At 57.3% G+C, this 57,224-nt stretch carries 58 protein-coding genes, 1 tRNA gene and 1 riboswitch (2 of these 60 cut by a window edge); of the genes, 41 read left to right on the top strand and 18 right to left on the bottom strand.

The genetic code is table 11. The annotated features are described in order from the left end of the window. From dxs to glyA, 33 genes are all read left to right on the top strand, one after another. On the top strand, positions 1-1,452 hold the 3' portion of the coding sequence (dxs, locus tag LDN04_RS14370; RefSeq protein WP_223912028.1) for a 1-deoxy-D-xylulose-5-phosphate synthase. Its footprint begins 426 nt before the window's first position; 1,452 of the gene's 1,878 nt are visible here — the last part of the coding sequence; its start codon lies off the left edge, out of view; its stop codon occupies positions 1,450-1,452. 67 nt (positions 1,453-1,519) lie between these two features. Beyond that, the gene (locus LDN04_RS14365; RefSeq protein ID WP_223912026.1) at positions 1,520-1,810 is read left to right on the top strand and encodes a DnaJ family molecular chaperone; all 291 of its coding nucleotides are present in this window, start codon (positions 1,520-1,522) and stop codon (positions 1,808-1,810) included. A 4-nt stretch (positions 1,811-1,814) separates the two neighbouring features. Beyond that, positions 1,815-3,104 carry a peptidase MA family metallohydrolase gene (locus tag LDN04_RS14360; RefSeq protein WP_223912023.1) on the top strand — a complete coding sequence of 430 codons (1,290 nt, stop codon included), beginning with the start codon at positions 1,815-1,817 and terminating at the stop codon, positions 3,102-3,104. A gap of 119 nt (positions 3,105-3,223) precedes the next feature. Next, positions 3,224-3,865, top strand: coding sequence for a LexA family transcriptional regulator (locus tag LDN04_RS14355; RefSeq protein WP_223912020.1), 642 nt, complete (start codon positions 3,224-3,226; stop codon positions 3,863-3,865). 110 nt (positions 3,866-3,975) lie between these two features. Next, positions 3,976-4,386: an Rrf2 family transcriptional regulator gene (locus tag LDN04_RS14350; protein ID WP_223912018.1), complete on the top strand. Its 411-nt coding sequence runs from the start codon at positions 3,976-3,978 to the stop codon at positions 4,384-4,386. Positions 4,387-4,647: 261 nt separating this feature from the next. Next, positions 4,648-5,997 (top strand): cytochrome ubiquinol oxidase subunit I, encoded by a 1,350-nt coding sequence (locus LDN04_RS14345; RefSeq protein WP_223912015.1) that lies wholly within the window; start codon positions 4,648-4,650, stop codon positions 5,995-5,997. Between the two features lies 1 nt (position 5,998). Further along, a complete protein-coding gene (cydB, locus tag LDN04_RS14340; RefSeq protein WP_223912012.1) occupies positions 5,999-7,027 on the top strand; it encodes a cytochrome d ubiquinol oxidase subunit II in 1,029 nt (342 codons plus the stop codon). A 216-nt stretch (positions 7,028-7,243) separates the two neighbouring features. Beyond that, positions 7,244-8,257, top strand: coding sequence for a cytochrome-c peroxidase (locus LDN04_RS14335; protein ID WP_374045172.1), 1,014 nt, complete (start codon positions 7,244-7,246; stop codon positions 8,255-8,257). Positions 8,258-8,485: 228 nt separating this feature from the next. Next, on the top strand, positions 8,486-8,965 hold the full coding sequence (rimP, locus tag LDN04_RS14330; protein WP_223912006.1) for a ribosome maturation factor RimP: 480 nt from the start codon (positions 8,486-8,488) through the stop codon (positions 8,963-8,965). A gap of 38 nt (positions 8,966-9,003) precedes the next feature. After that, entirely contained in the window at positions 9,004-10,167 is a 1,164-nt protein-coding gene (gene nusA, locus LDN04_RS14325; RefSeq protein ID WP_223912003.1) for a transcription termination factor NusA, read from the top strand. A 3-nt stretch (positions 10,168-10,170) separates the two neighbouring features. Continuing rightward, complete coding sequence (locus LDN04_RS14320) at positions 10,171-10,767, top strand: DUF448 domain-containing protein (RefSeq protein ID WP_223912000.1); 597 nt, start codon at positions 10,171-10,173, stop codon at positions 10,765-10,767. Beyond that, positions 10,764-13,436 carry a translation initiation factor IF-2 gene (gene infB / locus LDN04_RS14315; RefSeq protein WP_223911997.1) on the top strand — a complete coding sequence of 891 codons (2,673 nt, stop codon included), beginning with the start codon at positions 10,764-10,766 and terminating at the stop codon, positions 13,434-13,436. Before LDN04_RS14320 ends, infB begins: the two co-directional genes overlap by 4 nt. A gap of 82 nt (positions 13,437-13,518) precedes the next feature. Beyond that, positions 13,519-13,875, top strand: a complete 357-nt coding sequence (locus LDN04_RS14310; RefSeq protein ID WP_223911994.1) for a ribosome-binding factor A — start codon at positions 13,519-13,521, stop codon at positions 13,873-13,875. After that, positions 13,868-14,818 carry a bifunctional oligoribonuclease/PAP phosphatase NrnA gene (locus LDN04_RS14305; protein ID WP_223911991.1) on the top strand — a complete coding sequence of 317 codons (951 nt, stop codon included), beginning with the start codon at positions 13,868-13,870 and terminating at the stop codon, positions 14,816-14,818. The genes LDN04_RS14310 and LDN04_RS14305 overlap by 8 nt, the downstream gene beginning before the upstream one ends. Before the next feature lie 2 nt (positions 14,819-14,820). After that, complete coding sequence (gene truB, locus LDN04_RS14300) at positions 14,821-15,732, top strand: tRNA pseudouridine(55) synthase TruB (RefSeq protein ID WP_223911988.1); 912 nt, start codon at positions 14,821-14,823, stop codon at positions 15,730-15,732. A gap of 122 nt (positions 15,733-15,854) precedes the next feature. Continuing rightward, positions 15,855-16,121 (top strand): 30S ribosomal protein S15, encoded by a 267-nt coding sequence (gene rpsO / locus LDN04_RS14295; RefSeq protein WP_214175946.1) that lies wholly within the window; start codon positions 15,855-15,857, stop codon positions 16,119-16,121. 182 nt (positions 16,122-16,303) lie between these two features. Further along, positions 16,304-18,397 (top strand): polyribonucleotide nucleotidyltransferase, encoded by a 2,094-nt coding sequence (gene pnp / locus LDN04_RS14290; protein ID WP_223911986.1) that lies wholly within the window; start codon positions 16,304-16,306, stop codon positions 18,395-18,397. 132 nt (positions 18,398-18,529) lie between these two features. Then, complete coding sequence (locus LDN04_RS14285; protein WP_223911983.1) at positions 18,530-19,786, top strand: pitrilysin family protein; 1,257 nt, start codon at positions 18,530-18,532, stop codon at positions 19,784-19,786. A 9-nt stretch (positions 19,787-19,795) separates the two neighbouring features. Next, positions 19,796-20,254: a dUTP diphosphatase gene (gene dut, locus LDN04_RS14280; protein WP_223911980.1), complete on the top strand. Its 459-nt coding sequence runs from the start codon at positions 19,796-19,798 to the stop codon at positions 20,252-20,254. Between the two features lie 49 nt (positions 20,255-20,303). After that, a complete protein-coding gene (locus LDN04_RS14275) occupies positions 20,304-21,407 on the top strand; it encodes an aminopeptidase (protein WP_223913401.1) in 1,104 nt (367 codons plus the stop codon). 1 nt (position 21,408) lies between these two features. After that, positions 21,409-22,017, top strand: coding sequence for an L-threonylcarbamoyladenylate synthase (locus LDN04_RS14270; protein ID WP_223913400.1), 609 nt, complete (start codon positions 21,409-21,411; stop codon positions 22,015-22,017). 16 nt (positions 22,018-22,033) lie between these two features. Beyond that, the gene (locus tag LDN04_RS14265; RefSeq protein ID WP_223911977.1) at positions 22,034-22,384 is read left to right on the top strand and encodes a hypothetical protein; all 351 of its coding nucleotides are present in this window, start codon (positions 22,034-22,036) and stop codon (positions 22,382-22,384) included. A 312-nt stretch (positions 22,385-22,696) separates the two neighbouring features. Further along, on the top strand, positions 22,697-23,236 hold the full coding sequence (locus LDN04_RS14260) for a DUF177 domain-containing protein (protein ID WP_223911974.1): 540 nt from the start codon (positions 22,697-22,699) through the stop codon (positions 23,234-23,236). 12 nt (positions 23,237-23,248) lie between these two features. Then, the gene (gene rpmF, locus LDN04_RS14255) at positions 23,249-23,431 is read left to right on the top strand and encodes a 50S ribosomal protein L32 (protein WP_214175938.1); all 183 of its coding nucleotides are present in this window, start codon (positions 23,249-23,251) and stop codon (positions 23,429-23,431) included. A gap of 48 nt (positions 23,432-23,479) precedes the next feature. Then, positions 23,480-24,520, top strand: coding sequence for a phosphate acyltransferase PlsX (gene plsX, locus LDN04_RS14250; RefSeq protein ID WP_223911971.1), 1,041 nt, complete (start codon positions 23,480-23,482; stop codon positions 24,518-24,520). A gap of 14 nt (positions 24,521-24,534) precedes the next feature. Continuing rightward, on the top strand, positions 24,535-25,521 hold the full coding sequence (locus LDN04_RS14245; protein WP_223911968.1) for a beta-ketoacyl-ACP synthase III: 987 nt from the start codon (positions 24,535-24,537) through the stop codon (positions 25,519-25,521). 17 nt (positions 25,522-25,538) lie between these two features. Continuing rightward, positions 25,539-26,459 carry an ACP S-malonyltransferase gene (gene fabD / locus LDN04_RS14240; RefSeq protein ID WP_223911965.1) on the top strand — a complete coding sequence of 307 codons (921 nt, stop codon included), beginning with the start codon at positions 25,539-25,541 and terminating at the stop codon, positions 26,457-26,459. Positions 26,460-26,481: 22 nt separating this feature from the next. Further along, positions 26,482-26,931, top strand: coding sequence for a 3-hydroxyacyl-ACP dehydratase FabZ (gene fabZ / locus LDN04_RS14235; protein ID WP_374045154.1), 450 nt, complete (start codon positions 26,482-26,484; stop codon positions 26,929-26,931). Between the two features lie 42 nt (positions 26,932-26,973). Beyond that, complete coding sequence (fabG, locus tag LDN04_RS14230) at positions 26,974-27,711, top strand: 3-oxoacyl-[acyl-carrier-protein] reductase (protein WP_223911959.1); 738 nt, start codon at positions 26,974-26,976, stop codon at positions 27,709-27,711. 99 nt (positions 27,712-27,810) lie between these two features. After that, a complete protein-coding gene (acpP, locus tag LDN04_RS14225; RefSeq protein ID WP_223911956.1) occupies positions 27,811-28,044 on the top strand; it encodes an acyl carrier protein in 234 nt (77 codons plus the stop codon). 93 nt (positions 28,045-28,137) lie between these two features. Further along, on the top strand, positions 28,138-29,370 hold the full coding sequence (gene fabF / locus LDN04_RS14220) for a beta-ketoacyl-ACP synthase II (protein ID WP_223911953.1): 1,233 nt from the start codon (positions 28,138-28,140) through the stop codon (positions 29,368-29,370). A gap of 9 nt (positions 29,371-29,379) precedes the next feature. Beyond that, entirely contained in the window at positions 29,380-29,826 is a 447-nt protein-coding gene (gene rpiB, locus LDN04_RS14215) for a ribose 5-phosphate isomerase B (protein ID WP_223911950.1), read from the top strand. Positions 29,827-29,905: 79 nt separating this feature from the next. After that, positions 29,906-31,153, top strand: a complete 1,248-nt coding sequence (glyA, locus tag LDN04_RS14210; protein ID WP_223911947.1) for a serine hydroxymethyltransferase — start codon at positions 29,906-29,908, stop codon at positions 31,151-31,153. Between the two features lie 79 nt (positions 31,154-31,232). Here the strand turns inward: glyA and LDN04_RS14205 are convergent, their stop codons facing one another. The 15 genes from LDN04_RS14205 to LDN04_RS14135 form a co-directional block, all read right to left on the bottom strand. Continuing rightward, positions 31,233-31,607 carry a PilZ domain-containing protein gene (locus LDN04_RS14205; RefSeq protein WP_223911944.1) on the bottom strand — a complete coding sequence of 125 codons (375 nt, stop codon included), beginning with the start codon at positions 31,605-31,607 and terminating at the stop codon, positions 31,233-31,235. Positions 31,608-31,692: 85 nt separating this feature from the next. Next, the gene (locus LDN04_RS14200; protein ID WP_223911941.1) at positions 31,693-32,640 is read right to left on the bottom strand and encodes a DUF523 and DUF1722 domain-containing protein; all 948 of its coding nucleotides are present in this window, start codon (positions 32,638-32,640) and stop codon (positions 31,693-31,695) included. 39 nt (positions 32,641-32,679) lie between these two features. After that, complete coding sequence (locus LDN04_RS14195; RefSeq protein ID WP_223911939.1) at positions 32,680-34,029, bottom strand: deoxyribodipyrimidine photo-lyase; 1,350 nt, start codon at positions 34,027-34,029, stop codon at positions 32,680-32,682. Between the two features lie 65 nt (positions 34,030-34,094). Next, entirely contained in the window at positions 34,095-34,559 is a 465-nt protein-coding gene (locus LDN04_RS14190) for a cytochrome c (RefSeq protein WP_223911937.1), read from the bottom strand. Next, positions 34,556-35,410 (bottom strand): GerMN domain-containing protein, encoded by an 855-nt coding sequence (locus LDN04_RS14185; RefSeq protein ID WP_223911935.1) that lies wholly within the window; start codon positions 35,408-35,410, stop codon positions 34,556-34,558. The genes LDN04_RS14190 and LDN04_RS14185 overlap by 4 nt, the downstream gene beginning before the upstream one ends. Positions 35,411-35,472: 62 nt before the next feature. Beyond that, complete coding sequence (locus LDN04_RS14180) at positions 35,473-35,778, bottom strand: hypothetical protein (protein WP_223911933.1); 306 nt, start codon at positions 35,776-35,778, stop codon at positions 35,473-35,475. A 32-nt stretch (positions 35,779-35,810) separates the two neighbouring features. Then, positions 35,811-36,275, bottom strand: a complete 465-nt coding sequence (locus tag LDN04_RS14175) for a hypothetical protein (RefSeq protein ID WP_223911931.1) — start codon at positions 36,273-36,275, stop codon at positions 35,811-35,813. A gap of 162 nt (positions 36,276-36,437) precedes the next feature. Beyond that, positions 36,438-39,575, bottom strand: coding sequence for an efflux RND transporter permease subunit (locus LDN04_RS14170; RefSeq protein WP_223911929.1), 3,138 nt, complete (start codon positions 39,573-39,575; stop codon positions 36,438-36,440). Between the two features lie 97 nt (positions 39,576-39,672). After that, positions 39,673-41,076 (bottom strand): efflux RND transporter periplasmic adaptor subunit, encoded by a 1,404-nt coding sequence (locus LDN04_RS14165; protein ID WP_223911927.1) that lies wholly within the window; start codon positions 41,074-41,076, stop codon positions 39,673-39,675. A gap of 23 nt (positions 41,077-41,099) precedes the next feature. Then, a complete protein-coding gene (locus tag LDN04_RS14160; protein WP_308464668.1) occupies positions 41,100-42,491 on the bottom strand; it encodes a TolC family protein in 1,392 nt (463 codons plus the stop codon). Positions 42,492-42,583: 92 nt separating this feature from the next. Then, entirely contained in the window at positions 42,584-43,267 is a 684-nt protein-coding gene (locus LDN04_RS14155) for an ABC transporter ATP-binding protein (RefSeq protein ID WP_223911925.1), read from the bottom strand. A gap of 163 nt (positions 43,268-43,430) precedes the next feature. Then, complete coding sequence (locus LDN04_RS14150; protein ID WP_223911923.1) at positions 43,431-44,591, bottom strand: FtsX-like permease family protein; 1,161 nt, start codon at positions 44,589-44,591, stop codon at positions 43,431-43,433. Next, on the bottom strand, positions 44,591-45,055 hold the full coding sequence (locus LDN04_RS14145) for a DUF2318 domain-containing protein (protein ID WP_223911921.1): 465 nt from the start codon (positions 45,053-45,055) through the stop codon (positions 44,591-44,593). The genes LDN04_RS14150 and LDN04_RS14145 overlap by 1 nt, the downstream gene beginning before the upstream one ends. 12 nt (positions 45,056-45,067) lie before the next feature. Continuing rightward, positions 45,068-45,499, bottom strand: coding sequence for a heavy-metal-associated domain-containing protein (locus tag LDN04_RS14140; RefSeq protein ID WP_223911919.1), 432 nt, complete (start codon positions 45,497-45,499; stop codon positions 45,068-45,070). A gap of 267 nt (positions 45,500-45,766) precedes the next feature. Next, a riboswitch (cyclic di-GMP riboswitch) is annotated at positions 45,767-45,888 on the bottom strand. Between the two features lie 169 nt (positions 45,889-46,057). Next, a tRNA-Val gene (locus LDN04_RS14135) sits at positions 46,058-46,132 on the bottom strand. Between the two features lie 187 nt (positions 46,133-46,319). Between LDN04_RS14135 and LDN04_RS14130 the strand changes: the two genes are divergently transcribed. The 7 genes from LDN04_RS14130 (at position 46,320) to LDN04_RS14100 (ending at position 51,568) form a co-directional block, all read left to right on the top strand. Further along, positions 46,320-47,096, top strand: coding sequence for an enoyl-CoA hydratase/isomerase family protein (locus LDN04_RS14130; protein WP_223911917.1), 777 nt, complete (start codon positions 46,320-46,322; stop codon positions 47,094-47,096). 11 nt (positions 47,097-47,107) lie between these two features. Further along, entirely contained in the window at positions 47,108-47,638 is a 531-nt protein-coding gene (locus LDN04_RS14125) for a cob(I)yrinic acid a,c-diamide adenosyltransferase (RefSeq protein WP_223911915.1), read from the top strand. A 99-nt stretch (positions 47,639-47,737) separates the two neighbouring features. Further along, complete coding sequence (locus LDN04_RS14120; protein ID WP_223911913.1) at positions 47,738-48,142, top strand: cobalamin B12-binding domain-containing protein; 405 nt, start codon at positions 47,738-47,740, stop codon at positions 48,140-48,142. A 7-nt stretch (positions 48,143-48,149) separates the two neighbouring features. Beyond that, positions 48,150-48,929, top strand: a complete 780-nt coding sequence (locus LDN04_RS14115; protein ID WP_223911911.1) for an enoyl-CoA hydratase/isomerase family protein — start codon at positions 48,150-48,152, stop codon at positions 48,927-48,929. Then, positions 48,916-49,866, top strand: a complete 951-nt coding sequence (gene meaB, locus LDN04_RS14110; protein WP_223911908.1) for a methylmalonyl Co-A mutase-associated GTPase MeaB — start codon at positions 48,916-48,918, stop codon at positions 49,864-49,866. The genes LDN04_RS14115 and meaB overlap by 14 nt, the downstream gene beginning before the upstream one ends. A 97-nt stretch (positions 49,867-49,963) precedes the next feature. Next, positions 49,964-50,830 carry a L,D-transpeptidase gene (locus LDN04_RS14105; protein WP_223911905.1) on the top strand — a complete coding sequence of 289 codons (867 nt, stop codon included), beginning with the start codon at positions 49,964-49,966 and terminating at the stop codon, positions 50,828-50,830. 21 nt (positions 50,831-50,851) lie between these two features. Continuing rightward, the gene (locus LDN04_RS14100; RefSeq protein WP_223911902.1) at positions 50,852-51,568 is read left to right on the top strand and encodes a DsbC family protein; all 717 of its coding nucleotides are present in this window, start codon (positions 50,852-50,854) and stop codon (positions 51,566-51,568) included. Positions 51,569-51,654: 86 nt separating this feature from the next. Here LDN04_RS14100 and LDN04_RS14095 read toward each other — a convergent pair whose 3' ends face one another. Beyond that, on the bottom strand, positions 51,655-53,025 hold the full coding sequence (locus LDN04_RS14095) for a sigma-54 dependent transcriptional regulator (protein ID WP_223911899.1): 1,371 nt from the start codon (positions 53,023-53,025) through the stop codon (positions 51,655-51,657). Between the two features lie 2 nt (positions 53,026-53,027). Beyond that, positions 53,028-53,936 (bottom strand): selenium metabolism-associated LysR family transcriptional regulator, encoded by a 909-nt coding sequence (locus LDN04_RS14090; RefSeq protein WP_223911896.1) that lies wholly within the window; start codon positions 53,934-53,936, stop codon positions 53,028-53,030. 130 nt (positions 53,937-54,066) lie between these two features. Between LDN04_RS14090 and LDN04_RS14085 the strand changes: the two genes are divergently transcribed. Further along, complete coding sequence (locus tag LDN04_RS14085; RefSeq protein ID WP_223911894.1) at positions 54,067-55,080, top strand: transglutaminase-like domain-containing protein; 1,014 nt, start codon at positions 54,067-54,069, stop codon at positions 55,078-55,080. 206 nt (positions 55,081-55,286) lie between these two features. Here LDN04_RS14085 and LDN04_RS14080 read toward each other — a convergent pair whose 3' ends face one another. Next, a protein-coding gene (locus LDN04_RS14080) for an ATP-binding protein (RefSeq protein WP_223911891.1) crosses the window boundary here: on the bottom strand, positions 55,287-57,224 show its 3' portion. It continues 543 nt past the right edge of the window; the window shows 1,938 of its 2,481 coding nt (coding positions 544-2,481); its start codon lies beyond the right edge, outside the window — the gene reads right to left on this strand; it ends in the stop codon at positions 55,287-55,289.

Here is a 57,224-nt window from a genome sequence, read left to right as displayed (position 1 = left end):
GTCATCGGCGACGGCTCCATGACCGGCGGCATTGCCTACGAGGGGCTCAACCACGCCGGGCACCTGAACAAGGACCTGGTGGTGATCCTCAACGACAACGAGATGTCCATCGCGGAGAACGTGGGGGCGCTCTCCAATTTCCTCTCCCGCACCATCACCAGCGAATTCGTTCACAAGATCAAGAAGGACGTGGAAGGTTTCCTGGAGGGACTCGACGGGCTTGGCCGCAATGTGTTGCAAGTGGCGAAGCGGGCCGAGGAGTCCCTCAAGGGGCTGTTCACGCCGGGGATGCTCTTCGAGGCCTTCGGTTTCGAGTACATCGGTCCCATCGACGGCCACGACCTCGACCTCCTGCAGGAGACCCTGGAAAGGGTGAAGCGGTTCGACGATGCCGTCCTGATCCACGTGCTGACCAAGAAGGGAAAGGGATACCGTCCCGCCGAGGAGAACCCTTCCCTGTTCCACGGCGTCGGTCCCTTCGAGATCGCCACTGGCAAGGTCATCAAGGGGAAGGGGGGAGCCGCTTCCTATACGGGGATATTCGGCGAGACGATAAAGAAGATAGCCGCCGAGGACGACAAGGTGTGCGCCATCACCGCGGCCATGCCCGACGGTACCGGGCTGACCCCCTTCGCCAAGGAATTCCCCACCCGCTTTTTCGATGTGGGGATCGCCGAGCAGCATGGTGTCACCTTCGCCGCCGGTCTTGCCGCCGAGGGGTACACGCCGGTCTTTGCCGTCTACTCGTCGTTTCTCCAGCGTGCCTACGACCAGGTGTTCCATGACGTCTGCCTGCAGAACCTGCCAGTGGTCTTTGCCATCGACCGGGCCGGGGTTGTGGGGAGCGACGGACCGACCCACCATGGCGTGTTCGACCTCTCCTATCTCCGTTCTCTCCCCAATCTGACCATCATGGCCCCCAAGGACGAGAACGAACTACAGCACATGCTCCAGACGGCCATCGACCTGGGGACGCCGGCGGCGGTCCGCTATCCCCGGGGGAACGGATACGGTGTTCCCCTCGATCAGAATTTTCATGCCCTTCCCGTCGGCAGAGGGGAAGTGTTGCGGGACGGCAAGGACGGGACGATCATTGCACTCGGTACCATGGTCATGCCGGCACTGGAAGCCGCCACCATCCTTGCTGGGGAAGGGATCGAGATGACGGTGGCGAACGCCCGTTTCGTCAAGCCGCTGGACCGGGAACTGATCATCTCCCTGGCCGGCAGGAATTGCCCGCTGTTCACCGTGGAGGAGAACGCGCTCCAGGGGGGCTTCGGCACGGCGGTTCTCGAGCTTCTCGCGGATGAAGGGTTTGCCGATATTGCGGTCACGCGCCTTGGTTTTCCGGACCAGTTCATCGAGCAGGGGGAACAACCGGAACTGCGCGCTTGCTACGGACTCGACGCGCAAGGGATAGCCGCCCGGGTTCGGGAGAAGATACACGGGTGAAGCAGGGGATACCCGGGTTTTCCCTTCGGAACGCCCGGCTATTTCGAAACCATGTTAGAGTACTTCCATGACCTACGCAGAACTTACCCAGGCACTTGCGCTGTTCGACCTCCCCCAGCGGGTAACCCTCCGCGCGATCAAGAGCCGTCACCGCGAGCTGGTAAGGCGCTACCACCCCGACAGGGGAGAGGTGAATGACCCGGAACGAATCCGGTCGATCAATGCCGCCTACAAGATCATTCGCGACTACGTGGAGAACTACTGCTATTCCTTTGCCGAGGAGGAGTTCTACGAACAGAACCCCGAGGAACGGCTCCGCCAGCAGTTTGCCGATGCACCGTTGTGGGGGAGCAGGTAGTTACATGGCGTCCCTTTTCCTGAAACGGTTTTTCTTCCCTTCCCTTGCTTTTCTGACCTTCATCGCTACGGCCTTGCCCGTCTTCGCCAACGATCCCATCCTTCATAATGATTATGCCCTTACGCTGCTTGAACAGGGAGAGTATGAAAAGGGGCTCGATCAGCTGCAGAAGGCTTTCAGCCTCAATCCCTACGACCAGAACCTGCGGAAAAACCTTGCCGAGGCATACACCTGTGTGGGGATGAGGCAGATGGAACGGAAACTTTACGATGCGGCGGCCGAATATTTCGACCATGCTCGGGAACTGTTGCCTGAATCACCCCGTTACGCTATCCTCCGCGGTATCGCCCTGCATGCCGCCAAGCGTTATGAGGGGGCAATTTATGAACTCGAACGGGCCCGCTCGCTGGGCGGCGCGTCTCCCGAGCTCTACTACCATCTTGGAAGGGCGTACTACGACAGCGATAATCTGACCCTTGCCCTTGAGATGTGGGAAAAGGCGCTAGAGCTGGACCCTTCCCGGGCCGCCATCAGGGAGCTGGCGGATAAGACCCGGCGTGAGCTGGCACTGGAGACCCGTATGGACAAGGGGTACAGCTCCCGGTTCTCTCTCTCCTACGATACGGAACTGAAGTCCGTGCTTGCCGGCGATATCCTCGATGTGCTGGAGACCGCGTACAACCGGGTCGGCTCCGATCTGGGATATTTCCCCGAGGCACGGGTACAGGTGCTTCTCTACACCAAAAAGGATTTCAAGGCTCTGACCGACAGCCCCGACTGGTCGGGCGGCCTCTACGACGGCAAGATCCGTATTCCGCTCGGTGGTGCAACGGGGATGACGCCTCTGCTTCGAAATGTGCTTGTCCACGAGTATACCCATGTGGTGGTTTTCGAGATGACGAAGGGAAACTGCCCCACCTGGCTTAACGAGGGGGTGGCCGAGCTGGAGGGACGGAAGGAGTTCAACCAGCCGATGGCTGAACTTGGGCGCGTGGCACGGCATGGAGGATTTTTATCCTTTCCCCTTCTGGAAAGGCCGTTCAGCACCCTGTCCGACAAACAGGTGGCGCTTGCCTACCAGCAGAGTTACGCCCTGGTTAATTTCATGGTCGCCAGGTATGGCTGGCAAAAGATACAGGAGATTCTCCGGTTACTGGGAAACGGAAAGTCTGTTTCCGATGCCATCGGAGTGGCTCTTGCCGATTATGGAGTCGATTATTCCGGTGTGGTAACTGAATGGCAGGGGAATATGAATAAAGAGTACGGCGTACGGGATCGCCCGTCTCCAGAGTGACTAGCGGGTATTTCACTGTAATTTATTATTCTTGCCGACCGGGCTGAAGTGTGTAATACTTACATAACTTTTCACGGTCCGGTGCATCCGGACATATTCCGCACGGCGAGAGTCTTCCCATGACCATACACAAACTGCAACCGGACAGCGCTATCGGCAGCCGCATCAAGCAGGTACGGCAGGCATTGGGGCTCACCCAGCAGATGTTTGCCGATTCCCTCGGAATCGTCCAGGGGTTTCTCAGCAGCATCGAGCGGGGAAAGAAGATTCCGTCCGAAACGCTGATCATCGCCCTCTGCCATTATTTCAATGTCGACCGTGAATGGCTCTGCATCGGACGCGGGGAGATGCGCCGGGTTGGAGGAGAGACCCGTTCACGGGGAGAGTCGGCGAGCGTCCCGCTCTTGCAGAAAATCTCCGAGGGGTTCCCCGCGACAATCAAAGCGGAGGATGTGGTTGAGTACATCAGGGTTCCGAAAGCAGGGGAGGGGTGCTATGCACTCATCTGTTACGGCAATTTCATGGCCCCGACCATTCTCGACGGAGACCTGGTGCTGTTCATCCCCGATATGGAACCCAAAAACGGCGACGTCGTCCTGTTGAACAATCTCTGGGGTGATGTGATCATGCGGCGTTACCGTGTCGCCGTGGGGGAGACGATCTTCTCCCCGGACAACACATCATATGCCCCCTTCAGGCCGGAGCCGAACACCAGAATCGTCGGAACGGTAGTGGATGTCTGGCGAAAGGTGATATTCTAGTTTCAATCGACCGGCAGACCGTATATTTTTCTCTCAGGAATCACATTTGTGTCTTGACAGAGGTCGTTTGCTCGGCTATAAAAGACAAAACAGGTCCTAAAGGTGCAGCGATGATGGAGTTGACCCGCAAGGGTGAATATGCGATCAGGGGAATGATCTATCTTGCACGGCAGGCACCCGGCAAGATGGCGCTCATCAGCGAAATCGCCGAGGCTACCGAGGTGCCCCCGACGTTCCTCGCGAAAATATTCCAGAATTTTGCCAAACTCGGCCTGGTCAATTCGTACCGGGGTACGGGAGGAGGCTTCATGCTGGGTCGCCCCGCCTCAAGGATCACCCTGCGGGAGGTTGTGGAGGCGGTTGAAGGACCCATCATCCCGAATCGTTGCCTGATGGGAAGCGGCGCCTGTGATTTCGACAAACAGTGCAACGTCCACCCGGTCTGGCGCCGCGTCCAGGGACAGGTCGTGCAGATACTCGAATCGGTTACCATCGAAGAATTGGCCCGGGACACGAAGTAATTTTTTTTGCCCGGATACAGGACAAAAACAGTCTTATTAGCATGCTGTAATGTAGCAAAGGTATGAATTCTTGGTTGGATTTATCCCGGAAAACGGCACGTTGCCACGAATACCAACAATTGCAGGCGATTTTTGTTTTATGGGTATGCCAGCTTGCTAAGATTCTGATTGTTCGCAAATTCGTGGCCAAATGGTTTTTCAGGTATATTCTATTCCAAGGGACGCTGATAAACGCATCACACTGAAAGAGGAGGAAGACCTATGGATGTATTAACTTTGAGCCGGCTCCAGTTTGCCGCCACGAGCGCGTTCCACTTCATTTTCGTGCCGCTCACCCTCGGACTTTCCATTCTGACCGCGTACATGGAGACGCGCTATCTGGCGACAAATGACGACATCTATCTGAGGATGACCAAGTTCTGGGGAAAACTGTTCCTGATAAACTTTGCCCTCGGTGTCGTGACCGGCATTACCATGGAGTTCCAGTTTGGCATGAACTGGGCCGAGTATTCCCGCTATGTGGGGGATATTTTCGGTGCGCCGCTGGCCATTGAGGCGACGGTGGCGTTTTTCCTCGAATCGGTGTTCATCGGGGTCTGGATTTTCGGCTGGAACAAGGTGTCGAAAAAGGTCCATGCGCTTTCTATCTGGCTGGTAGCAATCGCCACTAACCTTTCCGGGCTCTGGATCCTTCTTGCCAACGGCTGGATGCAGCATCCGGTCGGCTATGTGCTGCGGAACGGCCGAGCCGAGATGGTCGATTTCCTGGCACTGGTGACCAACCCCTATGGCCTCATCAAGTTCGGGCACCAGATCGTTTCAGGTTACACGGTGGCTGCCTTCTTCGTGATGGGAATATCCGCATGGCATCTGTTGCGCAAGAATGAGACGGAATTTTTCAAGGCGTCGTTCAGGATGGCGGCGGTTTTCGGACTGGTGTCGACCGTGCTGGTCGCGGTTATCGGCGACGTCCATGCCGTGGAAGTTGCCAAAACCCAGCCCTCCAAGTTTGCGGCCATGGAGTCGGTCTGGGAAACCCGGCGGGGGGTTGGCCTCAATCTGCTCCTGATGCCCGACCCGATCAACGAGTGCAACAGTGTTGAGCAAATCTGCATACCCAAGGCGGTCAGCATGCTTGCCTTCCATACCCCCGATGCGGAGATCAAGGGGCTGAAGGACATCCCGAAGGATGAGCGTCCACCCGTGCTGCCGGTTTTTTACAGTTTCCGGACCATGGTCGGACTTGGCACCCTTTTCATCCTCGTTTCCATCGCGGCAGTGTTTTTGTCCCGGCGTGATCTGCTGGAGAAGTATCCGCTCTTTCTCAGGCTGCTGGTGTTTCTCATCCCCCTGCCGTACCTGGCCAACCAGTTCGGCTGGATCGTGGCCGAGATGGGACGCCAGCCCTGGATCGTCTACGGTGTCCTGAAAACCTCCGATGCGGTGTCCAGGTCGGTGAGCGTTTCCCAGGTCATGGGCTCGTTGGTGGGCTTTGTTCTGCTCTACGGGTTTCTCGGCGTGATCGACATCTACCTGCTGGCGAAATTCGCCCGCAAGGGGCCGGACAATGACCTTTCGGCCATCATCAAACCACGCGGTCAGGAGGCATAACATGGAATTTCAGATTATCTGGTTCGTGCTCTGGGGGGTCCTCTGGGGTGTCTATTTCATGCTCGACGGTTTCGTCATGGGCGCTGGCATCCTGCACAACGTGCTCGGCACCACAGACGGTGAGAAGCGGGTCATGATAAATACCATCGGCCCGGTCTGGGATGGCAACGAGGTCTGGCTCGTCACCGCCGGTGGCGCGACGTTCGCCGCTTTTCCGACCACCTATGCCCTCATGTTCAGTTATCTCTACACGGCCCTGCTGCTGCTTCTCTTCGCCCTCATTGTCCGCGGAGTATCCTACGAGTTCCGTGGCAAGGAGGATGGCGATGGCTGGAAAAAGGGGTGGGACCTGGCGATCATGGTCGGCAATTTCCTTCCGGCGCTCCTGTTCGGTGTCGCCTTTGGCAATATTTTCGCCGGTCTTCCCATGGATGCCGCCGGTTACCACGGTTCGCTCCTGTACCTGCTCAACCCCTACGGCCTGTTGACCGGCGTATTGTTCGTCCTTCTCTTCCTCGTCCATGGTGCCCTCTACTTGGCGGTCAAGACGACCGGCGACCTGAGCAGCCGGGCCCGGGCGACCGCGGCCAGGATCTGGCCGGCCCTCCTTGTGGTGGCGGTGGCCTTCCTGGCGTACACAAGATTCGCTACGCGGCTCTACGACAACTATCTCGCCACCCCCTTTCTCTTCGTCGTGCCGCTTTGCGCCGTAGCCGCACTTCTCGGCATCAGGCTGTTTCTCGTCAAGGGAAAACCGCTCATTGCCTTCGCCGCTTCTTGCCTGACGATTCTCCTGGTTGTGGGGACAGGGTTGGTGGGGCTTTTCCCCAACCTCATCCCGTCCAATCTCGATCCTGCGTACAGCCTGACCATAGTCAACTCGTCCTCAAGCCTCTATACTTTGAAGATAATGACGGTCGTGGCGTTTATCTTCGTCCCCATCGTGATCGCCTACAAAATCTGGGTGTACCGGGTTTTTCGCGGGACCGTCAGCATCGACGAGGTGATGGCCGACAAACAGGCCTATTGAAAACGGCAGAACAAGTTTGCCTCATGCTCCATTGCTTCACAGGCCCATGTGCCGGCAGGTCCACGAAAGGACGCCGGTTCATGGGCTTTTCTTGCGGTTCTGGGAATTTGTTTGTTTAGTTGAGCTTTTGCCCAGGTGTGGTTAAATTATAGTTGTTTAACAAAACATGCTGTCAAGGAGGTCGCTATGAGATGGGAGCGTTGGGTCGGTGCGGTCATGACATTGTTTGTTGCCAGTGGCATAGCCTGGGGGGCGGATGATCTGCTGAAGCAGTCCCAGGTGATGTTTAAGCCGATACCCCCCTCGGCTCCCGCGCTTAAAGGGAACAAGCAGACGCCGGCGAAGCTTCTGCTCGGCAAGATGCTCTATTTCGATCCGCGCCTTTCCTCATCCAATCTCATCAGCTGCAACACGTGCCACAACGTCGGTCTCGGAGGAGGCGACCTTCAGGAAACCTCAGTCGGACATGGCTGGCAGAAGGGGCCTCGCAATGCGCCGACTGTTCTTAATGCGGTGTTCAATGTTGCCCAGTTCTGGGACGGCCGCGCCAAGGACCTGATGGAGCAGGCCAAGGGACCGGTGCAGGCATCGGTGGAGATGAACAACAAACCGGAACGGGTCGTAGAGACCCTCAAGAGCATTCCCGAGTATGTGGCCCTCTTCACCAAGGCTTTTCCCGACCAGAAGGACCCGTTGACTTTCGATAATATGGCAAAGGCCATCGAGGTGTTCGAAGCGACCCTTCTCACCCCCGATGCACCGTTCGACCGTTATCTCAAGGGTGACCGGAAGGCTCTTGGTGCCAGGGAACAGGAAGGGCTCCGGCTCTTCATTGACAAGGGTTGCGGTGCGTGTCATAACGGTGTGAATGTTGGTGGTGGCGGATATTTCCCCTTCGGTCTCGTGGAGAAACCGGCCGGAGAGATACGGCCGGTTGCGGATACGGGGCGTTTTAAAGTCACCCACACGGCCAGCGATGAATATGTCTTCAGGTCTCCCCCCCTCCGGAACATCAACCTTACCCCACCCTATTTCCATTCCGGGAAGGTCTGGAAGCTAGATGAGGCGGTGGCGATCATGGGGTCGTCTCAACTCGGCATCAAGTTGAACGATGACGAGGTGGGCAAAATCGTGGCTTTCCTCGGTACCCTGACCGGTCGTCAGCCGAAGGTGGAATATCCGATCCTCCCTCCCAATGGCCCGACGACTCCCCGGCCGCTCCTCCAGTGAGCTGAGAAGCCCGTTCCGTACACGGTCGAATGAGCTGTGCCGAGCGCGTACGGAACGGGTGATGATTTTGGCGGCATTTCACCTCAACCACTTCTGAAATGTCCCGGCCATCGAAACGCAAATAAGTGCTTGCATTTTCTGTCATCCCATGCTAGAAACTATCCTACATGTTACTGTTCACTAAAAGTGAGCTCCTCCGGCTCGCTTTTTTTTATGGGAAAAATCGTCATGAGCAAAGTTGATGTGGCAACCAGGGTTACGGATTTGGCCCAGTCACTCCTTGCCTCCCAAGGGCTTGAGCTTGTGGAGCTTGAGTACAAGAAGGAGGGGCGCGACATGGTTCTGCGCCTCTTCATCGACAGGGAGGGTGGCGTGAACCTTGATGACTGCGCCTCGGTCAGCAGGGAGTTGTCGGAGCTTCTTGACGTGGAAGACGTGATTCCGGGGCACTACAGCCTGGAGGTTTCTTCACCCGGCCTCAACCGCCCCCTGAAAAAGCCGGAGGACTACGAGCGTTACAGGGGAAGGCTCATCAAGGTCAGGACCTACGATCTCCTGGCGGACGACGGCGGGAACCATCGCAAGACCTTTCTTGGCGAGCTGCTTGGGCTGGAAGACGGGATGATCCGTATTCGGCTTAACGAAGGGCAGACCGCAGCCATCCCCCTCGACAAGGTGGCCAAGGCCAACCTGGAATTTGAATTTTAGACAAACATCACTTACGAAAGAATCAAGGAGACAGGACCGTGGAGACGAATTTCAATCTCAAGCATACCATCGATCAGATCGTCAAGGAGAAGGGTATTGACAAGGCGATCGTGCTGGAAGCTCTGGAACAGGCCGTTTTGACGGCAGCCAATAAGAAATTCCGCAACACCCGCGACCTGGAAGCCCACTATAACGAAGAAGCGGGTGAGGTTGAGCTGTTCGAGTTCGTCACCGTGGTTGACGAAGTGCAGGATTCCTATAAGGAGATCGACCTGGACGAGGCCCGCGAGATCGACTCCGAGGTGCAGGTCGGCGATTCTCTCGGGATGAAAATGGATGCCAGCGGTTTTTCCCGCATTGCGGCCCAGACCGCCAAGCAGGTCATTATCCAGAGGGTCCGGGAGGCGGAGCGGGAGACGATCTTCAACGAATTCCGGGACCGGGTCGGCGAACTGATCAATGGCGTGGTGCGTCGTTTCGAGAAGGGGGAGCTGATCGTCGATCTCGGCCGTGCCGAAGCGGTACTCTCCCACAAAGAGCAGGCTCCTCGCGAGGTCTACCGCCAGGGTGACCGGATCAAAGCACTTATCACCGATCTCCGCATGACCACCAAGGGACCCCAGATACTCCTTTCCCGTAGCCATCCCAACGTCCTTGCCAAGATGTTCGAAGCGGAAGTGCCGGAGATTGCCGAAGGGATCGTGGAGGTCATGGGGGTCGTGCGGGAGCCGGGGAGCCGTTCCAAGATTGCCGTCTACTCCCATGACTCGGACGTCGATCCGGTCGGCGCCTGCGTCGGGATGCGGGGAAGCCGGGTGCAGAACGTGGTCTCCGAACTGCGGGGGGAAAAAATCGACATCATCCCCTGGTCGGAAGACGTGGCCCGCTTTGCCTGTAACGCCCTGGCTCCGGCTGTGGTGACCAAGGTGTACGTGGATGACGAGAACCGGGCCATGGAGATCATCGTCGCCGATGACCAGCTTTCCCTCGCCATCGGCAAGCGGGGTCAGAATGTCCGTCTTGCTGCCAGGCTGACCGGCTGGCGGATCGACATCAAGAGCGAAACCAGGGCTGCCGAAGCCGAACTCCAGCAGTACGCCTCCTTTGATGGTGCTGCTGTCGAGGAAGAGGAAGAGCAGGAAGCTGCTTCTGGCGAGGCTGTTGAAGTTACGGAAGTTGCCGGGGAGCAGGCGGAAGAGTAACTGATGAACGAAACCGGTCCCCAGAGGAGTTGCATCGGCTGTCGTACCGTGCGGGACAAGCGTGATCTGTTGCGCTTCGTGCTTGCCCCGGACCGGATGCTGGTGCCGGATTTGCAGGGGAAGCTTCCGGGGCGCGGCGCTTACACCTGCATGAGCAAATCCTGTCTGCTGACGGCAGCGACCAGAAATCAATTCTCCCGGGTTTTCAAGGGGGAAGCCCGTTTCGGTTCGCCGTCTGAACTGGTGGATATGGTGACGACCCGTCTGGAAGAACGGATCGGGGCGTACCTGGCTCTTGCCAACAAGGCGGGTAAGGTGGCGTCTGGCACGGACAACGTACTGGCTCTGCTGAAACGGAAGGCTCCCGGGCTGGTATTTATTGCCGACGACCTGTCGCCGGACAGCAGAGAGAAGATTGCCCGCCAGGCGGAACATGCGGGGGTCGAACTCTGCGTCATGTTTCCCAAGGAACGGCTGGGTCAATTGCTCGGTAAGGAACTGCGGGGCGTGGTGGCGATTGAGCAGGGTGGCTTCATCGCACCAATGAGGAACGAGTTGAACAGGTACAGGAATTTCTTGGAGGGGGGCGCGCATACATGACTAAAATCCGCGTACATGAACTGGCTCAGCAGCTGGGGATAGACAACAAGGAGCTTATGGCCAAGCTGCAGGCCATGGGAATCGAGGTGAAGAGCCATATGTCGGTTATTGAAGAAGCGGATGCCAATAAACTCAAGGTCCCTCCGACCGTAAAAGAGGTTTCCAAGGAAGAGGTGAGGGTGACGACGACGCTCATCAGACGGCGTGCCAAGGTCGTTGAAGCACCTGCTCCGGAACCGGTTGCGGTGGAAGTTGCACCTGCCAAGGAAGAGCCTGCCGTTGAGATTGCTCAACCGGCGCCTGTCGTGGTTGCCGTCGAGCCGAAAGCGCCTCCCGCACCAGTCGTCGAACCTGAACAGCCGAAAGCTGAGCCTGTTGTGGAACCCGTGGCGGAACAACCGCTGGATAAGCCGACCGCTAATCGGGCAAAGATCCTCGGTCATGTGGAAATCCCCGGGCTGAAACCTGCCGAGAAACCGCACGAGCGGCGCGAATACCAGCACGCCCCTGCTGCCGGGCGTCCTGCTCCCGGCAGTCGGCCTGCTCCGGGTGCCCGTCCTTCTGCTCCCGGTGCTCGCCCGATGCCAGGCGGTCGTCCCGATCGTGGTCCCGCTGACAGGGGAGCTGCCGGAGGGGCACCAGGGAGGCCGACAGCGCCTGCGCCGGTGGAAATGCCCGGAAACGGTGGTGACCGCAAGAAAGGGCGTAAAGGGAAAGACGCACCGGTATCCGATGCCGCGAAGGGTGCGAAAAAGAGCGTGCCGACTGCCAAAAAGAAGGATACCTTTTCCAGGGTAGATGTCATTGAGAAACGGGAGCGGGTTTTCGAGCCCGGGTTCCGCCCCGGCAAAGGGAAGCGGCGGGAAAAGGAGCGCGCTCCCGAGGGGAGAAAGACCGAAATTACCACCCCCAAGGCCATAAAGCGGATTATCAAGATCTCAGAAACCATTACCGTGGGTGAACTGGCGAAACGGATGGGGGTGAAGGCGAACGACCTGATCCGCGTCCTGATGAAAATGGGGTTGATGGCGACCATTAACCACCCCCTCGATATGGATACCGCAACACTCCTTGCCACCGAGTTCGGTTACGAGATAGAGAACGTAGCGATCGATCTGGACGAGATGATGGAAACGACCCCCGATGCGCCGGAAAGCCTGGTGAAACGGCCTCCTGTGGTGACTATCATGGGGCACGTCGATCACGGCAAGACCTCGCTTCTCGACGCCATCCGCGAAGCAAATGTCATTGCCGGCGAAGCGGGCGGAATTACCCAGCACATCGGTGCCTATGACGTGGAGCTCAACGGGCGCAAGATTACCTTCCTCGACACTCCGGGTCATGAAGCATTCACCGCTATGCGGGCTCGCGGAGCCAAGGTCACCGATATCGTCATCCTTGTGGTGGCGGCGGACGACGGGGTCATGCCCCAGACCCGCGAGGCGATCAACCACTCCAAGGCAGCTGGGGTGCCGATCATTGTCGCCATCAACAAGGTCGACAAGCCCGAGGCCAAGCCGGAGCGGGTCAAGCAGGAACTGACCGAGCACGGCCTGGTATCGGAAGAGTGGGGTGGCGACACGACGATGGTTGAAGTGTCGGCAAAAAAACGGCTCAACCTGGAAGAATTGCTGGAAATGGTCCTCCTCCAGGCCGACGTGATGGATCTCAAGGCGAACCCCGACAAGGAGGCGCGTGGCACCATCGTTGAGGCCAAGCTGGACAAGGGACGCGGGCCGGTTGCGACCGTCCTGGTTCAGGAAGGGACTCTGAAGCTGGGAGATTACTGCGTGGTCGGCATCCATTCCGGCCGGGTTCGCGCCATGCAGAACGACCGGGGGGATAAGGTTATCGAAGCCGGCCCCGCTATGCCGGTCGAAGTGATCGGCCTTTCCGGTGTTCCCGATGCCGGCGATATTTTCGTTGCCATGAAGGACGAGAAGCAGGCGAAAGAGATTGCGACCCTGCGGCAGATAAAACAGCGGGAGGTGGAGCTGGCCAAACACAGCAAGCTTTCGCTGGAGCAGCTCTACGAGAAGATCCAAAAGGGAGAGGTCAAGGACCTCAACGTCATCGTCAAAGGGGACGTGCAGGGTTCGGTGGAAGCGGTCGGCGAGTCGCTGCGCAAGCTCTCCACCGACGCGGTGCGGCTCAATGTCCTCCATTCCGCGGTCGGCGCGGTTACCGAAACCGACGTCAACCTGGCCACTGCCTCCAACGCCATTATCATCGGCTTCAATGTACGGCCAGAAGTGAAGGCGCAGGGACTTGCCGAGAAGGAAGGAGTCGATATCCGGCTCTACAACGTCATTTACGATGCGGTTGAGGACGTTAAAAAAGCGATGGAAGGCCTGCTGGAGCCAACCTTGCGGGAAAAATACCTGGGAAGAGCCGAGATTCGGGAGACCTTCTCCGTACCGAAAGTCGGCATGGTCGCCGGCTGTTACGTCCAGGACGGCAAGGTGCTCCGCAACGCCCAGGTCCGCCTGCTACGGGACAATGTGGTCATCTACCAGGGGAAAATGTCCAGCCTGCGTCGTTTCAAGGACGACGTGAAGGAGGTTGCAACCGGCTACGAATGCGGTATCGGCCTGGAGAACTACAACGATCTCAAGATCGGCGACATCATTGAGGCCTTCGAAATCGAGAAGGTCGCGACAAAACTGTAACTGCCGGGACGAGGGACCAGGGATCAGTAAAATCAGTGATTTTGCCGATCTCCGGTCCCGGGTCCCCGGTCCTGGAATTCTTATGTTCAAACGATCCGAAAAAGTTGCCGAGGCGGTGCACGAACTGGTTTCCGAACTGCTCGTGAAGGGGTTGAAGGACCCTCGCATCGGTTTTGTCACCATAACGGGGGTCAAGGTTACCGATGATCTCCACCTGGCGAAGGTTTATTTTACCGTCATCGGCAGCGATGAGGAAAAGAAGGCCACCCGGGCGGGCCTGAACAGTTCCCGGGGTTTTGTTCGCAAGGAGATGGGGAAAAAGTTCCGGATGAGGTACGTGCCGGACGTGGAGTTCATCTACGACGAGTCGGTGGAGTACGGCATGCGCATCGAATCCATTCTCAAGGAAATCAGCAGCGGAGAACCGGGTAATGATTGAGCAGATCATCGCGGAAATTGCTGCCGGCAGCAATTTTCTCGTCACCACCCACGAAAGCCCCGACGGCGATGCAGTCGGCTCTTCCCTTGCCCTTGCCAATTATCTGCGACGGCTCGGCAAGGATGTGACGGTCCACTACTGTGATCCCGTTCCTGACATCTACCGGTTCCTGCCGTTGGCGGACACCGTCCTTTCAAGCATACCGGACCGGGATTTCGACGTCTGCTTCGTTCTCGATGTGGGGGAGTTTCGCCGTGCCGGCAAGGAGCTGGCCGGATTCAAGCGGATCAGTAAATTTATCAATATCGACCACCACCTGAACTGCGAGGAATTCGGAGCACTGAACCTCATCGATTCCCAAGCGTGCGCCACCGGCGCGCTGATATACCGGATCATGAAAGCGGCCGGCCATGAGGTCGATTATGATACGGCCCTCTGCATCTATACGGCGATTATTACCGATACCGGCTCCTTTCGGTATTCCAACTCGAACCCCGAGGCCTTCGCCATCTCCGGTGAGATGATCGCACGGGGAGTTAATGCCTGGTTCATTGCGGAGCAGCTCTATGAAAGCCAGCCCCGCCAGCGACTGGAGCTTCTGGCCCTTTCCCTTGCAACGCTGGAAGTTTCGCCGCGCGGCGATCTCGCTGCCATTGCGGTTACCTTGGACATGTACGAGAAGACTGGCACGAATGCCGAGCTGACCGACGGTTTCGTGAATTATCCCCGCTCGATCCGGGGGGTGGAAGTGGCGGTCTTCTTCCGGGAGATCAATCCGGGATTCTACAAGGTCGGTTTCCGTTCCAAGGGGAAGGTTGATGTTTCGTCACTGGCTGCCAATTTCGGCGGCGGTGGCCATCATAACGCAGCGGGATGCAACATGGCCGGGACGCTGGACGAGGTGAAACAGACCGTCTTTGCCCGCCTCCAGCACGTTATGTGAGCATGGACGGATTTCTGGTCGTTGACAAGCCGGCGGGGATGACGTCCCACGACGTCGTCGCCCGGGTGCGGCGTATCCTGGGCCAGAAGAAGGTCGGTCATACCGGGACGCTTGATCCCTTTGCCACAGGAGTTCTGCCGATCGCCCTGGGTGAGGGTACCAAGGCCATCCCTTTTCTGGACGAATCGCGCAAGGAATACCGTGCAGTCATGCGCCTGGGTGAGGCAACCGACACCCAGGACCTGACCGGTCAGGTGGTTTCCCATGGGGACTGGTGCCAGTTGACGCCAGACCGGATCGAGGCCGTTGCCCGGCTCTTTGTCGGCGCCATCAGCCAGGTACCCCCAATGTTTTCGGCGCTCAAACGGAATGGTGTCCCCCTGTACAAGCTTGCCCGCCAGGGAGCTGAAGTCGAGCGTCAACCGCGGGACATCGAGATATTCTCCTTGGTCCTCGAACGGATTGAGCTTCCCGACGTTGTCTTTTCCGTTAGCTGTTCTCGCGGCACCTACGTGAGGACTTTGGCAGCCGATATCGGCGAACGCCTTGGCTGTGGTGCCCATCTCCGCGAACTGCGGCGAACCCGTAGTGGACCTTTTGTCATCGCGGATACCGTGACCCTCGAACAACTGGCAGAGGCGGCAGCGTCCGGCAAGCTTGATTCCTTGGTTGTTTCCCCGCTGGCGGCACTTTCGCCGTTACCGGAATTCCCGCTGACTGAACGGGGGGCGGCAAAGATCGGCAACGGGATCGTTCCCGATGGCGACGACCTGGAAACCGGCCGGGACGTGACACTGTCTGGTGGCCGGGTGCGGCTCTCCCACGGGGGGCGACTGGTGGCGGTGGCCGAAGCTGCAGTAGCGGATGGCGGAAGACACGCACAAATCCAGCGGCTTTTGAGAGTGTTTCACTAGGTTTGCCCTTTACATGTACCGGTCTTTGTGGTAAAAGACTTGATGCACCGAAAAACAACGATGCCTGACCGGGCCGTTGATTATATTCAACTACTATGAACGATGAAAGGGGGTGTGACCAGATGCTGGTAACCCAGAAAAAGCAGGAAATTATCAATACCTATAAGCTGCATGACAGCGACACCGGGTCTCCTGAAGTGCAGATTGCCATTCTGACCGAGCGGATCACGTACCTGACCGAGCATTTCAAGATTCACAAGAAGGATCACCACAGCCGCCGCGGTCTGCTGAAGATTGTCGGCCAGAGACGACGGCTCCTCGATTACCTGAAAAGCAAAGATGTGGAAAGATACAAGGTCGTCATCGAGAAACTCGGCATAAGAAGGTAAGAAAAGGCAGTATATCTCTGGCGTCTGTCAGGGATATATTGCCTTTGCTTTTTTTCACCAATGGGCTGCAAGGCCCATTTATTTTGTTGGGGGCGTGGATCGAGCAGCCAAGCCGGCAGGTTTTGCTGTTGCATCGACGGCCCCAACTGCCAACAATCAAGGCTAGAGGAGACCGTAACAAGATGGAACAAAAAGTACAGGTAGAATTCAGTGGCAGGACCATAACCATCGCTACCGGCAAGATGGCAAAGCAGGCCAACGGCGCGGTGGTCGTGAGTTGTGGCGACACCATGGTGCTGGTGACGGCGGTGGCGACCAAGACGGCGAAGGAGGGGCAGGATTTCTTCCCCCTGACTGTCAATTATCAGGAGAAGGCCTATGCGGGAGGTAAGATCCCCGGTGGCTTCTTCAAGCGCGAAGCACGCCCGTCGGACAATGAGACCCTCACCTGCCGGCTCATCGACCGGCCGATCCGGCCGCTTTTCCCCGAGAACTTCCTCAACGACACCCAGATCATGGCCACGGTCATCTCTGCGGACAAGGACAACGACCCCAGTATCCTTTCCATGATCGGCGCCTCAGCCGCCCTGGAAGTCTCCGATATCCCCTTCTTCGGCCCCATCGCAGGTGTGAAGGTGGGCCGGGTCGATGGGGAATTCGTGGCCAACCCGACTGCAGAGCAGCTGGAAATGAGCGACATCGAGATCGTCGTCGCAGCCAGTAAAGATGCCATCTGCATGGTAGAAGGTGGTGCGGCGATCGTACCCGAAGAAGTCATGCTGGAGGCGATCTTTTTCGGTCATGCCGCAGTTCAGCCCATCCTGGCTGCTCAGGAAGAGTTGAAGAAGAAAGCTGGCGTCCCCAAGCGGGAGATCACTCCCCCGGTAGTTGACGAGGCTCTCAGGGCCCGTGTTTCCGACCTGGCCTACGCAAAGATGAAGGAAGCCGTCAGGATCAAGACCAAGGGTGAGCGTCACGACCGGATCGATGCCATTACCGGTGAGGTTCTGGAGGCGCTGCTCCCCGACTACGAGGGGCGCGCGAAGGAAATCAAGGGAATCCTCGGCGATTTCGAATACATCCTGGTGCGCGAGCATATCATCAAGGACGGCGAGCGGATCGATGGGCGGGACACTAAGACCATCCGGCCGATTACGACCGAGGCCAGCCTGCTCCCCCGTGCCCATGGCTCGGCGCTCTTCACCCGGGGTGAGACTCAGGCCCTGGTTGCTGCTACTCTCGGGACCTCCAGCGACGAACAACGGATCGATTCACTCTACGGTGAAAGCAAGAAGCGTTTTCTCCTTCACTACAACTTCCCGCCGTTCTCGGTGGGTGAAACGAGTTTCCGGCTCGGACCTGGCCGCCGCGAGATCGGCCACGGCGCCCTTGCCGAACGGGCCTTGGCACGGGTACTTCCCAAGCACGATGACTTTCCCTACACCATCCGTATCGTTTCCGATACCCTGGAGAGCAACGGTTCCTCGTCTATGGCCACGGTCTGCGGCGGGTCCCTGTCCATGATGGATGCCGGTATCCCCATATGCGCTCCGGTGGCCGGCATCGCCATGGGGCTCATAAAAGAAGGGGACGATGTTGCCATCCTCTCCGACATCCTCGGTGACGAGGACCACCTGGGGGACATGGACTTCAAGGTAGCCGGCACTGCCGAAGGTGTCACCGCCCTCCAGATGGACATCAAGATTACCGGCGTTTCCAAGGAGATCATGAAGAAGGCCCTCGCCCAGGCCCGGGAAGGACGGCTCCATATACTTGGCAAGATGGCGGAGACCCTTTCCGCATCACGTCCCGACCTTTCAACCTACGCACCGCGCATCACCACCATCTGGGTAAAGACCGACAAGATCCGCGACGTCATCGGTTCCGGCGGCAAGAACATTCGCGGGATCACCGAGGCGACTGGCGTTTCCATCGACATCGAGGATAGCGGCAAGATCAACATCGCGAGCCACGACAAGGCCGCCTGCGACCTGGCCATCAAGATGATCCGGGACCTGACCGCCGAGGCTGAAGAAGGCAAACTCTACATGGGGACTGTCAGAAAGGTCATGGAGTTCGGCGCCTTCGTGGAGATTTTCCCGGGAACCGATGGTCTGGTGCACATCTCCGAACTGGACAAAGAGCGAGTCAAGAACGTCACCGATATCCTGAACGAAGGGGACAAGGTCCTCGTCAAGTGTATCGGTATAGACAAGCAGGGGAAAATCAAACTCTCCCGCAAGGAAGCCCTTGGGGCAACCCTGCCGGAAAACTGAACCGCCGGCACTCCGCCCGGAAGTTGACAGGAAGAGGCGGCGATGCATATCGCCGCCTCTTTTTTCGGTTAACGGCGGGGACGTATCCATTGACCGCGTGGAAATTTATCCGTTACACGGTATAGTAGACCTATGATCAATAAAACCATTCTGGATAGCGGCATCCGGGTTATTACCGAGCAGATGCCCCACGCCCATTCCGTTTCCATCGGCATCTGGGTGGCCAACGGTTCCCGCCATGAGCTTCCTGGTCTGAACGGCGTCGCCCATTTCATCGAACATCTCATGTTCAAGGGGACGGAACATCGCAGTGCCTTGGATATTGCCCGGGAGATAGATTCGATGGGAGGGGTGCTGAACGCCTTTACTAGCCGCGAATACGTCTGCTACTATGCCAAGGTGCTCGACGCGTTTCTCCCCCGGGCTATTGACCTTCTGGCCGATATCTTCCTTAATTCCCGTTTCGACAGCGATGAGATAGAAAAGGAACGCAAGGTCATTCTCCAGGAGATCGGCATGCTGGAGGATAATCCGGACGATTACATTCACGACCTGTTCCACCAGAATTTCTGGCGTGGTCATCCCCTTGGCATGTCCATCATCGGCAGCGAGGAGAGCGTCAACGGCCTTACCCGCTCATCGATTGTCGACTACAAGGATACGATGTACCGGGCGGAGGACATTATTGTTACCGCCGCCGGCAATGTCAGCCATAAAAAGCTTCTCGAACTGCTGAACGGCCTTTTCACTGCCATCGCCGGAGGGAGCGGACGGACTGATTGCCAGCAACCGGTCTATGAGAAAAAGGTAGAACTTATCCACAGAGAGCTTGAGCAGGTACACATTTGCCTCGGGAGCCGTGGCCCGGCCCAGAACCACCCTCAGCGGTTCTCCGCCTTTATCCTCAACACCATCCTGGGAGGGAGCATGAGTTCACGCCTGTTCCAGGAGGTACGGGAGAAACTCGGCCTTGTCTACTCCATCTATTCATACATGGCTTCCCATTCCGATGCCGGTTCCCTGGTCATTTATGCCGGGACGAGCCGTGAGCGCTGTACGGATGTGCTGGAGATCATCCTGCGTGAACTCAGACGCCTGAAAGAGGAACCGGTTTCACAGGTTGAACTGGATTCTGCTCGCGAACAATTGAAGGGGAACCTTCTCCTTTCCCTTGAAAGCAGCGACAACCGCATGTCAAAGCTGGCAAAAAACGAGATCTATTTCGGATGCTACCAGCCTATAGCCGAAATCATGGACGGTTTCGACCGGGTCACCTTGGAAAGCCTGCTCCAACTAAGCCATGAATTCCTCGATGATGCCAGCTTTACTCTGGAAATGATGGGGAAGCTGGACGACGTTAACCTTACGACCGCGGATATCACGCTCTAGATGCCTCCGATGACCGACGATTCAACGAAAATTCCGGTACGGATCAAGCGGGTGAGGGGGGGGGGCAATCCTCTCCCCCACTACATGACCCATCATGCCGCCGGCATGGACCTCTATGCAGATTTGGCCGCTGACGTGGTGCTCCGACCAGGGGAGCGCTTCCTCGTTACTACCGGCATCGCCATTGCCCTTCCTGCCGGGTACGAAGCTCAGGTGCGCCCCCGGAGCGGTCTGGCCCTCAGGCACGGCATCGCCTTGGTCAATTCCCCCGGCACCATCGACGCGGATTATCGTGGAGAGATCGGGGTGATTGTCATCAACCACGGTATCGATCCGTTCACTATAAAGAGTGGCGAACGGATCGCCCAACTGGTGGTGGCGCAAGTCTGCCGCGCGTTATTGGTAGAGGTCAACGACCTTGACGAGACCCGTCGTGGTGACGGTGGTTTCGGTCATACGGGGCGATGACGGTGTGAATTTGCCAGGGCTGTTCACTTTTGCATGAAAAGGAATGACGATGAATGATCCGCGGATTGCCAGGCTGGCAGAAGTTCTGGTCAACTATTCCACCCGGGTGAAAAAGGGTGATGTGGTGCTTATCAGCGCCAGTGGCTTCGAGGCGGCACCACTCGTCAAGGAGCTTTACCTCCAGTGTCTCGGCAAGGGGGCTCGCTATGTGGAGTACGATTTTTCCCTTCCCGAACTGAGCCGCCATTTCTATAACCGTGCCAGCAGGGAGCAGTTGACCTATTTCCCCCAGCACAAGCTCGACTTCATGAAAAAGGTGAACGTCTTTATCGCCATCTCCGCCGGCGACAATTCCATGGCCCTGGCCAAGGCGCGGCAGGAGGGGATGATCGAGTACGCCAAGGTGGTCAGGCCGATCAGCGACTGGCGGGTCGAGCACACCCGCTGGGTCATCACCCGGTATCCAACCCACGGTGCTGCCCAGGAAGCCAAGATGAGCCTGGAGGAGTACGAGGATTACCTCTTCGCTGCCTGCTGTATCGATTGGTCGCAGGAGTCGCGGAAACAGGACAAGCTGAAGAAGCTGATGGACAAGGCCGACCGGGTCCGGATCGTTGCATCCGATACCGATCTTTCCTTCAGCATCAAGGGACTTCCCGGCATCAAGTGCGACGGGCGGTTCAACATACCTGACGGCGAGGTATTCACCGCACCGGTCAAGGAATCGGTGGAAGGGCATATCACCTACAACTGCCCCACCCTGTACCAGGGGAAGGAGTTTACTTCTGTCCGGCTGGAGTTCCGCAAGGGGAAGATCGTCAAAGCCACATCCCCCGGCATGGACGGGGAGCTCAACAGGATTCTCGATACCGATCCCGGTGCCCGCTATGTCGGTGAGTTTGCCATTGGCGTGAACCCCGGCATTACGGAGCCGATGAGGAACATCCTCTTCGACGAGAAGATTTTCGGCTCGATCCATTTTACTCCCGCCCAGTGTTACGACGAGTGTGACAACGGCAACCGCTCGGCAGTCCACTGGGACATGGTGAAGCTGCTCAAGGGGGACGGGGAGATATGGTTCGACACTACCCTTATCCAGAAGGATGGCCGGTTCGTGCACAAGAGCCTGCTCGACCTCAACCCGCGTGATTGACATGCTACTGGCGATAAATCCGGATAATCCGCAGGAACGGCTGATTGCCAAGGTTGTAGAGGTGCTGGAGAGTGGAGGCATCATTGCCTATCCCACCGACACGACCTACGGCATCGGTTGCAGTATCTTCAACAAAAAGGGGATCGAGCGGATATACCTCCTCAAGCAGCGTGAGAAGAAAAAACCCTTTTCGTTCATATGTTCCGATCTCTCCGAAGTTGCCCGCTATGCCAAGGTGAGCAATTATGCCTTCAAGGTTATGAAGCGCCTCCTGCCGGGCCCCTATACCTTCGTCATGGAAGCCTCCTCCATTGTTCCCGATCTCGTGCAGACCAAACAGAAGACCGTCGGGATCAGGATTCCCGACAATCCGATCTGCCTCTCCCTGGTACAGAAGCTCGGTCATCCCATCATTACCACCAGTGCCAACCTTTCGGGTGAAGAACCGATAGGCGATCCCTTCCTCGTCGAACAGTCTATGGGGAAGCAGCTCGACCTCATTGTCGACGGGGGGTTCCTGTCAGCCGAGGTGAGTTCGGTAGTCAGCCTGGTGGGTGGTGTCCCCGAAGTGCTTCGCAAGGGGATGGGGGACGTGAGCTGGTGCGTTTGAAAGGCTGCCTCATTACATGAACACACGTACTGTCAAGTCGGGTCTGAACCTGATAATTGCCGGCATAGTCGCCATTACTCTCGCCACGTTCTTCAACAACGACGTCACCCAGCTTCTTTCACTCACGGTCTCGGGACAGAAACGTTTTATTGCGCTCGGACTCTTTTGTGGTGGCCTTTGCAGTGGTCTGGGAATCATGATTGCCCTTGCAGGAGTACTCCGCAGTGGGACGGACAATCGCGTGAGGCTCGCACGCACCATTCTGGTTCTCGTTGCAGCTATAGCGCTTTTTTTTGCCCTTTTCTTCCGAAGTATCAATTCACCTCATCAACCTCCGCTCAGACCGGGTGAGACAATAATCATCTGATGGCCCGCGTCGTAATCAAACAACTGGGCTGATGGCTTCGTCGGAGGTTACTCAACGCACGTTTCCGCATGTCTATGTCGCCCCCTTCTTGCCGGCTGGTTCTGATTTTTATTGCTCCACGATGTGAGACAAACAGTGGTTTGCCAGGCGTCGAGGACGACATCCTTTCTTCTTGCAAATTACGGGTGAATAGGGTATTAGAAATGTGCCCGCAACTGGGGACTTGGCATACCCTAGTGACTGATTTTCCTTGACAAAAACTTCCCCATCTATATACTGGAAAGCTTTGGATGCGGCGCTACGGGTTATTAAGTGAAAATTCGCGTACATGACATAAAAGACAAAGAGCTGGTGCTTGTCGGTGAGGAGCAGGTCGTCGATTACCCGACCCTGCATGCAATGGAGACGGCCGGCGAATGCCGTTTTGTGAAGCCGCTCTCCGTAAGCCTCACCATCATCAGGGAATATGACCATATAAGGGTTCATGGTAGCGTGGCAACTTCCGTTGGTATGGGGTGTTCCCGCTGTCTTGGTGAAACCGTGCATGATGTGGCGTCGGCATTTACCATCTTCTATTCAAAGGACACAGGGCTGCCTCAGGACGAAGAAGAGGTTGAACTGGCCGAGGAAGATCTCATATCGGCTACCTATGAAGGGGAAGAAATAGATTTTTCCGCCGAGATTGCCGAGCAGGTGCTGCTGGCAATTCCCTTCAAGCCTCTTTGCCGGGAGGATTGCCGGGGGCTTTGTGGCAACTGTGGTGCAGACCTGAATGTGGCCGAATGCGGCTGCGACCGGCAGGGCATTAATCCGAAATTCAGCGCCTTGAAGAACTTCAAGGCAGAAAAGTAAAGGAGAACTACCATGGCAGTACCTAAGAAGAAAACGTCCAAGTCCCGCAAGAATATGAGAAGGGCACATGATTTCCTTACCCCGCCCAATGCTTCGACCTGCCCCCAGTGCAAGGCCCCCAAACTTCCCCACCGTGCCTGTCCTTCCTGCGGCACCTATAAAGGCAAAGAAGTTCTGAAGGCAGAAGATCTGTAAGTTTGTTGTCCCGGCCCTCCCGGCCGGACAGCCATGCCTAGGGGTCATATGAGAGTTGCTGTTGATGCGATGGGTGGCGATAACGCTCCGGTTGTCGAAGTTGAAGGGGCTGTAGCCGCTGTGAGGGAATTTGGCATTCCCGTTACTCTGGTGGGCGATACCGACAGGCTTCGTCAAGAACTTGCAAAACACGATTGCAAGGGGCTTGATATCGTTGTACACCACGCAAGCGAAGTTGTGGGGATGCACGATTCACCGTCGGATGCCGTAAGGAAGAAAAAAGACTCTTCCATCCGGGTCGCCTTTGAACTGGTGAAGGCAGGAAAAGCGGCTGCAGTGGTGAGTGCCGGCAACTCCGGTGCGACCATGGCGGCAGGGATGTTCGTACTCAAGCGCCTTCCCGGTATTGACCGACCGGCCATAGCCCAAGTTTTCCCCACGCTGCGCGATCGCACACTGGTGCTGGATGTGGGGGGGAATGTGGATTGCAAACCGCTCAACCTTGTCCAGTTTGCCATCATGGGGGAGGTGTACGCACGTTCCGTGATGGGGATTGCCACCCCCCGCATCGGCCTGCTTTCCAACGGTGAAGAGGAGAGTAAAGGGAACGACCTGACCCGGGAAACCACCGCCATCCTGAAAAAGATACCCTTTGATTATGCTGGCTATGTGGAAGGGCGTGACATCTTTTACGGTCTCGTGGACGTAGTGGTCTGTGACGGTTTTGTCGGCAACGTGGTGCTGAAGCTGTCAGAGGGGCTCGCCGAGGCGGTGGGGAAGATGCTCAAGGATGAATTCAAGCAGAGCTTGATTGCCCGGGTCGGTTACCTCCTCGCCCGCAAAGCGTTCAACAATTTCAAAAAGAAGGTGGATTATGCCGAGTACGGCGGCGCGCCGCTCCTTGGCATCAACGGCGTCGGCATGATTAGTCATGGCGGCTCCAATGCCAAGGCGATAAAGAATGCCATCCGGTTTGCCCATGAATTCGTAGAAAAAGGGGTGAATGAGCGAATGGCGGAAAAGCTCCAGGCAAATTACCCAATTACCGTACAACAGCGCGAGCCATTGCAGGATCAGGCGACCGGTTAGATAAGGTGGAGCGGATGCAGCGGGCTACGATCACCGGCACCGGTTCAGCGGTGCCCGACAGGATTCTGACCAATCTCGATCTGGAAAAAATGGTGGATACCAGCGACGAATGGGTAACCACCAGGACTGGCATTAAGGAACGGCATATAGCTGGAGACGGCGAGTTTACCTCGATGTTTGCCACCCGGGCTGCCGAGGGTGCCCTGCAGATGGCCGGTGTCCATGCGGATGAGCTTGACCAGATTATCGTCGCCACCGTTACTCCCGATTTCCCCTTTCCTGCAACCGCATGTATCGTGCAGCATAACCTCAAAGCAACGAAAGCAGCTGCCTTCGATATATCAGCAGCCTGCTCCGGTTTTCTCTATGGCCTTTCCCTTGCGGACAAGGCAATCCGCTGCGGCGCCGCCAGCAAGATCCTGGTGATCGGGGCGGAGGTCCTCTCCCGTATCGTTGACTGGACTGACCGGAACACCTGCTGTCTGTTTGGTGATGGCGCCGGTGCGGTGGTCGTTGAGGCCAGGGAAGGGGAGGCTGGGATACTTTCTACCCACATCCACAGTGACGGCAGCTACTGGGAGCTCCTCTGCCAGCGGGGGTGCGGAAATCGCAATCCGGCGACCCAGAAGACGCTCGACGACAGGCTCATCTATATTTCCATGCAGGGTAACGAGGTGTTCAAGCTGGCGGTGCGGGCCATGGAAGAGGTTGCCCACGAAGCGCTGAATTCCAACAACCTGACGGTAGGCGATATCGATCTTTTCATCCCCCACCAGGCCAACCGACGCATAATCGATGCCATTGGCAAGCGTCTCGGGCTGGATGGAGACAAGGTCTACGTCAATCTCGAACGCTACGGGAACACGTCCGGTGCCTCCATCCCGATTGCTCTCGATGAAGTGAATCGGTCCGGTCGGCTCAGGAAAGACGACCTCCTGCTGTTCGACGCTTTCGGCGGCGGGCTCACCTGGGGATCGGTCCTGGTGCGCTGGCAGTCCTAGAAAGGAATCCATTTCCCATGAAGGCATTCATTTTTCCCGGTCAGGGGTCCCAGTATGCAGGTATGGGGAAAAATCTGGCCGACAATTTCTCTCTTGCCCGGCATACCTTTGCCGAGGCTGACGACGCCCTGGGGGCCAAGCTTTCCACACTCTGTTTCGAGGGGCCGGAAGAAGACCTCAAGCTCACCACGAACACTCAGCCGGCGATTCTCGCCACGAGTGTAGCCGCGTTGCGGGTTCTGAAGGCGGAAACCGGCCATGCAGCTGCGTACCTGGCTGGTCATTCCCTCGGTGAATATTCCGCCCTCGTGGCAAGCGGTGCCATGGAGTTCGGTGACGCGCTCCGGACGGTCCGTTCCCGTGGTGCCTTCATGCAGGAAGCGGTACCGGTCGGCGTAGGGGCCATGGCTGCCATACTCAGTATCGAGGCCGATGTCCTTGCTGCGATCTGTACCGAAGCGGCGCAGGGAGAGGTGGTTTCTCCGGCGAATTTTAATTCTCCCGGACAGATTGTGATTGCCGGTCACGCAGGCGCGGTCAACCGGGCCATCGAGATCGCAAAGGGACGGGGTTTCAGGAAGGCTATGCTGCTGCCGGTAAGTGCACCGTTCCATTCTCCTCTCATGGTGCCGGCCGGAGAAAGGCTTGCGGGGGTGCTGGACGGTGTTGCGTTGAACGATCTGGCGGTTCCTGTGGTTACCAATGTGGAGGCGAAGGTCAACGGTGACAAGGGGCGTGTGAAGGACCTGCTGGTTCGTCAGGTGAGCGCGCCGGTATTGTGGGACGCGTCGGTTCAGGAAATGGTAAGTCTTGGTGTCACCTCGTTTATCGAGATCGGTCCCGGCAAAGTCCTGTCCGGCCTGGTGAAGCGGATCAATAAAGAAGTCACCACTGCCAATTTTGAAGATGCGGCCGGTCTTGCGGCTCTTTTTGCTTAAGTCCCACACTTTACCTATTTGAATGGAGGGAGAGGCAATGCTCGACGTCAATGAAATCATGAAGATTCTTCCCCATCGCTATCCCTTTCTGCTCGTAGACCGCATTGTGGAAATGGAAGCGGGCAAACGTATCGTCGGCATCAAAAATGTCACCTGTAACGAGCCCTTTTTCCCGGGACACTTTCCCGGGCACCCGGTCATGCCAGGGGTGCTCATCATCGAGGCGATGGCTCAGGTGGCCGGGATACTTGCCTATCTCTCCTCGGACGACAGCATTCGTTCCAAGGTGACCTATTTTGTCGGGATCGACAATGCAAAATTCCGCAAGCCGGTTGTCCCCGGAGACCAGTTGCGTCTCGAACTGGAGGCGGTTGGCTGCAAACGGGGTATCTGGACATTCACCGGCCGGGCGTTCGTGGCGGACAAACTTGTGGCCGAAAGTGGACTGAAAGCGACGTTTGCCGATAAGTAACGGGCGATCGCTGACGAATTTCTAGACTGAAAGGAGAGACCAGTGCCAAAGGATAAGATAGCTGTCATTACGGGTGCTTCCCGCGGAATAGGGAAAAGTATCGCCTTTTCTCTTGCTGCTGCAGGTGCTACGATTGTGGCCGTTGACCTCGACCAGGCGGCAACCGAAGCGGTTGTCGAGGAACTGAAGGGAATGGGGGTCAAAGCCCTGGCGGTTGTGGGTAACGTAACCGTGGCCGACGATGCGGACCGGATGATATCCGCTGCGGTGGAGGCGTTCGGCCGTGTCGATATTCTGGTCAACAATGCCGGCATAACGCGCGACGGTCTCCTCCTGCGGATGAAGGATGAAGACTGGGACGCGGTACTTTCCGTCAACCTCAAGGGAGCGTTCCTCTGCACCCGCGCAGCATCCAAGGTTATGGCCAAGCAGCGCTACGGCCGGATCGTCAACATCGCGTCGGTCGTCGGACAGATGGGCAACGCCGGCCAGGCCAACTACTGCGCCAGCAAGGCAGGTCTCATCGGCCTTACCAAATCCAATGCCCGTGAACTGGCGAAGCGCAACGTCACGGTCAATGCCGTGGCCCCGGGCTTCATCGCCACGGCGATGACCGATGCCCTTCCGGAGAAGGTGCGGGACGAACTGACCGCTCAGATTCCCCTGGAACGGCTCGGCACGGCAGAGGATATTGCAAACGCGGTAACATTCCTTACGTCAGAGGCTTCTGGATATATTACCGGCCATGTTTTGTCGGTAAACGGCGGCATGTACATGTAAAAAAATATCATTTGCAATTTCCCTGTTTCATGTTATGTAGCTACATTGCTTAGTCATTGAAACCTGAAAAGGTAAACACAAACAACGGAGGTAGAAAGAATGTCAACGATTGACAAAAGAGTAAAAGAGATCGTAGCCGAACAGCTCGGCGTTGATGAGGCTCAGGTGACCAACGAAGCTTCCTTCATGGATGATCTGGGTGCCGATTCCCTCGACACTGTTGAGCTTGTCATGGCCCTTGAAGAAGAGTTCGATATCGAAATCTCCGATGAAGACGCCGAGAAGATCCAGTCCGTTCAGGACGCCGTCGACTATATTACCGACCATACCTGATTGATACCGGAGGGGAAGACATATCTTCCCCTTTTCTCTTTGGAAAGGTGTCATCCATTTTGAACCGATGTTGATGTCGAGGAGAATGCGTTTATGAGAAGAGTTGTAGTGACCGGGGTCGGCGTTGTATCCCCGTTGGGATGCGGTAACAGGAAGAACTGGGATTCACTCGTTGCCGGCAAGTCGGGGATTGCCCAAATTACCAGGTTTGACGCCACCGACATGCCGGTCCGGATTGCCGGTGAAGTCAAGGATTTCAATCCAGAGGATTACATCGACAAGAAAGAGATCAAGAAGATGGATCTCTTCATCCAGTATTCCCTGGGCGCCGCCCATTATGCCATGGAAGATGCCGGACTCGTCATCGACGAAAGCAACGCGGAGCGTGTGGGGGTACTGGTGGGCGCCGGTCTTGGTGGTCTCCCTACCATCGAGAAGTACCATACCGCGCTGCTGGAAGGTGGCTACAAGAAGATTTCGCCGTTTTTCATTCCGATGCTGATCATCAACCTTGCTCCGGGGCATATCTCTATCAAGTACGGTGCCAAGGGACCCAATATATCATCGGTGTCCGCCTGCGCGACGGCAACCCATTCCATCGGCGATGCCTACCATATTATCCGGCGGGGAGACGCGGATGCCATGATCGCCGGCGGTACGGAATCAACCGTTACCCCGCTGGGAATCGGCGGTTTTGCGGTCATGAAGGCGCTGTCCACCAATAATGACAATCCAGAGGCAGCATCACGTCCCTTCGACAAGAACCGCGACGGCTTCGTCCTGAGTGAAGGGGCGGGCATTGTCGTTCTTGAAGAATACGAATCCGCAAAAAAACGGGGTGCGAAAATTTATGCCGAGGTCGTCGGCTACGGTCTTACCGGTGACGCCTATCACCTCACTGCTCCGGCACCGGGAGGGGAGGGGGCTGCACGCTGCATGTCCATGGCCCTCAAAAACGCCGGGCTTAACCCGACGGATGTGGATTACATTAACGCCCACGGCACCTCCACGCCGATGAACGACCTTTACGAATCCATGGCTATTAACACGGTGTTCGGCGACCACACGAAGAAGCTCATGGTTTCGTCCACCAAGTCGATGACCGGGCATGCCCTCGGTGCCGCCGGTGGCATGGAGGCTGTTTTCACTCTCATGGCGATGGAGAAGGGGGTCGTTCCTCCAACCATCAACTACAACGAGCCTGACCCCGAATGTAACCTCGACTACGTACCGAACACGGCGCGGGATGCCAAGGTCAGCTGTGCCATGAGCAACAACTTCGGTTTCGGCGGCACCAACGCCACATTACTCTTTAAGAAAGTGTAGGGGGAAGTGATGATTGCGTTGGGAAGTGATCACGGGGGTCTTGAGCTCAAGGAGTCCATAAAGGAACTTCTCCGTGAGCGCGGTGTTGCCGTGGTCGATTGCGGTACCGATAACGGCAATTCAGTGGATTACCCCGATTTCGGCGAAAAGGTGGCGCGTAAGATATCTTCCGGAGAGGTGGAGAAGGGAATCCTTTTCTGCGGCACCGGTATAGGGATGTCCATCGTCGCCAACAAATATCCGCGGGTGCGGGCCGCCCTCGTTACCGATGCTTTCATGGCCCAGATGGCGAAGGAGCACAACAACGCCAACATCCTGGTGCTCGGCGGACGTGTGCTTGATGCTGACAAGGCGCGGAGCATGGTGTCCATCTGGCTCGACGCCACCTTCGAAGGTGGACGACACCAGGGACGCCTCGACAAGATTACTGCCCTGGAGCGGGACCTGTACAAATAACATTGCCGGTTACACCGTAATGCCGACGGGACTTGCAAGGTCCCGTTTCCTTTTTTCAAAACCTTCAAGGAGCGACCGTATGTCTTTTCTGGAATCGTTTGACCCGGATGTGGCCCGTGCCATCCGGCTTGAAACCGAGCGGCAGGAATATAATCTGGAGTTGATTGCCTCGGAGAATTTCGTTTCCGAAGCGGTCATGGAGGCCCAGGGTTCGGTGCTCACCAATAAGTATGCCGAAGGATATCCGGGCAAGCGCTACTACGGCGGCTGCCACCATGTGGACATCGTCGAAAACCTGGCCATAGAGCGGGCGAAGGAACTGTTCGGCGCGGACCATGCCAACGTGCAGCCTCACTCCGGCTCCCAGGCCAACATGGCGGTCTATTTTACCGCGCTCAAGCCGGGAGACACCATCCTCGGGATGAATCTTTCCCATGGCGGCCATCTCACCCATGGCAGCCCGGTGAATTTCTCGGGACGCTTCTTCAATGTGGTCCCCTATGGTGTTTCCCCGGAGACCCAGACTATCGATTATGATGAGGTGGAGCGGCTTGCGGTGGAGCACAAGCCGAAGATGATCGTGGTGGGGGCGAGCGCCTATCCGCGTATTCTTGATTTTGCTGCTTTCCGCAGGATTGCCGACAAAGTAGGCGCCGTGGTGATGGTAGACATGGCTCACATCGCCGGGCTTGTCGCTGCCGGTCTCCATCCGAGCCCCGTACCCTTTGCCGAATTCGTTACGACCACCACCCACAAGACCCTGCGTGGCCCCCGCGGTGGTATGATTCTCTGTAGGGAAGAGTTCGCCAAGTCCCTCAACTCCAATATCTTCCCCGGTATCCAGGGGGGGCCGCTCATGCACGTGATCGCTGCCAAGGCGGTGGCCTTCAAGGAGGCCCTTGCCCCCGAATTCAAGACCTACCAGCAGCAGATTGTCAAGAACGCCCAGTCACTTGCGACGGGGCTCATGGCGCGTGGATTCAAGCTGGTTTCCGGCGGTACGGACAACCATCTTATGCTGATGGACCTTTCCGGCACCGAACTGACCGGCAAGGTGGCCGAGGAGGCACTCGACCGGGCGGGAATCACCGTGAACAAGAACACCGTGCCGTTTGAGACTCGCTCCCCCTTCGTCACCTCCGGCATCCGGATCGGTACCCCGGCAGCGACAAGCCACGGGCTCAAGGAGAAGGAGATGGAAGAGGTGGCCAGCTGTATTGCCGATGTCCTTGCCAATGTGGCGGACGAGACTAAACTGGCGGAGGTCAAGGGACGGGTTAACGCGCTCATGCGGCGCTTTCCGCTCTACGCCAACCGACTCCAGTAAGCGATTTTCTCCTATGAAACAAAAAAAGGGACAACATGCGTTGTCCCTTTTTTTTGTTGTCGCGCTAGGTAGGACTGGTTCAGGAATCCTGCCGTTCGAGGATTGTCGCGCTGTGGCGGAATTCGTCGCTGAACTCTTCCGGGGCTTTGTAATTATACGCAAGAATGTTTTTGAGCCGGGAGAAGGAGCGTGGGTCGGTGCGAGTGTACTCCATGCCGATTCCCTGTTCCGTCCGCCAGACGACGGCTCCCTCAAGGTGAATGACAAGGGGGGATGCCCTGCCGATGAAGTGGACGGTGATATCCGCCGTTTTGCAGGTGGGGAGGGGGGTGTCGGACCGGAAATACAGCCCTTTGAAACTGAGGTTTTCCACGGAACCCTGTAACTCCTTGCCGTTGCAGGAGAGGTCTGCCTCAGCGCAATAACTCAGTCGTTTGAAACGGCGCTTTTCCATAACTACTCCATTCTGCGAAGAAAATCTTTTGGTAAAGTATATCTCGTTTTGTCCCGTGGTCCAGTCGTGCCAATTATTCCCAGAATTATACGTGGTTTCTCAGCATCAACTCGGCAGGGTGGGGGGTAAGGTATATCTGCTCCCTCAGGTAGGGTTGGTTGTATTTGGTCACGTAGTGAGTGAGGAGGGTCAAGGGGACGATGAGTGGTACGAGATGATTGTGGTATCGGGTGATGGTCTCCACCAACTCTGCTTTTTCGGCCGACGTCAAAACCTTCTTGAAATACCCCATGATATGGTGGAGCACGTTGGTCTGTTTGCTGACGGTGGCATGGAGGGCCATGGCCTCCATGAGGAGGTGCCGGTAGCGTTCGAGCAGTTGGTCCAGCGGTATCTCCGTGCCATGGGCGACCAATGCCCCCATTTCCCGGTAATGGCTGGGGCTGTGGGCCATGACGAGGAGTTTGTGGGACGTATGGAACGCGACCAGTGCGCCGACACTTTTCTCTCCCCGCAGGAAATCCTTCCAGCGGCGCAGGGTGAAGACCCGCTCGATGAAGTTCTCCCGGATGAGCGGGTCGTTGAGGCGCCCTTCCTCTTCCACCGGGAGGAGGGGGAAATGGCGGACCACCGCGGCGGCAAACAGTCCGCTGCCGCTTTTTGCAGGTATCCCCTGGTTGTAGACCTTGACCCGGAACAGGCCGGAGCTGGGGGAATCCTTTTTGAAGATAAAACCGCAGAGGTCTTCGCCTTCCAGTTCCACTACCTTCTTCCTGCAGAAATCGAGCATCTGGCAGGTCTTGTCGATACCGGTCCGATTGGTCACCAGGCGGGGGCTGGCGGGGTCCCCTTCGAGGCGCATCGCCTCACGCGGGATCGGCATGCCGCACTCAACTTCAGGGCAGACCGGCACGAACTGGAAAAACCGGCCGAGGGTATCGGTTAGATACCGGTCATGCTTGTGTCCACCGTCGTAGCGGACTTTTTCCCCCAGCAGGCAGGAACTGACACCAATCCTTATCTGACTCGTCACGACTCCCCCTTGAAATGCGCCGGCAAATAGTCCGTCGTCTCAATCGTCACGCTGATAGCGCCGGATATACTCACGCACATCGAACTTTCTCGCGCACCCAGCCGCGTTCATGTAACGAATTTTCCCGAAAACAGGGCGGTTGCCCCATGCCCGATCATGGACCCCGCCGATGCTCCAGGCGATTCCCGCGTAGCCGTTGGGGTCGCGGCCGTCCAACTGGTACCTGTCGTTCAGGTAGATTGCGGTTGCCATGGCGTCTTCCGGAGTCGGCGTCCACTCCAGAATTTTTTTTGCCCAGTACATACGCAGGTAGCCGTGCATCTTTCCGGTCGTAACCATTTCCCGCTGGGCCGCGTTCCAGAGCGGATCGTGGGTGGCGGCCGTCGTGAACTGCTCCCTCGAATAGACATACTCGCGCCGGTCGTGGCGGTGTTCATCGTGGGATCGCACTCCCCAGGCCGGGAATCCCTGCACGCTGTCATAAAAGGGGTTGTACAGACAGAAATTGTCCGACAACTCCCGCCGCACGATCAACTCCTCCAGAAAGGCCTGGGCAGAGGGGGAATGGGGGTGATGACGGCGCACCTCCAACGCCACCCGCTGGGGGGCCAACTGACCGAAGTGCAGATAAGGTGAAAGCCCCGACTGGCCGTCCACGCAAGGGTCATTGCGCCGACTGTCGTAGCTGGCGAGACCATGGGCGATGAATGTTGCCAGCCGTTCGTGCCCCTCCGCTTCTCCCGGTGGGAGCCAGGCTACTTCAGGCACCGTGTGATCAACGGCGAGTGCTTTCAGGACAGGTTCGATCGAAAATGTGTCTGTGGGGGATGCCCAGGGAATGGGATGGCGAATCGGAGTTGGGAACTCATGGAGAAAATCGGGGAGCAGTCGCTGGATTTTGGGGCGGATGGTGTAGGCGCCGAACTCCTGTTTTGCCGATGCCAGCCGACATGGCACGATATTGTGGGTATCCACCTCAATAACAGCCACTTCGAGCCGTCGGGCGACCTCTTCCCGCCAGGCACGCTTGATGCGCAGGGGGTCAAAATCGGTCACCACCGCCCCGATGTGGTGGAGCTGGGTAAAGCGGCAGATTTCGTCTGCCGGCTCGCCGTGGAGAAGCTGGAAGGGGATGCTCAGATCGGCGAGGCGACGGGCTGTTTGCACCAATCCCCTCAGCATGAAGGCGTACTGGCGAAGCGTTGCGCCGAGAAATGCCGGCGCCAGCGTGAAAACCACGGTCAGGGGCACCCTTCGTTCCAGCGCCAGGGCCTGGGCATGGACAAGCGCCCAGTTGTCGGCCACCCGCTGGTCGCGGCTCATCCAGTAGACGACCGGACCCGCGGCAACGGGGGCATCGTTCAGGGAGTATATACGCTGGGGCATCATGGCAGTTACGATAACGGCCTCACTGGTTTACGGGACGTCCCCGTCCCCTTGACGACAGACGCAGCTCAATCCCGGAATTTTGCATGGCAGGCTGCGCATATCTCCTCAGCCTTTTTGAACGCGGTTTTTGCCGCCGCAATATCTCCCTTTTTTGCCAGATCTACCGTGGCGGTTACCGTTTCCTCCAAGGTTGCTGCAAGTTTCACGAATTTTTTCCGCTGCTTGACATTCTTGTGCGGTTTCGATTTTTTCAGATCGGGAATCGCTGCCTTAATCTTTCCTGCTTCCGTCTCAACGACAGCAACGTCACCATTCTCCAAGGCAGCCTCCAGCCTGGCTGAGGTCACGGAAAACATGGGCATCATGGCATGCATTTTCTGCATCTGCGTATCGGTTGCTGCGGTTTTGCCATGCTTACCCGTGCCATGAGCGAACGCCAACCCTGATAGTGCTGACATCTCCACCACAAGGCAGGTTATGGCAATTGTGTATCGGTTTATCATTGTCTCTCCTCGATTATTATTGCTCAATGCTCTTTAACTTCCAAGAGCCAGACATTATCCCCTTCCGCCAGCCTCCCCAGCTTATCAACCACCTTCCAGCGTACCCTGATCGGCATATGTTCCCTGAACTGCAAAGGGTCTTTCGGCTTGAGCACGGCCGCCATGTCGAAGACCGAGTGATACAGGTCGCCGGCAAATGGTTGCCCATCCTTTGCAAGAAGTTTCAACTCCTTGACTTCTACCGGCCGGTCGAAGAAGGCATTAACGTCTTCAATCTCCTTGGCCCCCTTGCCCCGCATGGCGGTGACGCTCAGGAGCCGTGGTGGTGATGGCTGCCGCACGGCACGGTCATCGACATTCTTTACCAAGGTGTTCAGCGTACTTTCCTTACCGATCACCTGAATCCGAATATCCTTGACCCCCTTGAATTGACGTAAGGTCAAGGCCAGTGCATGTGCCGCTGTGGCATCAGCCATTTCCAACTCCTTGCTGAAATTGACGATTACAGTCCCCTGTTCTTCGGAGATTGCCATCAGACGGATCCCGCCAGGGAATGGAACAAATTCTCCCTGGTAACTACCGATGTCCATGCCCGCCAGGAGCCGCTCGATGGCCACTTTTTTGATGCTGCCTTCGTCGAAGGTAAAGAACGGAAACGGTACTACTTTGCCCGGCTCACGTGCAGAAGGGAAGTAGATGACGAAGGCATATGCCGTCCCCTTGTCAACCGACGGCGCACCACCGAAATATTTCTCATAGGCAGCAGTTGCAATCACCTTCCCTGACCCTGGTGCCGGAGAGGATGTCTCCTTGGTTTTGCAGCCAGCCATGCCTGCAACGGCAAAACTCAAAAGCAGTATCGCAACGATTTTTCTCATCAGACACTCCAGACACACATCGGGGGCAGTTCCATCCCGTGAACTGCCCCCGTATGTCAAAACTAACGATAATAAAGGGACTTCAGTAATTCATTGGATTCTTCCAGTTTCTTTTCAAGGATATTCAACTGATCGCGAGTGTGAGCGTTTGCCCCCTTTTCGCTGATTTCGGCCCGTAACTTCTTGATCCGGTCCTGAATAGTGTCAACGTCCAGAGCACAGTTTTTCAGGAGCATCTCGCACTCCCTCGCACACTGTTCATCCATGGTCTGCTGGGCTGCGCCATGCTGGTGGGCTTCCTCAGCCAGGACCGGTGTCGCTGCCGCGAAGAGTGATACTGCTATGAGAATTGCCAGGTTCTTTTTCATTACTTACAATCTCCTTTGGCTGACGGGACTTCCTATTTTACCGTGTACCAGAATTTGGCGCTGCGCACCTTGCCGTCCTTCAACTGGAATCTGCACATCACACCGTATTTCCCTTTTTGTGACAGGTCAAAATCGGCGCCGAAGTGCCCCTGCATCCCCATCAACTCCTTGGTCACATCCTTCTTGTCCGGTCCCTGCACTTTCACCTTGACCTCACCTTCTGTCAGGGGCTTGCCGCTCTTGACATCCTTGAACTCGACATGGATGTGGTGGGTCTCCTTCATCTCCTTGGGCATCTCCATCTTCATCCCCTTCATGGCGTCTGCCATGGGTTGGATGATGAAGGTCGCCTTGACGCCATCAACGACTTCCTCGTGGGCTACGTTCGCTTGATGGCTGCCATGCCCCATATCCATGGAACCATGGTCCATGGCAAAGGATGCCATGGGGGCTGCAAGGGCAAAGAGCGCTGCGATAAGTACCGTCATTTTTTTCATTGTGTTCAGTCTCCTTTTGTTGTGATGCGTTCTGTTTGAGATTGTAGCATACAGCATGCCACCTTGTAACAATCCGTAAATGCTACCTATTTGCTACACATTTGCCACAACAACCATGCTTTTATGTTGAATAATCCACACTATGCGTAGGATATTCTTCTCTCAGTGTTTCATCCCGGAATAGTGCAGCCGCCCCTTCTTCAAGTCCCGCTTCTTCATCAATACAAAGATTACCGGCGTCATGATGAGCACATGAACAGCCGACGAGATCATCCCACCTATCATGGGTGCGGCAATCGGTTTCATCACGTCGGCGCCGGTGCCGCTCGACCACATGATCGGCACCAGGCCAAGCAGGGCCACCGCCACGGTCATCAGTTTGGGGCGCAACCTGAGCACCGCTCCCTCGAAGGTGGCGTCGTAGATGTCCTGCTCGGTGCAGGGGCCGTTGATCAGCTTCTTGTCCAGCGCCTCGTGCAGGTAGATGACCATCACCACCCCGGTCTCCACGGCGATGCCGTAGAGGGCAATGAAACCGACCCAGACCGCCACCGACATGTTATATCCCAGTGCCGCCACCAGGTAGACTCCACCTACCAGGGCGAAGGGGACGGAGAGCATGACCATGCTCGCTTCCAGGGCCGAATGGAAGGTGAAATAGAGGAGGATGAAGATGATGAGCATCCCCGCCGGCACCAGCATCTGCAGCCGCGCCTTGGCGCGCACCTGGTTCTCCCACTGCCCTGACCAGGCCACATAGTAGCCGGGGGGGAGTTTTAACTGCTTCTCCAGCACCTGCTTGGCCTCGGTGACGAAACCCCCCATATCCCGGCCGCGCACGTTGAGAAAGACCAGCGAGCGCAGGAGCCCTCCTTCGCTGCTGATCTCCGGCGCTCCGGTGGTTATCTTCAGCTTCGTCACCAGGGAGAGCGGCACCTGGGCGCCATCCATTCCCGACACCAGGATGCGGCGGATGGCCGGGATGCTGTCCCGGTAGTCCCGCAGGTAACGAATCCGGATTGGGAACCGATTGCGTCCTTCCACGGTGGTGGAGAGCATTTCGCCCCCCAGGGAGGTCTCGATAACGTCCTGGATATCTCCCACGCTGACGCCATAGCGGGCGGCCGCCTCCCGGTCGATGTCGATGTCGATGTAGTTGCCGCCGGTGACCCGCTCCGCCACCACGTCGGCGGCGCCATTGATCGGCTTGAGAATGGCCTCGGCCTGGACTGCCAGGTCTTTGAGCACATTCAGGTCGCTCCCGAAGATCTTGACCCCGAGATCAGTGCGCACCCCGGTGGAGAGCATGTTGATCCGGTTGATGATCGGCTGGGTCCAGCCGTTACGCACCCCTGGTATCTGCAGCTTCGAGTCCAGCTCGGCGACGATGTCCGCCTTTTTGATCCCCGGCCGCCACTGATCCTTAGGCTTCAGTATGATGATGCTCTCGAACATGGAGACCGGCGCCGGGTCGGTGGAAGTCTCGGCCCGACCCACCTTGCCCAGCACATGTTCTACTTCGGGGACGCTCTTGATGATGGTGTCCTGCACTTGGATCAGCCGCTTCGCCTCGGTGATGGAGACGTTGGGGAGCGTCACCGGCATGTAGAGGAGCGACCCCTCATCCAGGGGAGGCATGAACTCGCTCCCCAGATGCATGAACAAAGGCACGGCGATGGCCAGGGCGACGATGTTGAGAGCGATGGTGGTCTTTTTCCATACCAGCACCCAGCGGATGACCGGTGAATAGAGCCTGATGAAGAAGGATGAGACGGGGTTGGCACTCTCCGGTGGCATCTTCCCCCTCATGAAGTAGTACATCAACACCGGCACCAGCGTGATGGCGATCATGGCCGATCCCATCATGGAGAAGGTCTTGGTGAAGGCAAGCGGGTGGAACATCTTTCCTTCCTGCCCCTCCAGGAGAAAGACCGGCACGAAGGAGAGCACGATGATGGCCAAGGAGAAGAAGATGGCACGCCCCACCTGTCTAGCGCTGGCGATGATAACCTCCAACCGCTTTTCGGCCCGCTCTTCGGGTGGCATCTCGGAGAGGTGGCGATAGCAGTTTTCCACCATGATGACGCCGGCGTCCACCAGCACGCCGATGGCTATGGCGATCCCCCCCAGGGACATGATATTGGAGGTGACCCCCATCAGCTTCATGGTAATGAAGGCGATCAGCACCGAGATTGGCAAGGTCAGCACGATCACCAGGGCGCTCTGGAAATGGAGCAGAAAGACCAGGATTACCAGCGAGACGACGACCGATTCCTCAAGTAGATTATGTTTCAGGGTATCGATGGCCCTTTCGATCAGGTCGGAACGGTCGTAGGAGACCATGATCTTGACCCCGGGAGGGAGACCCTTTTCAAGTTCCTTGATCTTGACCTTGACCCGGTCGATGACATCCTTGGCATTCTCGCCGTAGCGCATTACCACGATGCCGCCGACTGCCTCACCCTCGCCGTTCATGTCGAGCATGCCACGCCGGATCGCACCACCCATCTGCACGGTCCCCAGGTTCTTGACGTAAATGGGGGTCCCGCGCATATCGGCACCGACCACGATGTTCTCCAGGTCGGCCGTGGATTTGACGTACCCCTGGCCGCGAATCAGGTATTCGGCATCGGCCTGCTCGATCAGCTTCCCCCCCACATCCTTGTTGGAGGCCTTGACCGCCTCCATGACCTTCCCCACCTTGATGTTGTAGGCAAAGAGCTTGTTCGGATCGAGATCAATCTGGTATTCGCGCACCAGACCGCCGATGGAAGCCACCTCGGCAACCCCCTGGACGGTGTTGAGCTGGTAGCGGACAAACCAGTCCTGCAAGGTCCGGAGTTGCTCCAGGTCATACCCCTTCCCCTCGATGGTATACCAGAAGACATGGCCGACACCTGTCCCGTCCGGGCCGAGGGTTGGGACCACGCCGGCGGGGAGGAGGGAAGCGGCGTAATTCAGGCGTTCCAGCACCCGGGTCCGAGCCCAGTAGATATCCGCCTTGTCCTCGAAGATCACGTAGATCATGGAGAAGCCGAAGGCGGACGATGCCCTGACCGCCTTGACCTGGGGGAGTCCCTGGAGGTTCACCGCCAGGGGATAGGTGACCTGGTCCTCCACCACCTGGGGCGAACGGCCGGGGTAGTCGGTAAAGACGATCACCTGGTTATCCGACAGGTCCGGGATGGCATCCACCGGCGTCTTGTAGGCAGACCAGACACCCCAGGCGATGATCAGCCCGAAGATCATCAGGACGATGACCCGGTTGCGGGCGGAATATTCGATAATTTTTTCTATCACGGGAAAACTCCGGGACTCGGGACCCTGAACCCGGGACCGGTAGAAAGCCTGAATGCTTTTCCTGGTACCTGGTCCCCGATCACTGGTCCCCGTTTAGTTACATCTTCATGTCATCCATCTTCATCCCGCTACCCTTCTTCTCCGGCGCCGGTTTTGCGGGAGATTGAGGAGCGCTGGGCGACGCAGGTTTCTTGTCATCCATCTTCATGCCGGGCATGTTTTCGTGACCGCCGCCACCGCCTTTCAGCTGCGATTCGGAGTCGATCAGGTAACCGCCGGACACCGCCACCTTGTCACCCGGTTTTATGCCGGAGAGTATTTGGACCTTGTCGTCGGTCTGCTGTCCGACCTGGACATCACGCGGTTCGAACATGCCGGGAGAACTCTCCACCCAGACCACCCTGCGCTTGCCGGTGTCCATGACCGCGGTAACCGGGACGACGATTGCCGAACCGAGCGGCACCTTGATGATGGCGTTGACGAACATGTCCGGTTTCAGCTGCATGCCGGGGTTGGGCATCTCCACCCGGGCCTTGACGGTCCTGGTTTTGGGGTCGAGGAAGGGGTAGATGAACGCGACCCGGCCGGTGAAGGGTTTGCCGGGAAAGGACTGGGAACGGATTTCCACCTTCTGCCCGATGTGGATATTGGGGAACTCGTTCTCGTAGACCTCCACTTCCACCCAGACCGTGGAGAGGTCGGCGATGTTGAACAGGGGGTCACCCGTGTTGACGTACTGTCCCTGCTGTACCATCTTTTCGATGACGACGCCGGAGAGCGGCGTGTAGATGGGGAGCTTGATGTTCGGCTTGCCTGCTTTTTCCAGTTCGGCGATCTGGCTCTCCTTTACGCCGAAGAGCATCAGCCGCTGTTTTGCCGACGCCACCAGCCCGTCGCCATTCTGGGAAATGGAAGGGATAGGGGAGTTTTTCAGCTGGTCACGGCTCTTGATGGCCAGCAGGTACTCCTGCTGGGTAGCCAGCAGGTCGGGGGAGTAGACTTCGGCCACCGGTTTGTTCTTGGACACGAAAGCGCCGACGGTGTTGACGTTCAGTTTGTCGATGCGGCCGGCGATCCAGGCGGTGACCTTGGCCTGACGGGACTGGTCAAACTGGACGATACCGACGGCATTAATCTCCTTGTTGAGCGCCTGCTGCTTGGCCTCCACGGTTGCCACGTTGGCCATCACCCGCTGGGTAGGGGAGAGGGAGACATGGCCGAGCATCTCGGCCTGTTGCTTCTGCTCGGGAGTCTGGGCTGTGCCGTCAGCGGCGCCATCGATCTTCTTGATCAGTTCCATGCCGCAGATCGGGCAGGTCCCCGGTTTGTCCTTGATGATGAACGGGTGCATGGAGCAGGTATAGAGCTGCTTCCCCTGGGCCGCCTTGTGCTCGGTTGCCGGGCCGGCATGCTTCTTCTGCCACAGGAACCAGCCCCCTCCCGCTGCCGATGCCAGGATGATTACCACCAGGGGGATTGCGATCTTCTTGTTCAGGGCCATGGTCGTACCTCGAAATCGTAAGTTTAGTGATGTTGGGAATGCTCCGGCGCCGGCGAGGTTACAGGCGGTTCAACAGGAGCGGTTGGAGGTTGCGGGACTGCTGGTGTCGAGGCCAATTCCACCCCGACCGTTGCTTCGAGTTGCGCCAGTTTCATCATGTACTCAGACTGCGATTCGTACAACTCCCGCTCGTAGTTGAACAGGTTTACCCGCCCGTCGAGGAGGGTCAGGAAGTCCACCTTGTTGACCCGGTAGCCGATGACGGCAGACTCCAGGGATTGCTCTGCCTGGGGGATGATGCCGCTTTTGTACAGTTCCACCAGTTTTTGACGGCGTTCCATCTGGGCAAGGGTATCGTTGATGGAATACCTGATGCTGTTCTTGAGCCCGTTCAGTTCTTCCGTTGCCATGCTCGTCTCGGAGGTGGACTCGGCCAGCATGGCCCGGCGGCGTTCCTGCTGAAAGGGGAGGTTGAAGGTCAGGCCGACGGTAAACATGTTGTAGCCCGGGTCGCTCACCATGTCGGTGGCTATCCTCTCCCGGAACATGTACTCGAAGGAGAGGTTGAAATCGGGATAGAATTCTTTCTGGGCCAAACGGTGGGATGCCTTCCCCTTTTCGGTCTGCATGATGAGGCTTTTTACCTGGGGGCGCTTTTCAAAGGCGGTCTCGTTCAGTTGTTCGGCGGTGAGCGAAAGCTGTGGCAGGGTGAAATCGGCAATGGTTCCGACCGGCGTATTTCCCGGACGATAGAGGAGGTAGTTCAGGTTGGCTTCCAGGCTCTTTCGCTGTTGCTTGAGGGTAATCTGCATGTCGAGCATTTTGGACCTTTCCAGGCCGGCCTTGTAGATGTCCTGCTGCACCCCCTGGCCAACCGAGTACTTCGTCTCTGCAATGGTCACAAAATCGTCGATGATTTTCAGGTTTTTCCCGATGATCTCCTGCGCTTTGTCCACGGCCCAGAGCTGGTAGTAGGTTTCCTTGACCATGCGGGTCAATTCGAGTTTGCGCTCCTCAACGGCCCATTTATAAGCCTCCCCCTCGTACTGGGCGACCTCCTCCCTGAGCGCACGCTTCCCCCAGAAGGGTATCTGCTGGGAGATGCCGATCACCTTTGCGGACTGGGGGTCCTTGTTGAAAACAAAGGGCTCGCGGGCCAGCATGTTCTGTAGCTTGAACATGAACATCGGGTCTTCCAGGGCCGATGCCTGCTTCGCCTTGTTGGCATACATCTGCCAACGGGACTGGGAAGACTTCAGTTCCGGGTTGTTGGCGAGGGCGGAGGCCACGAGGTTGGCGAGATTTTCCGGTGGAGGGGCGTCTGCGGCATGGGTGAAGCTCACATTCAGCGCAATGATGGAGGCGATGACAAACTGACCGACGCTCATTTTCATGATGACCTCAATATCTGGCATAATTACGTGTGTTAAATCACATGATGTGCCGCTTATATATCATAGTGAATATACTGTGTTATAAGGCAAAGTCCAGAAATCTCAGGCCAGATTCACGATAGCTTTATGTGACCATTCACCATGCCATCCTTCAAGTGGATGGTACGATCCGCGTAGGCTCCATTCTCAGGGTTATGCGTTACCATGACAACGGTCTGGCCGGCGTCGTTCAGTTCACGGAAGAGCGCCATGACCTCTTCGCTGGTCTTTGAATCCAGGTTCCCGGTCGGCTCATCCGCCAGGAGGATATGGGGATTGTTGACGATGGCCCGGGCGATGGCCACCCGTTCCTGTTCACCACCCGAGAGTTGATTGGGCAAACGATCCAGCTTTGCACCGAGACCGACACGCTCCAAGGCGGTACGCGCTGCAGTTCTCTTGGCCAGCGTACTCATCTTGACAATGGCCAACGGCAGCATGACGTTCTCGATGGCGGTCAGATATTGGATCAGATGGAAGGACTGGAAGACAAAACCCAGGTTCTGCGCCCGGAAATCGGCCAGTTTCTCGCCGGGCAGTTGATACAGTTTTACACCGGCCATCTCGACCTCGCCCGTGGTGGGGTGGTTCATTCCGCCGAGTACGGAGAGGAGGGTGCTTTTCCCGGATCCGGACTGTCCCATGATCGTGATGAATTCACCGACTTCGATGGTTATGTCCACGCCGCGCAGTGCCTCGACGACATCATCACCGCTGTAATACTGCTTCTTCACGTTATTGATTTCAATGAGTGCCATGATTGTCTCCAGAATCTATAACCCAACTAACAAAATGCTGTTTCACGCAACGACGCGACGACGCAACGTTTACAACCATGAATTTAAAGGGTTTGCTTAAAAGCCTTTCGTTGCGACGTTGCGTCGTTGCGTGAGTAATGCCTTGAGGAACTTGTTCTCATCCTTAAAGCGCCCGCAAAGCTTCGGTTGGATCCATCTTAGATGCGTGCAGCGCTGGGTAAAGGCTCGCCAGGAGTCCCAGTGCCACAGCAAGCCCGATAGAACCAAAGGCCACGGTCGTATCCCAGACAAGGTGGGCATTCTTGCTCTCAGCCATGAGCGGCAATGCCAGTTTCGCTCCACCCATACCGATCGCATACCCCAGAAAGCCGGCCAGCAGGCTGACCAGGGCAGCTTCCAGCATGATGATCCGCATGATATGGGACTTGCGGAAACCGATGGCCCGGAAGACGCCGATCTCGGTGGTCCGCTCGTTGACACTCCCCATCATGGTGACGAAAACGATCAGGGATCCGATGAAGACCACCACGCTGGCCATGGCGTAGGAGAAGCGTTTGAACTGGTCCAGCGCCTTGAGACGTCCTTCCACCACCTGTTGGATAGCCGATACCTTGGCGTCGGGTATTTTCTCGGCGATCTGGGTCACCATGTCGCCGATGGGACAGCCGGAGCAGAGGGCTGCCACTTCGGCCAGGGTGATCTTTCCTTCCTTGCCGAGCAACTTCTGGGCCTTTGACAACGATGCAAATACCAGCGAGTCATCCTGTGAGCCCGTCTGGTCAAGCACACCGGCTACGGTGAAGCTCTCTCCCTTGACGGTCAGGCTGTCACCTGGAGAAACGTTCAGCACCTTGGCGGCATCGGAGCCGAGGAGCAGATCGTGATCACTCTTCGGCTCGGTGCCGAAGACCTTCCACCACTGCTTCATCTTCAGTTCGCTCTCGAAATGGACTCCAACCAACAGCACATCGTGATTGTTGACGGATATTCCTCCCAGCACCTTGGGGCTGACCGCCGAAATGTTCTTGTGATTGGCGATAGTCTTGATCTTTGCCAGATCCTCTTCTCGGATCTCGCGCTGGTCGAAGGTCACGCCACCCAGGCTGATGCCGCCGTAGTTCATGGCCAGGCCGTTGCTTTGGGGGGTGATGAGGATATTGGCACCGAACTCGTCCATCTTCCGCTCGATGTCGCTGGACATGGAGCGGGTCAGGGTCACCAGGGTTACGATAGTGGCGATTCCCACCATCAGGCCGATGGTCAGAAAGGCCATCTTGGCCTTGCGGCGCTTCAGGTTATTGATGGAAATGGTGTGCAGTTGCATCAGAAGTATCTCGCTCCGCCCTTGAGGTCATTTACTGAAATAGAAATGGTGCTACCGTTCAGTTGATGGGGAAGGTACCCGGGATTGCAGCCACCGGTAGCGTTGGGACCGAGGCGATTGATGGCGAACTTCTGGTTGCAGTTCTTGCAATTCATCTTGTCTCCCTGCTGTTCGTAACCTTTCTTGGACTTATAGCAGGAATCGCAGGCGTCGAAGGCGGTCTTGTAGTTACCGTCGGCCGTCTTGACCGCGAAAAAGGTGATCTCCTTGCCACTATCCTCTAATTTATAGAATCTGGCCTTGCCGTCGGCCAGCTTGGCAACGGGTATCGTTGCGACACCGCCATTCGTCGTGACCTTTTCATACTTGCCCAGAGAGAAGGCCGATACGCTTATGGCTCCAATCAGTAATGCCCCGATAACAACCGTTGTCCACACCACATGCTTTGTCCGAATTCCCGACATCTCGATCTCCTTTTAGTTCTGTTGTTGTGTGCCGCATCCACCCTTCGTACCGCATCCACCGCATCCCGTTGAAGGCGACGCACTCTTGCCGATCGCCCTGCCAGTGACCTGCCTGTATTCTTCCGGGGTCAGGACAGCATACACATTGCTGCCAAATCCGGTTTCACTGACCTTTTGCGCAAGTTTTTCCGGCTGCACCGTCTTCGTGTCATAGCCAACGATGACCCAGCCACCGTCAACATCCACTTCGGTTACGGCAACACCTTTCTCGCGTTCGAGCGCTTTGGTTATCTTGCGTGAGCAACTGCTGCAGGTCATGCCGGTCGTCTTCAGGACTGCGACGGAGTCTGCCGTTGCGCCGATTCTGACGTGGAAGGCGAGGACTACCAGCAGGGTGACGACCATGATTATAAGAAGCGTGGTACCTATGTTTTTTGCGCGCATATTCAACCTCCTTGCCTTGCCACGTTCTCTTATCAAGTGTCATGCCAAACCACATACACCACTACAATCCCTTGAATTTATGGAAATAATCCTTGGAAGACGAATCGGTGAAGTGCTGAAACAGGGGAATATTCTCCGGCCTGTGTAGAATTTTCTACAGAAAGGGGCGTTGCGCATGTGAAGGGTAGGGGTGCCGCGGGGAGAGTGGACTAAAAAACCGCCCATCAACTTCACTTGATGGGCGGTTTCTAAAATTTCACCTGTTTCTTCGGGAGCTCGGCTACCTGACAGTAAGAAATCCATCCTTGTTACAAGATGGTATGCTCTCTTTTAACGGGTCCGTCAGCTTTGTGCGCTTGGAATTTCTTCCAAGTTTACCGTTTCGGAAACAGGCTAGTATAACTGTAACGCGACAAGAACTATTGTCAAGCGCAGTCTGAAATTTTTTCAAGAGCGGATGTCAGTCGGCATCTTACGCATGGCAATATACAAGACAAACAGGCAAAATCGGTAAAACAAAAAAGGTTAGCGAATTTTTCGCTAACCCCATGTTTTTTCTGGTGGGCGATACTGGGTTCGAACCAGTGACCCCTGCCGTGTGAAGGCAGTGCTCTCCCGCTGAGCTAATCGCCCGAAACTTTCTATTGAATAACAAAAGGCAGATCGTCTGTCAAGCAGGAAAGCGCCAGCAAGCCGCTCGACGCTGCTTTTCAGCGGTATTAAAAAATCGTTATACCGAGCTGAATAGACCTTGACAGCAAAACGGCCCGGTTGTTATAGTCAACACCGCTTTTTATTCCTGATAAAATGGGAGTCTGTTTTGACGAGAGCGGTTCAGGTGCAGCATGAAGGGGAGATCGCACTGGTCAGGCTGAATCGGCCCGAAGCGGCTAATTGTCTGAGCGGTGCCATGATACAGGGACTTCTGGAAACCTTTCGCAAACTCAAGGACGATCGGGAAGTCAAGGGTGTCATCATCACCGGATGCGGAAAATCCTTCTGCGCAGGTGGTGACATCGGGGAGATGGCCGCCATGAGTCCCATGGCGGCGGTAGAGTTCGCTGAGCTCGGACAGAAGTTGATGTTTGCCATCGAGCGAGTTGGCAAACCGGTCCTGGCGGTGGTGAACGGCCATGCTCTTGGTGGAGGGCTGGAACTCGCCCTGGCTTGCGATTTCATCGTGGCGTCCACAGCTGCGGTTTTTGCTGCTCCAGAAATCCGGCTCGGGATCATCCCCGGTTTCGGCGGCACCCAGCGCCTGGCCCGCCTCGTGGGGAAGGCGAAAGCAAAGGAGCTCATCTTCACCGGTGACAGCATTTCCGCAACCGAGGCCCATGTCATCGGTCTCGTCAACAGGATGTACGAACCTGACCATCTGATTACCCGGTCCCTGGAGCTCATGCAGACCATCTGCAGCCGCGGTCCCCTCTCCCTGCGCATGGGGAAGGAGATTATCGATGCAGGTTACGACATCGATCTGGCCAATGCGTGCATGATGGAGCGGGATGCCTTTGCCCTCTGCTTTTCCACCGAGGATCAGAAGGAAGGAATGGGGGCGTTCCTGGAGAAACGGCCGGCCAAATTCCCCGGCCGCTGAAAGGAAGAACCATGAAGCTTAAGCAGGGGCATATTCAGGTTTATACGGGGGACTGCAAGGGGAAGACGACTGCCGCCCTCGGCCTGGCTCTCAGGGCTGTCGGGCGGGAAATGATGGTCTGCATGATCCAGTTCATGAAGGGGGGAGGGCCCTACGGCGAACACCTGGCTGCCCAGCGGCTCGCCCCGTACCTGACAATCATTCCGACCGGCAGGGCAGGGTGGGTGGACCACGACAATCCCGACCCGGAGGACCGACGTCTGGCCCAAGAGGCATTGGAGATGGCACGGCAAGCTCTGACCGGCGGCAAGTACGACCTTGTCATCCTCGACGAGGTCAATGGTGCCGTCTCTTTTGGTTTGCTTGAGACGGAACAGGTACTGGAGCTCATGGGGCAGAAACCGACGGACGTGGAACTGGTCCTGACCGGGCGCAATGCCGATCCCCGCGTCATCGAAGTCGCCGACCTGGTAACGGAGATGCGGGAGATCAAGCACTATTACAAAACCGGCGTACGTGCCCGGATCGGTATCGAAAAGTAGAGGCGTTTCGTCACGGCATCCCCGGCTTTGCCGGAGAGGGCTTTCCTGAAAAGCCTTACGACTACAGATTTCTATCAACCTTATCAAAAGGAGAATGTCATGGCTGAGAGAAAATTACGGGTACTGGTGGGGAAGCCGGGACTAGATGGGCACGACCGGGGGGCAAAGATCATAGCCCGCGCTTTCCGCGATGCCGGTTTCGAGGTTATCTACACCGGGCTGCACCAGACCCCCGAGCAGATCGTGGCGGCTGCCATCCAGGAAGACGTCGACTGCGTGGGGCTCTCCATCCTCTCCGGCGCTCACAACACGCTGCTCCCCCGGGTGTGCGAACTGTTCCGGGAAAAGCAGGCTGCTGACATCACCCTCTTCTGCGGCGGGGTTATTCCAGACGACGACATCCCTGGCCTGAAAGCAGCCGGCATGAAGGAGGTCTTCACCCCAGGGACGTCCACTGAAGACATCGTCAAATGGGTGAAGGATAACGTCCAGCCCCACGCCTGAGGAGACAATGCCCTACAAGAAGCTCCACATCGAGATTCGCGACCGGGTTGGCTACATTCTCATGCAATCCGGCAGTCGTTTCAACAAACTCTCCATTACGACCCTGCGGGAACTGAAGCGGGCCTTTGGCGAACTGGAAGTCAACCCGGCGGTGACGGTCATTGTCCTCAGTGGCTATCCCGGCGAATCCTTTGCCGTCGGGGCGGACATTGCCCAGATGCGGGATTTCGGACCTGCCGAAGGATTCGCCTTCGCTGAGTTGGGCCAGTCCCTGTTTGCCCAGATGGAGGAGTGCGGGAAGCCGATCATCGGCGCCCTCAATGGTATCACCATGGGGGGAGGGTGCGATCTTGCCATGGCCTGCGACATCCGGCTCGGTAGTGATGCGCTCCTCTTCGCTCATCCCGGCGCCAAGCTCGGCATCATTACCGGTTTCTGCGGCACCCAGAAACTGCCGCGACTGGTGGGAAAGAACTTCGCCCGGGAGATATTCATGACGTCCGAGTCCTATACGGCTGCCGACGGGCTCAGGATGGGGTTCCTTAACCGTCTCTTTCCCGCGGTAAGCTTCTGGGATGACGTGGTCGCATTCGCCGGACGGATAGCGGCCCATCCTGCCGAACCGCTCCTCTATGGCAAGAAGATCGTCAACGCCAGCGAGGACGTGGAACTGAAGAGCGGCTGCGTCATGGAGCTGGGCGCCTTTTCGTCGCTCTTCGCCACGGAGGCCCGGGCGGAAAAGATGCAGTCATTCCTGAACAGAAAGAAGAATCATGGCACTCGCTGAAAAGATCCTGACGGGGGACATCCGGGCCGCGGCGCGCCTCATGCGCGACATCGACGACGGCTTCCGGAGCGCCGTTGATGAGTTGAAAACCCTCTATCCCCATACAGGCAAGGCCTATATCATCGGCATCACTGGCCCGCCCGGTGCCGGCAAATCGACCCTGGTGGACCAGATCACGGCCGCCTACCGGCAACGTGGCAAGACGGTGGGGATTGTGGCCATCGACCCGACCAGCCCCTTCACCGGTGGTGCCATTCTGGGAGACCGGATCAGGATGAACCGTCATGCAGACGACCCCGGTGTCTTCATCCGCAGCCTTGCCACCCGTGGTCACCTGGGGGGACTTTCCCGCTCCACGGGGGACGTGGTTAACGTCCTCGATGCCATGGGGATGGACGTGGTCATCGTCGAAACAGTCGGTGTGGGGCAGGACGAAATCGATATCGTCAGCATGGCCCATACCACGACGGTGGTGATGGTCCCCGGTCTTGGCGACGATATCCAGGCCATCAAGGCGGGAATACTGGAGATAGGCGACGTGTTCGTGGTCAACAAGGCCGACCGGGACGAAGCGGACCGCACCGTCCGGGAACTCGTCACCATGCTGGAGATGAATCCCGACAGGGGGAAGGGGTGGCAGCCCCGCGTCCTCAAGACCGAAGCGAGCCGCAACCGGGGGGTCGAAGAACTGGTGGACGAATTCGAATCACACCGCACCTATCTCCACGATTCCGGGGCCATCCATCGCCTCCTCGAAGAGAAGAACGCCAAGCAGTTCATGGAGATACTGCGAGAGCGGCTCTTCAATGAAGTATATGGCCACATCGAGGTAAACGGCCGGTTCCGCGAGATCATTGCCGGTATGATGACCAGGGAGAAGGACCCTTACAGCGCCGTGGAAGAGATCGTGGCGGAGCGGCTCCGATTAGGCCGCTGACCCTTTTCCTTGCCCTGCTGGCAGAAAAATGGTACGTTAATGAAGCAATTTGGGGCACACGCCCCATTTGTTTTTTTAGCTGACGGGGAAGAGTACCATGCTGCGCAAAGCCATCTACATCCTGCTGCTCATCTCATTTGTCGCCATTGTCGTCTACAAGCCCAACGCCACGTCCGAGCCGACGGCCAGCCCGCTTGACCCCGCCAAGGAGGATTTAAGCAGGGTCGACTATCCGAGTCAGGCGAAGGTAGAATGGGAACCCCGCTTCATCCGCCCCCAGGACACCATCGAATCGTTGTTCGGCAAGGACTGGCCGCTGGTGGCACGTTTCAACAGAATCGACCGTCGCCATGTCTATCCCGGTATGACCATCAAGGTCCCGAAACAGATGGACGATATCCGCGATTATACCCCCCTGCCGCGCTTTTACGAGCCTGCCCGGCGGCAGGGCAAGTACATCCTCATCGACCTGACCGAACAGTGGCTTGGAGCCTATGAACAGGGGAAGTTGAAGTTCTCCATGCCGGCCGCTACGGGAAGCGATACCCACAAAACCCCCACCGGACTGTTCCGAGTCGATGCCCGCCATCGGAATCACACCTCCTCACTCTACAAGACCGAAGACGAGAGTGAGCAATATCCCATGGACAATGCCATTCGTTTCCATATCGGCCCCGATAACGTATCCTACTGGATTCATGCCCGTGACCTGCCGGGACGTCCCGGTTCCCACGGCTGTATAGGGGTATACGATGAGGCTATGCAGAAGCGGGTTTACGACATTCCCGCTCAACCGGTCCTGCTCGATTCCGAAAAACTTTACAACTGGGCTGTCGGAGAGGCGGACTACGAGGAGGACACCGGTGAACTGGAGGAGCTTGAGGATGGGGTGGTCGTGGAAGTTATTGGCGACAATCCCCGCATCCACGGGAAGTCGCTCTTTTCCCTGTTTACGGGCAACTAACAACAGATGAGGAGAAATTTCATGGAAACATCGAGAAGGATTGTTCTTGCCGTGCAGATAGCGGCGTTGGCGATGTTGGTTTTTACCCAGGTGGCTTTGGGGGCAACAGCTGGCGATAAACCCGACGCGGTCCTGAAAAAAGCGTTCCCCCAACTGAAATACGACAGTATCGAGCCGACCGATGTCAGTGGCCTGTATGAGGTCGTGGTGGGGCAGAACATCGTCTACTTTTATCCCGAAAAGGAATATCTCTTCGTGGGGGACATCTATGCTCCTCCGGGAAAGAGTCTCACCGCCGAAAAGCGGGGAGCGCTGGCCGCCAAGCTGGTGCAGACCCTTCCCCTCGACAAGGCGGTCAAGGTAGGTAACGGCAAGAAGGTAGTGATTGAATTTACCGATCCCGACTGTCCCTTCTGCAAGAAAGTCTCCGAGTTCTTCAAGGATCGGACCGACGTCACCCGGTATGTCTACTTCACTCCACTGGCCCATCCCCAGGCGATCACCAAGGTGTACTACATCCTTGCCGCCGCGGACAAGGAAAAGGCCTACAAGGAGATGATGCTCGGCACCAACCAGCCCAAGCCCCTGGACAATTACAGCGAGGCGATCAAGGCGCTGGCCCAGGAGCATCTGGCACTGGGGAAAAAGATGGGAGTTCAGGGGACGCCGACCATGTTCGTTGGCGGGAAGCAGGTGGTGGGGGCAGATACCCCCCAGCTGGAGCAGCTCTTGAAGTAATCTTGCTGTAGCAAGGAAATCCGTAACTCTTGGCAAAAACCCGCTTCAAAGGATAATTCTCTCCTGAAGCGGGTTTTTTCGCGTAATTACAGCCCGTACTTCCCCATCTTGTACCGTAGCGTTCCCCGTGGCACCTTGAGCAGCTGGGCCGTCTGGAGGACGTTGCCGCCGGTCTGCTCAAGGGCCTGGCGGATCAGGGCACTTTCGTAACGTTCCGTTGCTTCTTCCAGTCCAAGTACCAGCTCCGTTGCCCATTGTTGGGTGGTCAGCATGTCCTGGCCGTTCTGCTGGGTGAGTTCGTGGGGAAGGTGGTCGGGCTTCAGGCAGGGGCCACTGTGCATGATGCAGATCCGCTCGATGGCGTTCTTTAGTTCGCGGATATTCCCTGGCCAGTCGTATCTCCGCATCAGATCAAGGGCAGCTGGCTCAATCTCCTGGAATCCGCGGGAAAAGGTCCGGTTGAACTGCTCCAGGTAGAAGGTAGCAAGGACCGGTATGTCCTCTCGCCTTTCCCTGAGTGGCGGAATGCGGATGGGGAAGACGTTCAGCCGGTAGTAGAGGTCTTCCCTGAACCCCCCCTCTTTGATGGACTTTTTCAGGTTGCGGTTGGTTGCGGCGATAACCCGTACATCGATGTCGATGTTGCGTGTGCCGCCGACCCTTCGTATCCTGCGCTCTTCCAGCACCCGCAACAGCTTGGCCTGCATGGCCGGGTCCATCTCACCCACCTCGTCCAGAAAGATTGTCCCCTTGCTCGCCTCTTCGAACAGGCCGAGTTTGCGCTGGACGGCATCGGTAAACGCCCCTTTTTCATGGCCGAACAGCTCGCTCTCCAGAAGGTTTACCGGAATGGACGCGCAGTTGATTTCAATGAATGGTGCCTCGCGCCGGTCCGACAGATGGTGGATCGCCTTTGCCACCAGTTCCTTGCCGGTTCCCGACTCGCCGGTGATGAGAACGGTGGAGGCGGGAAAACGGGCGATTTCCCGCACCTGCCGGTTGATCTCCAGTTGAGCGGGACTGGCCCCGACCATGGGGACCTTCTCGAACAGCTCCACGTCCCCCTTGCGCAGGTTTCGCACTTCCCGCTTCAAGCTCTGGGTCTGGAGCGCCAGCTTGACGATTACCCGCAGTGCATCGGCCTTGAATGGCTTTTTCATGTAGTGGAACGCCCCCAGTTTCAGGGCATCTACGGCGCTCTCCACCGAACCGAAGCCGGTGATGATGATGACGAGCAGTTCCGGATCGAACTGTTTCAGCTCCTTGAGGACCTCGATACCGTCCTCGGGCCCCAGGTTCAGGTCGAGGAGCACCAGATCCACATCCTCGTCGCCGACCTGTTCCAAGGCTTCCCGGCCACTGGCGGCACCCAGGACCGAGTAGCCGTCCTCCTGGAGAATCCTTTCCACATTCTCCCGGATGAAGGCCTCGTCGTCGATGATCAGTATCTTTTCCATGGTTACCTTCCCGCGGTCAGCGGATACGTTTCCTTCATAACTGTTGCAAAGGCCTGTGCCGCCGGTGAGAGCTCGCGGCCAGTGCGGGTGGCAATGTAGAACGAGCGCACCACCTGCAGTCCCTTCACATCGATCGCAGCCAGTTCTCCCCGCTCCAGTTCCCGTCCTGTCGAGAGCTCCGACATGAAGGCCACTCCAACTCCTGAAGTCACCGCCTGTTTTACCGCTTCGTTGCTCCCCAGCCTCGCTTTTATCGTCAGTTTGTCGATACTGATTCCCGCCTGCTGAAGCGCAGCGGCGAGGGCCTTGCCGGTCCCCGAGCCGTCTTCCCTGAGGATCAGCGGTTCTTCGATGAGGTCTGCCAAGGCGATCTCATCCCTGTCTCGCCAGCGATGTCCGTGACCGATGACCAGGCGGATTCGATCCCGCACCAGCGGTTCGAAATCGACATCCTCACGGGAATCGGCGCTTCCTACTATCCCTATTTCAACGGTTTCCCTTGTCAGTTTTTCAAGTATCTCATGGCTGTCCCCTTGGACCAAGGTTACCTGGAGTCCGGGAAATCGTTCCAGCAGAAGGGGGAGGGCCGCCGGTATCAGGTAATCGCCGGGAATGTTGCTGCCACCGACCCGGAGCACCGCCTCTTCTACCCCTCTGAAGCGGCGCATGACATGTCCAACTGTTGTGACGTCTGCAAGGATCTGCCGGGCGTGGTCATGCAGGAGCTTTCCCCCTTCGGTCATGAGGGCGCCCCGGCCGGTCCGGTCGAGTAGCCTGAGGTCGAACTCTTTCTCCAGCGCGGCGATATGCTGGCTCACGGTGGACTGGGTGAGAAAAGTCGCCTCGGCCCCCCGGGAAAAGCTCCCCGTATCGGCTACTGCCAGAAATACTTCCAATTGTTTAAGGTTCATAGAGCACCATTTAAAAATACGATACAACTTATCGGCAACATGAAAATTATCAATTTGCATTGTGGCTGTCAATGGCTTATTAATGTTCGGCCTTGTGTGGCGTACAGTTGCTTGTGTCAGGGGAAAGCATATGAAAAGAATGCTAGTGGTGCTGGTGCTCGTTGGGAATATCCTCTCGGGGGCTTCGGCCTGGGCCGGCAGCCGGTCCGGTGTTGTTACGGTTGAGGTGGACCTTTCGGCCCAGGAAAAGGGAGAGGAAGCGAAGTTGTGGCTGCCCTATCCAACTTCAGATAATGATCAACTGGTGAGCAGTGTCAGCGTTACCGGCGACTACGCGGAGAGCGGTGTCTATACGGACAGGGTCAACGGTACGTCGATACTCTATGCCCGCTGGGAGAAGGGAGCACAGAGCCGCAAACTGACGCTTTCCTTTGCCGTGGAGCGTCAGGAGGTGCTGCGACGTGAGCTTCCCCAGAGAGAGAAGCCCTGGAATAAGGCTGATTTCGCACCCTATCTTGCGGCCACCACTCTCGGTCCCCTTGACGGCGAGGTGAAGAAACTGGCCGACAGCATCACCAACGGGAAGAAGACCGTCCTGGAGAAGGCGCGGGCCATCTACGACTGGACCTGCGAAAACACCTACCGTGATCCCGCCACCCGCGGCTGCGGCAAGGGGGACGTCTGTGCCCTTCTCCCGAAACCAGGAGGGAAATGCACCGACATCTCCTCGGTTTTCATCGCCCTCTGCCGGGCGGCCGGGGTTCCGGCCCGGGAGATATTCGGTATCCGCCTCGGGAAAAAGGAGGCGGAGGACATTACCACCTGGCAGCATTGCTGGGCGGAGTTCTTTCTGCCGGGCTACGGCTGGGTGCCTGTCGATCCGGCCGATGTGCGGAAGGCGATGCTTACGGAAAAACTGGAACTGAAGAATCCGGAGACAGCCGAATACCGTGCCTATTTCTGGGGGGGAATCGACCCGTACCGGGTCAAGCTGGCGATGGGGCGTGACCTTGTCCTCAACCCGCCCCAGGCCGGGGCTCCCTTGAACACCTTTGGCTATCCCTATGCCGAGATCGGGGGAAAGGCCCTCGATTTCTATGAGCCGAAGAGCTTCGCCTACCGGATCAGCTATCGCGAAAAGTAAGTGATATTACTAAGACCGAAGCTGACCACTCGTCATGCCCCCCTCCTTCCTCCCCCCTCCAGGGGGAGAACTCTTTGCCCTCCCCCAGCGGGGGAGGGATGGGTGGGGGAAGAAACGATGTCGAGTAGTCAGCATGTTCCTTAGTAAGACAGGGAGATTGTGGGAAAGGCCGCAGCTACGGAAAGCTGCGGCCTTTCTTCGTTCGGTCAAACGACCGGACCCAGGGGAAGCAGGATGGTGAAGCGGGTTCCCTGGCCGGCCGAACTCTCCACGCTTATCCGGCCGTGGTGCTCCTCCACGATCCGCTGGGTTATGGAGAGCCCCAGACCGGTGCCCGCACCCTTGCGGGTGAAGAACGGCTCGAAGATGAGAGGGATATCTTTGGCCGGGATGCCGGGACCGCTGTCGGCAACGGTGATGACCGCCATTCCCTCGTGGAACCCCGTTTGTACTTCGATCTTTCCCCCGTCGGGCATGGCTTCCAGCGCATTCTTGACGATGTTGAGGAGGGACTGCTTGATCTTTTCTCCGTCGAAGGGGAAGGAGGGGAGAAGGGTCGGCACGAAGCTGAGTTCAACCTTCTGTCGCTCGCATTCCCGCTTCAGGAGTAGAAAGGTGTCTTGAAGTACACGGTTGAGGTCTCCCTCGACAAACTGCACCTTGGGAGGGGAGGCGAAATTGAGAAGTGCCGCTATCAGCCGTTCGACCCGTTCGATCTCCGTCAGGGCCTTTCCCATCAGCGCCTTGCTGTCTGCATCGAGACCGGTCCGGTCGTGGAGATCGTCGAGCAGAAGGGAGATGCCGGTCAGGGGGTTGCGAACCTCGTGGGCGATGCCGGCGGAGAGCTTGCCGAGGGAGGCGAGCCGGTCCATCCGGGTCATTTCTTCCCGAAGCTCCTCTTTTTCCGTCTCGTCCCGCATGGTGACGGTGATACCGCCAGCTGCATTCTCGTAGATGGGGAAAAAGCCGACCTCGAAATAACGGGTACGGCCCTCCTGGTCCATGGTCAACGGTTCTCGTCCGTAGGTTTTCTCCCCGGCCAGTACCCGTTTGATACGGGTTGGCATGTCCCCCCATTGGCGGAAGGCATCACGGTAATGAGTGCCGGGTTCTCCCGCTGCGCCGAGTAAACGCCGACCGGTGCCGTTGATGGAGGTGAGGGTGCCGTCGGGGGCGATGGTCTGGATAGCGCTGGAGATACTGTCGACGATGCTTTCCTTGAAGTTCCGCTCGGTGCGGAGTTCTTCCAGCGTCTGGAGCAGGTTGTTCTTGCGTTGCTCCAGTTCCCCAGCCATCCGGTTGAAGCTTTCTGCCAGCTCCCCCACCTCGTCACCGCTGATTACTTCAACCCTGCTGCCGCTGTCGTCGGCGGCAAGTCGCCGGGCCCGGTCGGTGAGGACCGCCAGGGGGCGGGTGATCCCCCGCGACAGGAACCAGGCGCAGAGGACGACCAGGAGAGACGTAAGGGCGACAATGAATGCGCTCGTGGTGATATGATCTTGCAGCTGCCGGTTGATGAGGCTAACGCTGGTGCGGGCTGCTTCACGGAACTGGTCCGTCTGAAAGCCAATGGTCACACCGCCAAAGATCCCATATCGGCCGTACTCGCCGGTCCGGTAGAGGATCGGGGCGAAGGCCATCAGCTTGGTCGCTCCCCCCACGTTGGTGATGTCGACGTAACCGCTCTTCTTTTCCCGCACCAGGCGGGCCACCACTGGATAATTGGGGTGGACGAACCCGGCATTGTCCAGATTATAAGGGATGCGGCCGGTGGCCACATCTTCCTTGGTGGAGGTGGCTGTGTAGGGGGGGATGAGCTTGCCGCTGCGGTCCAGGCCGCGGATGTCCCATAACTTGGGATGGGTGATGATCCATCCCTCGTCGTCGAAGAGGAAGGCGTAATTGCCGCTCTGGTAGGAGGGGAAGACCGTCGTGGAGTTCTTGCCGGGGAGGATGTGCTGTGAAAATTCCATCAGGTGGCGGTGGTCGAGGGAGAGGACGGCAATGCCGGCGAATTCCCCCCGACTGTCTACCAGTGGGGTAGCGAAGCGAATGACTCCTCGGTATTCCTTGCCATGTAGGGCTGATTCCGGATCTGCGGCGCCGGCCAACTGTTCCTGCTTCGAAATATGGAAGCCGGCCAG

The organism is Geobacter sp. AOG1 (genome assembly GCF_019972315.1).
In the GTDB taxonomy this organism is placed as follows: domain Bacteria; phylum Desulfobacterota; class Desulfuromonadia; order Geobacterales; family Geobacteraceae; genus Geomobilimonas.
The sequence above is the reverse complement of the archived record's forward strand: the minus strand, read 5'-3'. Positions and strand labels throughout refer to the sequence as shown.

Bases quoted from the DNA above. Each gene is read 5' to 3' on its own strand.
- rpsO (WP_214175946.1), top strand. From the start codon at position 15,855: ATGCTGGTAACCCAGAAAAAGCAGGAAATTATCAATACCTATAAGCTG.
- LDN04_RS14270 (WP_223913400.1), top strand. From the start codon at position 21,409: ATGCTACTGGCGATAAATCCGGATAATCCGCAGGAACGGCTGATTGCC.
- pnp (WP_223911986.1), top strand. From the start codon at position 16,304: ATGGAACAAAAAGTACAGGTAGAATTCAGTGGCAGGACCATAACCATC.
- LDN04_RS14195 (WP_223911939.1), bottom strand. From the start codon at position 34,029: ATGATGCCCCAGCGTATATACTCCCTGAACGATGCCCCCGTTGCCGCG.
- LDN04_RS14090 (WP_223911896.1), bottom strand. From the start codon at position 53,936: ATGAACCTTAAACAATTGGAAGTATTTCTGGCAGTAGCCGATACGGGG.
- LDN04_RS14310 (WP_223911994.1), top strand. From the start codon at position 13,519: ATGTTCAAACGATCCGAAAAAGTTGCCGAGGCGGTGCACGAACTGGTT.
- plsX (WP_223911971.1), top strand. From the start codon at position 23,480: ATGAGAGTTGCTGTTGATGCGATGGGTGGCGATAACGCTCCGGTTGTC.
- LDN04_RS14145 (WP_223911921.1), bottom strand. From the start codon at position 45,055: ATGTCGGGAATTCGGACAAAGCATGTGGTGTGGACAACGGTTGTTATC.
- LDN04_RS14355 (WP_223912020.1), top strand. From the start codon at position 3,224: ATGACCATACACAAACTGCAACCGGACAGCGCTATCGGCAGCCGCATC.
- LDN04_RS14360 (WP_223912023.1), top strand. From the start codon at position 1,815: ATGGCGTCCCTTTTCCTGAAACGGTTTTTCTTCCCTTCCCTTGCTTTT.
- rpmF (WP_214175938.1), top strand. From the start codon at position 23,249: ATGGCAGTACCTAAGAAGAAAACGTCCAAGTCCCGCAAGAATATGAGA.
- dut (WP_223911980.1), top strand. From the start codon at position 19,796: ATGACCGACGATTCAACGAAAATTCCGGTACGGATCAAGCGGGTGAGG.
- truB (WP_223911988.1), top strand. From the start codon at position 14,821: ATGGACGGATTTCTGGTCGTTGACAAGCCGGCGGGGATGACGTCCCAC.
- rimP (WP_223912006.1), top strand. From the start codon at position 8,486: ATGAGCAAAGTTGATGTGGCAACCAGGGTTACGGATTTGGCCCAGTCA.
- LDN04_RS14125 (WP_223911915.1), top strand. From the start codon at position 47,108: ATGAAGCTTAAGCAGGGGCATATTCAGGTTTATACGGGGGACTGCAAG.
- LDN04_RS14100 (WP_223911902.1), top strand. From the start codon at position 50,852: ATGGAAACATCGAGAAGGATTGTTCTTGCCGTGCAGATAGCGGCGTTG.
- LDN04_RS14265 (WP_223911977.1), top strand. From the start codon at position 22,034: ATGAACACACGTACTGTCAAGTCGGGTCTGAACCTGATAATTGCCGGC.
- LDN04_RS14350 (WP_223912018.1), top strand. From the start codon at position 3,976: ATGATGGAGTTGACCCGCAAGGGTGAATATGCGATCAGGGGAATGATC.
- LDN04_RS14175 (WP_223911931.1), bottom strand. From the start codon at position 36,275: ATGAAAAAAATGACGGTACTTATCGCAGCGCTCTTTGCCCTTGCAGCC.
- LDN04_RS14245 (WP_223911968.1), top strand. From the start codon at position 24,535: ATGCAGCGGGCTACGATCACCGGCACCGGTTCAGCGGTGCCCGACAGG.
- acpP (WP_223911956.1), top strand. From the start codon at position 27,811: ATGTCAACGATTGACAAAAGAGTAAAAGAGATCGTAGCCGAACAGCTC.
- LDN04_RS14165 (WP_223911927.1), bottom strand. From the start codon at position 41,076: ATGGCCCTGAACAAGAAGATCGCAATCCCCCTGGTGGTAATCATCCTG.
- LDN04_RS14185 (WP_223911935.1), bottom strand. From the start codon at position 35,410: ATGAGAAAAATCGTTGCGATACTGCTTTTGAGTTTTGCCGTTGCAGGC.
- LDN04_RS14345 (WP_223912015.1), top strand. From the start codon at position 4,648: ATGGATGTATTAACTTTGAGCCGGCTCCAGTTTGCCGCCACGAGCGCG.
- fabZ (WP_374045154.1), top strand. From the start codon at position 26,482: ATGGAGGGAGAGGCAATGCTCGACGTCAATGAAATCATGAAGATTCTT.
- LDN04_RS14120 (WP_223911913.1), top strand. From the start codon at position 47,738: ATGGCTGAGAGAAAATTACGGGTACTGGTGGGGAAGCCGGGACTAGAT.
- meaB (WP_223911908.1), top strand. From the start codon at position 48,916: ATGGCACTCGCTGAAAAGATCCTGACGGGGGACATCCGGGCCGCGGCG.
- LDN04_RS14180 (WP_223911933.1), bottom strand. From the start codon at position 35,778: ATGAAAAAGAACCTGGCAATTCTCATAGCAGTATCACTCTTCGCGGCA.
- glyA (WP_223911947.1), top strand. From the start codon at position 29,906: ATGTCTTTTCTGGAATCGTTTGACCCGGATGTGGCCCGTGCCATCCGG.
- LDN04_RS14365 (WP_223912026.1), top strand. From the start codon at position 1,520: ATGACCTACGCAGAACTTACCCAGGCACTTGCGCTGTTCGACCTCCCC.
- LDN04_RS14105 (WP_223911905.1), top strand. From the start codon at position 49,964: ATGCTGCGCAAAGCCATCTACATCCTGCTGCTCATCTCATTTGTCGCC.
- LDN04_RS14160 (WP_308464668.1), bottom strand. From the start codon at position 42,491: ATGCCAGATATTGAGGTCATCATGAAAATGAGCGTCGGTCAGTTTGTC.
- LDN04_RS14335 (WP_374045172.1), top strand. From the start codon at position 7,244: ATGACATTGTTTGTTGCCAGTGGCATAGCCTGGGGGGCGGATGATCTG.
- LDN04_RS14095 (WP_223911899.1), bottom strand. From the start codon at position 53,025: ATGGAAAAGATACTGATCATCGACGACGAGGCCTTCATCCGGGAGAAT.
- infB (WP_223911997.1), top strand. From the start codon at position 10,764: ATGACTAAAATCCGCGTACATGAACTGGCTCAGCAGCTGGGGATAGAC.
- LDN04_RS14085 (WP_223911894.1), top strand. From the start codon at position 54,067: ATGAAAAGAATGCTAGTGGTGCTGGTGCTCGTTGGGAATATCCTCTCG.
- LDN04_RS14205 (WP_223911944.1), bottom strand. From the start codon at position 31,607: ATGGAAAAGCGCCGTTTCAAACGACTGAGTTATTGCGCTGAGGCAGAC.
- LDN04_RS14275 (WP_223913401.1), top strand. From the start codon at position 20,304: ATGAATGATCCGCGGATTGCCAGGCTGGCAGAAGTTCTGGTCAACTAT.
- LDN04_RS14155 (WP_223911925.1), bottom strand. From the start codon at position 43,267: ATGGCACTCATTGAAATCAATAACGTGAAGAAGCAGTATTACAGCGGT.
- fabF (WP_223911953.1), top strand. From the start codon at position 28,138: ATGAGAAGAGTTGTAGTGACCGGGGTCGGCGTTGTATCCCCGTTGGGA.
- LDN04_RS14285 (WP_223911983.1), top strand. From the start codon at position 18,530: ATGATCAATAAAACCATTCTGGATAGCGGCATCCGGGTTATTACCGAG.
- cydB (WP_223912012.1), top strand. From the start codon at position 5,999: ATGGAATTTCAGATTATCTGGTTCGTGCTCTGGGGGGTCCTCTGGGGT.
- LDN04_RS14115 (WP_223911911.1), top strand. From the start codon at position 48,150: ATGCCCTACAAGAAGCTCCACATCGAGATTCGCGACCGGGTTGGCTAC.
- LDN04_RS14320 (WP_223912000.1), top strand. From the start codon at position 10,171: ATGAACGAAACCGGTCCCCAGAGGAGTTGCATCGGCTGTCGTACCGTG.
- rpiB (WP_223911950.1), top strand. From the start codon at position 29,380: ATGATTGCGTTGGGAAGTGATCACGGGGGTCTTGAGCTCAAGGAGTCC.
- LDN04_RS14140 (WP_223911919.1), bottom strand. From the start codon at position 45,499: ATGCGCGCAAAAAACATAGGTACCACGCTTCTTATAATCATGGTCGTC.
- LDN04_RS14305 (WP_223911991.1), top strand. From the start codon at position 13,868: ATGATTGAGCAGATCATCGCGGAAATTGCTGCCGGCAGCAATTTTCTC.
- LDN04_RS14150 (WP_223911923.1), bottom strand. From the start codon at position 44,591: ATGCAACTGCACACCATTTCCATCAATAACCTGAAGCGCCGCAAGGCC.
- fabD (WP_223911965.1), top strand. From the start codon at position 25,539: ATGAAGGCATTCATTTTTCCCGGTCAGGGGTCCCAGTATGCAGGTATG.